This window comes from bacterium, assembly GCA_023382385.1.
Classification (GTDB): Bacteria; Electryoneota; RPQS01; order RPQS01; family RPQS01; genus JABWCQ01.
In genome coordinates this window covers 1-57,671 of sequence record JAHDVH010000004.1, presented here as the reverse complement: position 1 = coordinate 57,671, position 57,671 = coordinate 1, and the positions used below count along the sequence as shown (strand labels likewise).

The following is a 57,671-nucleotide window of genomic DNA, read 5'->3' as shown; positions in this document are numbered from 1 at the left end:
AGCAGGTGCGTTTGCAGCGTGTTGGTGTAGGCGGTGGACTGCTGTGCGACCAGGCAGGTGCTATTGTCTCGGCGTCAAACGTCGATCAGAACACGGCACGAATTATCTCGGACAATCAAGGCGGCTGCTATGTCGTTTGGGCGGGCTACGATGAAGGCTTCCAATTGGATGTGTTTGCCTTGCGCATGAACTCGAATTGCGAACCGCTGTGGCCCGAACCGGTTTCGCTCTCAAACAACGATGAAGACGACGATCAGTTGCAGGGTGTTTCGATTGACGAAAACGGCTGCATCGCCGTGGTCTGGCAAACCGGAACATTCGGAAACTACGATATCTGGGGCGCGAAGCTTTGCGCAGACGGCGAAGTCGCGTGGCGCCGGGTGATTTGTGGAGCCCCGCGCGAGCAAAGCGAATCGCAAGTTATCTACGACGGACAAGGCGGATTCTACTTCGCGTGGGCGGACGGCCGCGATGAAACGCAAGGCAAAGACATCTACGCCAATCGGTTCGATGCTAACGGTAATCTCGCTCCATCGTGGACGGCGGAAAATGGCCGTTTGGTGGGCAACGCGGCGAATGATCAGAAGAAGCCGAGACTGGCAACGGATAGTCAGCATAACTTGTACGTGGTGTGGGAAGACTTCCGCTCCGGCAATCAACTGGATATTTACGGACAGAAGCTCAGTCCGGCCGGAGCGAGGTTGTGGACGGACCAAGTTTCGGGACGACCACTTTCAGGGTCCACATCCAACCAAAGTGATCTCGAGATGCTGGTCGAGTGGAACGACGGAATTTACATGGTCTGGGTGGACGAGACCTCATCGTATAGTGATCTCTACGGAGTTCATATAGATGCGGGCGGCAACATTGCCGATCCGTGGTGGGGCAACGCTCAGAATCCAGTCGGCGGCGTGGTGAACAATGAGTACCAAAATCAGACCGCACCCTGTTTGGCACACGATTACCACGGCGGAACGGTGGTGGGTTGGGTGGACTGGCGCTCGTCGGGCAAGGAACCGTTGCAGAATATCTGGGGTAACTGGATCAACGATTACATGGTAAGCGTTCGCGAATTGCCGGCTCCGTTGCCGCGCGACTATATGTTGACTCAAAACTTCCCGAATCCGTTCAATCCTTCAACTCAATTCCGCTTCACTATTCCGGCAACGGAAGCCGTGAAGATCTCGGTTTTCAACACGCTCGGTCAGCAGGTGCGGACGCTTGTGGACGAGGTGATGCGAGCGGGCACCTATGAAGTGTACTTTGACGCATCGGAGCTTTCGTCCGGCGTTTACTTCTACCGCCTCGAAACCCCGACGTTTGAGACAGTCAAGAAGATGCAGTTGATCAAGTAACCCCTCCCTCGGCTTTTCCCGCTCTCTTACAGGGGGCGGGGAGACGCCGTCGGAAGTCTGCGAGCACAGCCCATTCAGAAATTGCCAGGAACTCTTTCATGCCAAGACTTGTTTGCATCTTAGGACTGCTTCTTCTCGCCGCACGAGCCGGTGCACAGCCGTTGCCGGACTGTTATCATACTCGCGCAGAGTTATATGACTACATCTTTGCATTGCAGGATTCCTTTCCGAATCTTCTGCGAGTAGACTCCATTGGGCATTCCCGCGGAGATCAATTGGGCGTGCAGTTTCCGATCTATGCCGTGAAGATCTCTGACAACGTGCAGGAATTCGAGGACGAGCCTACGTCACTGATCATCGCACATATTCACGCCGAAGAAGTGGCGGGTATGGAGGCGACGATCGAATTCATGCGCTTGCTCCTGACCAATCAGCAGCCCTATCGCACGATCAGGAACGAGACACAGGTCTATATTATCCCGACGATGAATCCGGACGGACTCGAAGTCATTTCATTAGGTTGGGATAACACTTGGCGCAAGAACGGCTACGTGCCACCGGAACTTCATTCGGACACGTGTATCATTGTCGTCGGTGAGGGAGAGGATTCCTGCGGCGTAGACTTGAATCGCAATTTCGACATTAACTGGATCTACGGCGATTCGCTGTGGGTGCGAGGTTCGGATCAGCCGTTCGACTATTTTCGTGGACCGTCCCCATTCTCTGAGCCGGAAGCTCGCGCAGTGCGGGACTTTTCGTATCAAATCAAGCCAACGGTATCAATCGTTTGGCACTCCTCGCGCACAGGCAATGTCTCCGAACGCTGTATCGTCGCGTGGCAATGGGGGCCGGATGGCGCGGCGAAATTCAGCCCCGACAGCGCGGCGATTCATCGCGTCATGCGAGCCTATACAGATAAGACGCGCAAGTATCCTCCGTCCGGAGCCGCGACATATCTCGAAGTCTGGGGCGGCACGCGAAACGGTGCCTTGCAGGATTGGTTTTATCGTGAATTAGGCACAATCCAAATCCTCACTGAAACAAGTCCACCGCGGCAGATACAGCCTCCGTGCAGTCCGAGCGATCCGGTAAACTTGCCGGGCTTGGTGCAGACGCTACTTCCTCCGATGGAATGGCTGTGTCGCCGCGTCATCAATTATCCTGTAAGTAATGATATGTCGAATCAGGGTGCTCCTTTGAACATCTACACTCGGGATGCATCAACAGGAAGCCCCATCTCGGCAGAGTATCGACTGGTCGACACTTGGTCGCCGCTGCTTAGCCCTTGGTATACGAACACGGAGCATGGCCGCGCAACCTGTTTGCCGCCACCGGGAGTTGTGAGGGTTATGGCCCGCAAAGAGGGCTATCGCAACGATACCACTTCTGTTACGCTGAATCCCGGCAGTGGGGCGGTGTCTGCGATACTGAACTTGCAGCCGCTCCCGTGGCATAATGTCACGATCAATGTACGGAATGAGAGTGGACAGTTGATTCCGGCACGCGTGTATTTTGACAACGGCTTCCCCCAAACATATGACATTCCGTCGGGAACGATTAGTTTCGATAAGCCGGAGGCAGTCTGCGTGCTCAGAGTCGAGCCCCTCCAGCAGCAATCAGTGATTGCACGCTGGTACGATTTCTGGCATGATCAGGATACGACGCTGAATCTTGTTCTGCCGGATGGCACGGTACTCTACAGTGAGAACTTCGAGAGCGGAATGAGTGGTTGGACGGCTGGTGGCACGGGCGGCGAGTGGAGACTGGAAGCGGACACGACCTCATTAAACTATGGGATGGTCGTACACACGAACGCAGCAGGGTATCGCACACAATACGGCAGCAATTGGGACGCGACGCTGACGTTCAACGGAACGATTCCCCTCACGGGCGGGAATGCGTTTCATTTGAAGTTTGACCGGCGCGGCAGACTGGATGTTCCTGCGGACAGCTTCTTCGTTGACGTTTCGCACAACGGTACAGATTGGCAGACTGCGGCAGGTTTTTCTGAGTTGCAGGTGCCGTGGACTCGAACATTTGTGGACCTCAGTTATTGGGCTGGCAACACAATCAGCCTGCGCTTCAGATTAAGAACCGATGCTTTACTGGGCGATCTTGGCGTCCACTTCGACAATATCGAAGTGGTCGGCGGATTGGACACATCGGCCCCGGAACAGCCGTTGCCCTTCCCGGCAGAGTTCAAGTTGACAAAGGTATACCCTAATCCGTTCAACCCAACCACCACCATCGCATACGAGGCTGCCTCATCTGGACCAATTCAGTTCACAATTCACAATTTGCTGGGTCAGTCTGTCTGGTCATCAACGGAGGTTCTGCCCGGTCCGGGCCACTACGAGCTTCGCTGGAATGGCACGAATAACTCCCATGAGCTTTTGCCATCGGGTATCTATTTCGTGCGGATGCAAACACATCGGGGTTTCCACGGAACTCAGAAGTTGATGTTTTTGAAGTAATTGTCAGGGGATTGTTATCTCCTGTTCCCTCTTAAGCTACATTCAAATTAGTTCTTTATGCGTCCACATCGTGACTTCATCGCCGTCACCGACTTCAACCGTGACGAAATCATTGAAACCATAGCGCTTGCGTGCGAGTTAAAAGAGCGGAGGAACCGCCATGAGCACGTGCTCCCGCTCTCGGGTCAAACGTGGGGATTGATCTTTCACAAGCCAAGTCTTCGTACGAGAATCTCCTTTGAAGTGGGAATTGCGGAACTGGGCGGGAATGCCATTTACATCACGGAGAAAGAGATAGAACTCGGCAAGCGTGAAACTATTTCGGATGCGGCCCAAGTCCTGTCGCGCTATTTGGGTGGCATCATGATCCGCACCTTCAGTCACGCCGACGTGTTGGAGCTTGCGAAATTCGCGGATATCCCCATCATCAACGGGCTAACGGATTATTCGCATCCCTGCCAGATTATGGCGGATATTCAGACCGTTTATGAGAAGCTTGGCCGTTATGACGATTTCAAGATTACGTACGTCGGCGACGGCAACAATATCACAAACAGTTTGATTGAGCTTGCTCAGCGTCTGAACTTCGAGTTAGTGGTTGGAACGGCGGACGACACCTTGCCCGATATGAAGCTTGTCGAAGCGACAAATAGACTTGGCAACTCAATCGTGAAGATTGAACATGATCCGGTACGCGCCGTCAGCGGCGCGCATGTGATCTATACCGACGTCTGGGCGTCGATGGGTCAGAAGGATCAAGCGGATGACAAGGCGCGTAAATTGCGTCCGTTTCAGGTCAATGAGCAGTTAGTGTCTCATGCCGACAAGAATTGCATCGTTTTGCACTGTTTGCCTGCCGAACGAGGCAAGGAAATCACCGACGGAGTGATGGACGGCCCGCACAGCGTGGTGTTTGATCAGGCAGAGAACCGCCTGCACGCCCAAAAAGCGGTAATGGCAATTCTGATGGAAAAGAAGTAAGGATTGGACCGCAGAAGCGGTTGTTCGTGCCCGAATCAGCTGTGGAGGAGCTTTAATGTTCGTCAGAATCATCATCGTCGTAACTCTTGCAGCGTTTATCACTGCCTGCGATCAAGCGAACGATGGCGATCCCATGGCCGAGCCGGTTGCTTATGAAGTGATGACCACATCAGTCCATCTGCAGGTGGAGGACCCGCACACGCAGGTCTTCCGCAACTGGCATGAGTGGTCGGCATTCTGGGCGCAGCATCCCGAGTGCAATAGCGGTTGCGTGTATGCCCCGCCATATGTCGATTTTGAGACCTACTCTGTGGTTGGCATTTTCTGGGGCTTGGAGTCGCACATTGGACAGAATCTGGAAGAGCGAGTGGAATCTGTCACTCGCCGCCACGAGGATGCATTCATTCACCTGCGATCGTCGCTTCCAACCGGCGAGAGTCTACCGGCGTTAGGCTATGCCGATTTGTTTTTGAAGTTCGAAAAAGCGGATGGCACGGTACAATTTACCGGTGCAGTGCCGCGATAGATTGATAGAGGATTGTTATGAAAGCCCGCATTTTACTATTCAGCATGACTCTTGGACTCATTATTCTGTCCACGGGCTGCTACACGAAACTCTACCGTCCAGGCATGGACAACATGGGGCCGTTCTCATCGAACACGCTGTATAACCGCTACGACTCGACGGCCATTGACACAACGCTGACCAAGCCCGAAGTCGTGGACGTGTATCCAAATCCCTACAACGACTATTACGGTTGGTCATATTGGGGCCGTCCGCGCGGCTATACACGTTGGGGATTCGACTTCGATCGTTTCTCGCCGAACTACCACTGGTCGTACTACGGCTATTATGACTACTACAGCCGTCCGTGGTGGCACGACTGGTATCATCGGGATCCGTGGTGGTACGGCGGCGGTGGTGGCGGTGGACCGAGCGAGCCGCCTTCTCAGCGGCCGGGTCGCCGGTCGAATGATGCAGGCGTACCGCCAGCAGTGATTGGGAGTGGCGGTGGATCTCCACCAGCGTATGTTCAGCCAAATCCGACTCCACCGTCTCAGCCTGCACCACCGGAGACAAAAAATCCGGCACCGCAGGACGATAACTCGCAGAAGCGCAACGGCAAGCGCAGACGCTAACCCGGCTAACAGGCAGCCACGACGGGTCTGGAGGCCCGAAACGGTGAACGAAACGATATCCTGCGCGAGTCTTCAGACTCGGCCGGATTCACAATAGACTTACATGAAAAAATTACTCATTCTCTCTTCTTTGCTGTTTGCAACGTTTGCATTTGCGCAAGACGAGATCCCTGAGCGTCTGTTGCTGACCGGCGGCCAGCAGCTCGGCTCCGGCGCACGAGCTCTCGGACTCGGCGGCACATACACCGGCATCGCGGATGACTACTCGGCAATTTGGTGGAATCCTGCCGGATTGGCACAGGTCAAGCGTATCGAGGTGCAGGGCACAATCTTACGCACAGGCTTCTCAAATGACGCCAACTATTATGGTTTGGGTCGGGAAGGCAGCACGGACGCGATGCGGTTGAACAACATCGGCGCGGTGTTTCCGGTTCCGGTTTATCAGGGCGCATTGAGTTTTGCGTTCGGCTATTCACAGATAACTGATTTTGACCGCCGCACACGTGTGGCGAGCGGGCAGTCAGGTCAATCGTGGGATAGTTTCGACGAATTGGAAAGCGGTAGGCTCGGACAATGGTCTTTCGCGTCAGCCGTGGACGTATCACCGAATCTGTCGGTGGGTGCGAGTATCAACTACTGGACTGGCGCAAATGATTATTCCCTGCTCGGCACCTACTCTGAGGCTGGCTCGACTGTTAATACAGAGCAGACAATATACACGAAACTTGGTGGTTGGAATTTCAATCTTGGCGGCATGTTCCGCCCGGGTCGAATGGTGCGTATTGGCCTTGCCGCATCCACGCCGTTCTCGATGTCTTTAGACGAGGACTGGGAGTTCGACGGCGACACGGGATACTTTGACTATCGCATGACCTATCCATGGGTTTGGCGCCTCGGCGCAAGCATCGCCCCGGGACGCTGGATGTTGGCAACGGACATTGAACACCGCGACTGGCAGTCGCTTGAGTTTCGCAGCGACACGCCATTCCAAAACGTGAGCCGCACGGAAGCGAATCGCCAGATCCGCGACACATACGAAAGCACAACCCGACTCTCATTCGGTGGCGAGTATCTCTTTCCGGCCTACGGGTTGCGAGGACGCGCGGGATACAGTCTTGATCCCTCAAATTTCAAGAGTGCAGGAGACGATGCGGACAAAGGAATCCTCTCGCTCGGGATTGGCGTCTTGATTGACCGCTCTGTCATGCTCGATGCCACTTGGCGGACGGTCGGTTATACGGAGCAAGTGACCGAAGGATTGAAGGAAGATATCCGCTCTTCGCAGCTGCTGATGACCATCAGCTACCGCATGTAACTTGCAGCACCTTCCCGCATGAAACACTGGGGATTGATACTATTGCTCACCACAATGGCATGGGCGCGGCCCGAAGGAATCCTGACCGGACATCCCTGGGCACAGAAAGCTCAAGCGGCAATTGACAGCGGGCGCTTCGATGAAGCGCTCGTTTTGTTGCGCGTGGATCGACTGACACCGTTGGATCATGCGTGGCATGATTACCTGTCCGGACTTGCTTTCATCGGACTTGAGCGCTTCGGCGACGCCGATGAAGCACTGCAGAAAGCCAGAACGCATTTAGCGCCGCTTTCCGAAGATAACACGGCAAAGCGATTGCTTTCACGAGTTGAGCGCAAACTTGGGCTGGTGCAACGCAAGTTGAAGAACTACGAGAAGTCGCTCGACGTGCACTATGAAGCACTTGAGTTGGCTCAGCTCTACGGATCTGCCGAGGAAGAACACGATTGTCTGATCAGCATTGATGTTGACTGCTGGCATCTGCAAAGATGGAGTGAGTCCGAGCGCGTGTTACGTCAGAGTCTCGCCGTGGCATCGCAGATTAAGGATCCCGTGGCTCGAACGCGCGCAATGGCCACCAGCAACAATAATCTCGCGAGTACGCTTGCCGAAGTAGGAAACTTTGAAGAAGCGGCCGAAAAGGCTCAGACGGCTCTTGCAGACTGGACAGAGTGGGAGAATATGACCGGAGACACCAGAGAGTTTCGTTCCGGCTGGGCTCATTATGCCCTGGCGGACATCTACCTTAGGTGGGCAGGGCAAATCGAAGAGCCGCTGGAAGCTTCCAATAAGCGCGGCATGGCAAAGTATGAGCTGATCTTGGTGCGAATGCTTGGGCAGGAAGCAGGTCGACCGCAAGAGGATTTTGATCTCTTTGACAAGCGACTCGCGGAATGTGATTAGCCTATGACAGTTTCGCTCGCAACCACCATGCCGCTGCGTGGCGTACGGGAATTGCCGCCTAATGATCAGGTTCAGGGATTCTACCTCCTGACGAAGATTGAGACGCGGCCCAAGAAGAGCGGGGAGCCTTTTCTGATCGTCGAATTGCAGGACCACTCCGGCAAACTTGACGGCAAGATGTGGGAGAACTTCGAGGCAGCGCTCGAAACGTTGAGGGCCGGAGATCCTGTGTTTGTGGATGGCAGGGTGGATCGTTATCAGAACATTCCCGGGCTGGTCCTGCATACTCTGAGAAAAGCCACGGCACAGGAAGTCCCCGACAGACGCAGTTTCCTTCCCCACTCTTCACTCACGTCTGCGCAGGCTGATGAGCAACTTTCGCACTTGATTAATACGATCGAGCATCCGCACTTGCGCGCTCTGCTTGATTCTATATTCGGCGATCAGACTCTTCGCAAACAGTTTCTTGAAGCTCCTGGCGGGAAAGCTTGGCATCATGCGGCGGTAGGAGGCCTCGCGGAGCACACGTTGTCGATGACCGCACTTGCAGATTTGGTTGCCGCTCACTATCCGCAACTCCATCGTGATCTGTTGTTGGCCGGTACTTTGCTGCACGATTTGGGCAAAGTTGCTGAATTCACACTTGAACCCGCGATTGACTACACCAGCGAGGGCCGCCTCCTCGGTCATATCACACAAGGTGCGCTGCTGATTGACAAGGCGATCAGGGAATACTGTCCCGATTTGTCCGCTGAGATGCGGAAGCAGCTTCTGCACATCGTTTTATCACATCAAGGAGATCCGTTAAAGGGATCGCCGATCAAACCGATGACGCTCGAAGCGCTCGCCCTGCACTACCTTGATGAACTGGACAGCAGGATGAGTGCGTTTGAACAGGTTCGCGCGCGCACGCCGGAGTCGCAGGACTTTTCAGACTATCAGCGACTGATGGAGCGATTCTTTTATTTCCGTGCGCCAGAAGGCGATGATCAACCGGAGTGAACGTATGAGCGAAGAAGTCAAATCCTATTCCGACTGGAAGTCACTTCCGCCGTTCGAGGGAGGAGTCTGGGTGGCGATGGTGACCGAAGTGCTTGACAACGAAGGGATACCGAACCTTGTAAAGACTGACTTGGCTGCCGGAGGCTTGGGGGTAATCACTGGAACCGAGACCCTTGGCAAAGCTTGGCGAGTTCAAGTTCCAGCTGAATTCTTTTCACGCGCACTGGCTATTTACGAGTCGGTTCTCGGGGAACAAAGCGGTGGCGAACCAGCAGAAGAGTTAGACGACCCGAACGCATAGGAATGCTCGCTGCTGCACCGGCTGGATGTCGCCCAAGCCTTGCACATTCCTAAATCCCTTCGTATATTCTGTAAACCTGAAACTCAAGACTTTAGACTATGTCAGAAATCACAAGTATCTACGCCCGCGAAGTTCTTGATTCCCGCGGCAATCCGACTATTGAAGTCGAAGTTATTCTGGAAGACGGAGCCTTCGGGAATGCGATAGTTCCGTCCGGCGCATCGACCGGGGAGCGCGAAGCACTTGAATTGCGTGACGGTGACGAGAACCGCTACCTTGGCAAAGGTGTGCTCGATGCAGTCTCGAACGTGAACGAAAAGATTGCCGAAGAGATGATCGGTCTCGACGCTGTATATCAGCAGGAAGTTGACAATGTCCTGCTCGACTTGGACGGGACGCAGAATAAGAGCAAGTTGGGCGCAAATGCAATCCTTGGGGTGAGCCTTGCGGTCGCCCGTGCTGCTGCGGACTCCGTGAACTTGCCGCTCTACAAGTATTTGGGTGGGGTGAGTGCAAGGATTTTACCGGTACCGTTCATGAACGTGATTAACGGCGGCGCACATGCGGACAACCCGCTTGATTTCCAAGAGTTCATGATCGTCCCGCGTGGTTTCGAGACATTCAGTGACGCACTGCGTGCAGGCGTTGAGACCTTTCATCATCTTAAGAAGGTACTCAAGAAGAAGGGACACTCAACCAACGTGGGAGACGAAGGCGGATTTGCGCCAAATCTGAAATCACACCGCGAAGCACTTGATGCCATTCTCGCAGCGATTGAATCGGCGGGATACAAGCCCGGAGACCACATTGCGATTGCCCTCGACAGCGCAGCGTCGGCGTTTCATGATCACAGTACAGGTAAGTACTCGTTGTCTTGCGAAGGAAAGGTGCTGAGTGCTTCTGAGATGACTGATTATTATGCACAGCTTGTGCGTGACTATCCCATCGTCTCGATCGAAGATGGATTAGGAGAGAGTGATTGGGATGGCTGGAAGCATATGACGAAGTCGCTGGGCAAGCAGGTGCAGATCGTCGGGGATGACATATTTGTGACACAAGTGGAACTTCTGCACAAGGGGATTGTACAGAACGTGGCAAACTCTATTCTGATTAAGTTGAATCAGGTCGGCACAGTCACTGAGACGCTGGACACGATCGACTTGGCGAGACGACATGCTTACACTCAGATTGTCTCTCACCGTTCGGGTGAAACAGAAGATACGTCAATCGCAGATCTTACCGTAGCGTGCGGTTGCGGCATGATTAAGACCGGCAGTGCCTCTCGCACCGATCGTATTGCAAAATATAACCAGTTGTTGCGCATCGAAGATGATCTCGGTGATGACGCCATCTACTTTGGCGCGATGTGGAAGTGAAATATGGCAGATTGGAGCCGCATTACCCGAATTACGTTACTCTCTCTGCTCGGCGCAGGAGTGATCGTGTATGCGGTGTGGTTCTACTATGGTGAAGGCGGCCTGCGCGATCACAACAGGCTACGAGCCACATTCGCAGAGCAGAAGCTGGAAATTGCTCGATTGGAGTTGCAAAAGCAGGAGTTGAGCAGCTACCTCGAGGCTGTTCGCAGGGGGGATCGCGCAGCGCTTGAGCTTGCCGCTCGACGTTACGGACTGGTAGCGCAAAATGAGTATCTCTGGAAGATAGTTCCGTTGCCGACAGACTCGACCAATGAATAAACTGTGAGCGCCCGGCGACACCGGGCGCTTCCTTTACATGCACGAAGCGAAACAATTCACGCTGCCAGAGTCGCGGTTCAAGAAGTTCCGCCGCGCGTTTGCGACGGGACTTTTGATGCTCGCGCCAATCTGGCTCACCGGTTACATTGTCTTGGTCATCGTTCGGCTGTTGGGAGGCGTTCTGTCACCCTACATTCGCTATACTGCCCTTGAAATCCTGGAGCTTGAAGCACTTCCCAAGTCTATTGAGCTGCTGACGGACGTTGTTGCCTTTGTCCTTACGGTCATACTGATCGCCCTAATTGGATCGATTGTGCAGCGCGTGCTGGGCCGGCGGCTCTTTAATATGATTGACCGGATATTGAGCCGCATTCCTGTGGTCAGTGACGTCTATAATGCGGTGCGAAAACTGCTTGAAGCGTTCTTCGGCGACAAGACGGGCTTTCGTGGAGTGGTTGCAACTAAGTTTCCAAATGATACGTCGTGGGCGATTGCCTTCGTGACAGGCGAAAGTACAATGCTTGAACAGAAGGGAAAGATGGTCCATGTCTTTCTGCCCACTACACCCAACCCAACTTCTGGTTACTTGCTGCTCGTCCCGGAAAGCGAAGTGATCAAGCTTGATATGACGACAGATGAAGCATTCAAGCTAATCGTTTCCGGAGGGTCGATTCCACCCGAGAGATTCACGAGATAACGATTCAGCTCGAAATACGCAAACGCCCGGTCAAGCCGGGCGTTTTTCATGTGTGCATTGGTCTCAAGGAATCAACTTGCTACCGTTTCCCAATAGAACTCTGCGACAGCTTTCAGCAATGCCGCAATCACAGGTCCGATTAGAAATCCCCAGAAACCGAAAACTGCAATTCCACCAATTGTCATGAGGAAGACAACCAGTTCGTGCAGCTGCGCCGCCTTGCCAACGAGGTAGGGCCGGAGGAGGTTATCGATGTTCGCGATGACTATCCAGCTCCAGAGAAGCAAAGCGATTCCCGGCACCGTCTTGCCAGTAAGGATGAGCAAAATGCCCGCGGGAAACAAGACAATCTGTGCCCCGACGACCGGAATAATCGTGGTGAATACTAAAATCACGCCCCAAAAGAACGGCGACGGAATACCGCAAGCCCAGAATGCCAGGCCTCCGAGGACTCCTTGAACCACTCCAATTACTCCAAATGCCTTAAGCGATGTGATTGCTGTCCTAAAGAAATTCTGTAGAAGCTGTTCGGATTCATCCGATGTCAGTGGTAACAATCTCTTGATCCAGTCCACGAACTTCGCACCATCGAGATAGCAGAAGAACAGCGTATAGAGCATCACAAGCACCTGCAGGACTGCACTAGCGATTCCGCCGGCGGTCTTCTGCATTGCGACAACCATGTAGGACGTTGCCGTGCCGGCCAATTCCTGAAGTTTGCTGACGACCAGCTCGATGTCAAGTTCATAGCCCCAGAAGACTGGCGCTTGTTGGCCGGTCAAGCGGGTAATCAGAGCATCAAGTTGCGGCTCAAGTTGCTGAAAAAAACTATAGCCTCGCTCAGCGAGTGAAACCGCGTCATTCACCATGAGTGAAAGAACTCCGGCCACCGGTGCAACGACCAGGAGAAACAACGACAAAACGGACAGCGATGCGGCGAGCGTTCGTCTACCGCGCAGCTTTCGTTCAAACCACTCGAATATCCAGCGCGACATGGCCCACAGGATAAAGCCGCCGATGACGCCCAGAAGCAACGAAGATATGACGAAGATAGAAACACCTATCAGCAGGAGCAAGGCAACTGAAATGAATCGCCTGCGCGTCACTCGATCTGTTGTCTTTGACTCTTCGGATTGCATTATGGATTTGAAAATAATCGCCCCGTCAGTTGATGCAGACGGGGCGATCTTCTACCTTAGTTTTGGAATCCTACCAGCCAGCTTCATTCATTCGCTGTTCGGCTACCTTTGCTTCCTCGCTCTTTGGGAAATCACGCATCAGCTGTTGCCACACCGTGCGGGCTTCGCGCGTGCGGCCAAGTTGCCTGTAGGAAAGCCCGAGTTTGAGCATGGCTGCCGGAGCCTTCCAGCCCATCGGATCCATATCAATAACTCTTGCGTATTCCGCAGCAGCCTCTTCGTACTTCTTGCGTGCATAGAAACTTTCCGCAAGTCCGTACCGTGCGTCATCGGCAAGCTCGGATTTCGAATTCTGCTGAAGGAACGTCAGGAAACCGACTTCAGCCAAGTCATAGTTTCCCAAACTTAAGTCCTGCATGGCAGCATCATAAACATCCACGCCCATCGCAGGCGCAGGTCCCGGGCCTTGAGCGCCGACCTGATTTCGCAGGAATTCTTCAAGCGGAGCAAGCGACCGATCGAGACGATTCAAAATCTCGTCAAGTCGAGCCGCCAATGTGCTGACGCGCTCCTGCATTTCGGATGAGCCGTACTCCGAATTCGACTGCAGTTTGCGCAGGTCTTCGGACAGTCTCTCTATTTGCGCCTGCATCGAACGCTGGGACACCGTGATGGAATCCGTGCGTTGCCGAAGATAGCGGCTATCCTCCTGAAAGCCGACGATCTCTTTGCGCGTGGCACATCCGGACAAGACCGCGAGCAAGAGTGCGCCGGGGAGGAAGTAGCGTAACATGAATTTCTGTTGTATTAGTTACCAGTGTCAACGCGGAATTCAGCGCGGCGATTGCGTGACCACGAAGTCTCGGTGTGACCCGGATCAAGTGGACGCTCTTCTCCATAGCTGATTGTACGAATCCGTGAACCGGAGATTCCTTCTGCTTCCAGCGCACGCTGCGCAGAACGGGCACGACGCTCGCCTAATGCGAGGTTGTATTCGTTTGTGCCGCGCTCATCGCAATGGCCTTCCACAGTAATCTGCCAGCTCTCCCACTTCCGGAAGATATCGGCATTGTTACGAATCACTTCACGACCGTCAGCGCGAATATCCGACTTGTCGTAGTCAAAGTAAAGGATCCGAATGAGCGCGAGATCACGTTCCATCTCGCTGCGCGAATCACCCGTTTCCTCCGGCATCTCCGTCTGAACAGGTTCGATGACTTCTTTAGCGGGCGGAGGAGTCTCCTTCGGCATCTTTTTCTTGCAGCCTGGCGCAATGACGAGAGCCAGTGTCAGCATTAACAGAAGGGCGGTAAAACCGAGTCTCTGTGTTTTCATTTTCTCTCCTAATGTGCGGGATAATGTAAAGAATCGTATTTATCGTGAAGTGAGGGGAACAATTGGTCCCCACTGAGGCTGCGACGCTTCAAGTCCAAACGTAAGCTGGCGCGGGTTGCTGCCGTCCCAGTTGCACGTCCAGATGGCCGTGCGCCCGTCTTTTGAATCAGTGTAGACGATCTTCATTCCGTCAGGTGACCAGGAAGGATCAAACTTATTGCCGCCTTCTGTCAAACGACGCTCCCGACCGCCGACCGGCTGCATCGTAAAGATCTGAAACTTTGGGTACGCATCGCTTTCGCGGCTGCAATACACAATCAAATCTCCGCGCGGAGACCAGCGGGCGGTCTCATTGTAAACGCCTCCGAATGTCAAACGGCGCACGTCAACTCCGTCAAAGTCCATGACGTAAATCTGTGGACTTCCGCCGCGGTCAGAAGTGAAGACGATTTGTCGTCCGGTCTGCGACCACGAGGGAGACGTGTCATCACGCCCGCTAAACGTCAACTGTACTCTGCCCGTGCCGTCCGGTCGGACGCGATAGATTTCAAAGTTACCCGACACACTGGAAGCGTATGCCACCCAGTTTCCATCCGCAGATACCGACGGTGCACTATCCGTCCGAGGGGTCTGCACGAAAGGCCGCGCACGTCCACTCGAAACATCGTAGCTGTAGATATCTGCATCGCCGTTACGGAACGACGTGAAGTAAATCGTTTTGCCGTCAGGCGCCCACGTTGGAGACATGTTCAGCGTCTGATCGCGCGTCAGGCTGCGTGCGTTTGCTCCGTCCCAATCCATGATCCACAGATCTTTATTGGGTCCCGTCTTGACTACAAACACGATACGCGAAGTGAATGCGCCAAGTTCCCCGGTCAGCATCTGAGTAATCCACGCCGCGATTTCGTGGGCAGCATCACGTGCCTTGTCAGTTTCGAATGTGAAATCCGAGATGTGAATCGGGTCTCGCAACGGCGGCTGGAAGATTGCGATGGAGGCCGTGGCTTTGTCCCACCCAAGCGATACCGTTCCCCGTACGCGGGGTGCGCTCGAACCGGTGAATGTCACCAGCGAATCCACAGCATTGCCGACGCGGCGGTACTGAACTGTTGTGTCGGGCGGCAGATCCTCGGGATTCAGAATATTGAAATATCCCGAGTAGGCTAAGTCACCTCGTACCAAATCAGAAAGCTGACGCGGCAGCTCACCAATGAAGGCAGCATCGCCGGTCGCGGTGAAGGGATAGACGACCAAGTCAAGTCTGCCGACTGAAGCAGTTTCAGTTCGTAGAGTAACCTGTGAAAGAGCTAAGCCGGCAGATGCCAGCAACAGCAGAAGCGAGCTAAGAATTCGAACCCGGATTGACGACAAACTCAAAGTGTATTCCCAGTTGCCCCTGCTCATATTGAGGTGGAAGCGGAGGAAACTTTCCCGCCGCACGTACGGCGCGTTCCGCCGCCTGATCGATTAAAAGGTTATTGGAAGATTGCACCATCGCGATGGATGAAACGGTGCCGTCACGCAAAATCACAAACCCAACCGTCGACATTGCCTGTCCGCGTACGCCCGGAGGAGGGCGGAAATTGCGTTCTATCTTGGACTGTATCAACGCCAGATAGAAATCGTACTCGAAGCCTGACTGCTGCAAGCGCATCGTTCCGGCTTCGCCTTTCAGCTCCTTGGGTACCGGTTCAGTTGAACGCGGTCTCTTTTCCTTGGGGAGGTCAGGCTTCTTTTCCTGAACAACCTCTTTGGGCTTGGGCGGTTTTTTCTGCGGCTGCACGAGCGGGGGCACGGTCTCGGGCACCTTGAACTCCCGCGGAGTCGTCGTAATCTGCTGCACAGGCGGCTGCATAGGCCGTATCAGTTTAACCTTAGTCACTTCCGGCAAAGGCCGCTTCTCCTCAGTCTTTGCATAGCCTGCTACAATCAAGACGACAATGAACAGCGCGTGCAGCAGCAGCGAACCAAGGAATGACTTGCGCATGAGGAGTTATCCTCTGCGGCCTGTGCGCGACTGCAGCGGATCGGCGATCAGACCGAGATCCGTTACACCTACTTGCCGCAGCACGTCAATCACATACAGGACCTTCTGATACGGCACTTCGGCATCTGCCTGCAGGAACACAGGTTCCTTAGAGGAGCCGTAAGTTTGTTCAAAGGCCAGATCGAAGCTCGATTCATCCACCTTGCTCTGGTCGATCATGATCGAGCCGTCTTTCTTGACCGTAATCGTAATCCCCTCTTCGCTCTTGGACTCGGCGGTCGAGGCCTGCGGCACGGCAACATCAACGGAGTTCTTGAGCATGGGTGCTGCCACCATGAAGATAATCAGCAGCACGAGCGTGACGTCTACAAGTGCGGTGATATTGATATCCGCAACAGGCCGATAGTTGATCTTGGTCAGCTTCTTTCGCCGACTCGATCCTGCACGCTCCTCAACGGGAAGTCCCCCTGCGCCAGCCATGGCTTATGCTACTCCTACGCGGCCGGTCACCGCACTGCGGCGAACCAGTTGGCGATCCACTGCGAAGGCCAAGTCATCGCCGAACGCTTCTGCCTTTTCCGCTTCCTTGCGCAGCCAATTCGAGAAGAAATTGTAAGCCACAAGAGCAGGAATCGCGACGAACAAGCCAAGTGCCGTGGCAACCAGCGCTTCCGCAATGCCCGGTGCAACGACAGCAATGCTCGCGTTTCCCCAAATTCCGATACGCTGAAAGGCTGAAATGATTCCCCACACCGTTCCCAACAGCCCCAAGAACGGACCTGCCGCAGAACAAGTAGCCAGAAACGGCAGATACTTCTCGGCACGGTTCAAGTGATGAGCCGCCGCGCGGGCATACTCGCGCGCAACGAGCTCGCCATCCAAATCATCGGGAACACCGCGCTCGAAGAGTTCACGATGCGCATACATATAAGCACGAGCAGGGAAGGCTGCCGAATAACGACGGGCTTCGCCGTACATATTGCGCGGGTCAAAGTTCTTCCAGCTTACGCCTTCCAGACCTTTCGAATCCTTGCGCACGCGCAGCCACAGAATAGCCTTGTCGAGAATGACCGTCCATGACAGCAGGGACATTACGCCCAAAATCAGCAGGACGAACTTCGCAAATGGCGACGCTACGATGAGTAGCTGCCAAATACTTTCGCTACCAGTTCCCATAGTGCAACTCTTTGTTCATCCTGAAACTAATTCCCCCACCAAGTTCGCATTATATTATAGCCTATTCCATAAATTACAAAGATATGAAAAACTGGCCCAATTGTCAAGAAAAATCGTATTCTGGTGGCTCGGCGCGCCTGTTTTGCGCGAGGACAATCGGGCTGCACGGTTCGCCAAAAGACAGGACTGCCGCGACTGCGGATAGCTTTGCAACGGCCATTAGATAGACCCAGATAGGTATCTCCTGCTTGTGGATCCACGGAACCATCACGGGCTTGTCGCGGTAGGGGGTTAAGTCCATGTTATTCAACTTCTGACGGTATTCGCTTTCGCGAATAATCCCGTCTCCGAGCAAGTCCTCAAGTGGAAATCTAATTAATTCCAATAGTTACACCTGATTTGAACGAATTAGTCTAAGTGAAAACTCGCGATGCGACAGCCGCTCAATCCGTAAAACATCTCCAATCTGCAGGCCGTGCTCCATCGTAAATCTTGTCCAGCCATGCAGTTTAGATCGGTTACGAAGCTGCATTTTAGAGTGGTCGATGTCGGATTCGATGGAAAACCCAAGGTCAGTATGGATAATGACCAGTTGCCCGTGCGAGCCGTCTGCCTTAGAGACCGCTTCCGGCGGAAAAAGTTCCAGAAAATCGAACACATTCAGGTACCTTTCGAGAAACCAGAGGGACTCTTTTGTAACGGGTATTTCGTGAAATGTCTTGTCTGGCATGGGTTCTCACCAATGGAAAACGGGCCGGATTTCGGCCCGTAGTTCTGAATTCCTCTCGCTTAGAGCGAGCGGCTAGTTAGGAACTAAACGACTGTCCGCACCCGCAGGAGCGCTTGGCATTGGGATTTTTGAACACGAAACCGGAGCCGTTCAAGCCGTCTTCATAATCAATCTCCGTGCCGTTCAAATAGAGATAGCTCTTCATGTCGCACACCAGCTTAATGCCGTCCTGCTCAAAGACCTGATCATCCTCGGACAGCTGGTTGTCGAAGCCGAGCACGTAGTTCATGCCGCTGCACCCGCCGCCGCGCACACCCATGCGCAGATTCCAATCGCTCTTCTGTTCCTGCTCCATAATGGCCTTGACTTTCGTATGGGCCGTTCCCGTCAGTGTAATCATGCTACGAGTCTCCGAAAACTGAAAATGAAAAATTGAGAAATCTTAGAAACCAATCATCCGGCTTTCGCCGACAGGGTTATGCTCTGGCGAGTGCTCCGTTCCGCATCAGATCTTCCTGTGTTTCCGCTTTGTAGGAGCTGCGAACCAGCGGACCTGACTCGACATGCTTCAGACCAAATGACTGCCCGAGTTCTTTGTATTCTCGGAACAGGTCGGGGTGGATGTACTCAATGACAGGCAAATGCCTGCGGGAGGGCTGCATATACTGCCCGATCGTCAAGAGATCACAACCTGCATCCACCAGATCGCGCATGACTTCCTTGACCTCTTTCGGGGTTTCGCCCAGACCCACCATGATGCCCGATTTCACGACCATGCCGTGCTGTTTGGCACGTGCGAGCGTATCGAGGCTCCGCCAGTATTTCGCCTGCGGACGAACTTGCGCGTGCAGCCGGAAAACCGTCTCCATGTTGTGCGCATAGACGGCCGGACCCGCGTCACATACAAGCTTCACGCACTCGGGTTTGCCCTTGAAATCTGGGACAAGCACTTCGAGACGTGTCTCAGGCGAAATCTCCTTGCAGATGCGAATTGTCTCAGCAAAGTGGCCCGCGCCGCAGTCAGGAAGCTCATCGCGATCCACGGAAGTTATCACGATGTATTTCAGACTGAACTCCTTAAGGGCATCGGCCACACGTCGCGGCTCTTCAGGGTCAAGCGGAAGCGGTTTGCCGGTCTTGACGTTGCAGAATCCGCACGAGCGGGTGCAGGTATCACCCATGATCATAATCGTTGCGGTGCCGCGCGACCAGCACTCGGCCATGTTCGGACATGCGGCCTCTTCGCATACCGTGAAGAGCTTGGATCCGTGAATCAGCTCTCGGACACCGTGAAACTTCTTCGTGTGCCCGAGACGGATCTTGAGCCAATCGGGCTTGCGCGGCGAATTAGGTTCGGTATCGGTTAAAATAGGTAATGCTTGCATGTGTATCTCTCGAGCAGCACCTAAGGTCGCTGCAAATCAAACACCTTCTCAGTCACACTCGCAGTCGTCTTTTTCCATTTCTTCAAGCTCCTGCTCCTGCTGCTGCGCCTGCCATTGGGTCGTATCCCGCAAAACGTCGGCACCAGTGCGCTCACCGATGAGATCACGGACTTTTTCCAAGAGCCAGTGAGGAGTGGAAGCCGAACCCGTCACGCCGATGGTATCGCCGTCACGGAACCACGAGAAGTCAATGTCATGCTCATCCACGATAAGATGAGCACGATCATTCATGCGTTTGCAGACGCCATAGAGCGCCTTGGTGTTGGAACTCTTCGTCCCGCCGACCATCAGGATAACGTCCACTTGAGTGGCAAATTGCTCGAGGTCGCGGTCGCGGCCAACGACAAAGCGGCAGAGCGTATTCTCAACCTGCACTTCAACGTCACGAGCATACTCCTTGATCCACGCGATGCGTTCTTCGAACCACTCCTTTGCGACTGTGGTCTGCGCAAGGATGAAGACCTTCTTCTCGGGATCGAGTTGCCTGACATCTTCGCGTTCATAGACAACAAACGCTTCGTTGTCACAGTGACCTTTGATGCCGATAGTTTCGGGATGGTACGGTTTGCCGATGATGACGACCTGAGACCCGGCTTCGTAATGTTTGCGCGCGATATTTTGAGAACGCGTCACAACCGGACAGGTTCCGTCAATCAGTTCAACGCCAAGCTCCTTAGCTTTTGCATAAGTTTCCGGCGGTTCGCCGTGCGCACGAATCAACACTTGTTTCGGGCCACTCTGTGCGGCCATGCCGCTGTGATCAATCGAAGATAATCCGCTCTTTTCAAGGCGCGAAATTTCAACTTCATTGTGAATGATGTCACCCAGCGATACGAGCGGCAATCCCGTGTCACTCATGACCTTTTCGGCCATCTTCACTACGCGGCGGACGCCGCCGCAGAAACCCGCGCGCGGGTCCACTAAGACTTTCATGCTCATTCCACGTCTCCACGGGAAGGGCCGCTTGTAATCAGGTCTTTTGGGGCGCTTCCCTGCTTGGTCGGCCGTTCGGCGCGCAGGAGACCGTTGATGGCCTCTGATATATGCCGCGGCGACAGTCCGGCTACTTCGAGAATCTGAGTGCGCGATCCATGTTCAATGTAGCTGTCCGGCAAGTGCAGTGCGTGGAAGAGATGCTCGTGTCCATTGGACTTGAGATACATCGCCACTTGTGACCCGAATCCGCCGAAGGCCGTGCCTTCTTCAATGGTCAACACGGCATCATGGGAGTCCAGCAGCTGTTCAAGCAGCATATCATCCATCGGTTTGACGAACCGGCAATTCACGAGAGTTACGTTGTATTCTTCTGCAAGAATCACTTTGCGTGCAGCCTCAACCATCGTGCCGACCGCCAGGACGGCGACCTTCTTGCCTTCACGCAGAACTTCCCAGCTTCCGACTTTCAGGAGCGCAGGCGGTTCATCCCAGCGCACATGGTCCGGCGCTTTGTCGCGCGGGTAGCGAACTGCGAACGGGCCGTCATGCCAATGCAGTCCGGTGTGAATAAGGTTGCGCAATTCCTGCCCGTCACGCGGTGCGCACACAACAATACCCGGAATCGTGGAGAGGTAACCAAGATCATAACAGCCGTGATGCGTGGGGCCGTCCTCACCGACTAATCCGCCGCGATCCATGCACAACAGCACGGGCAGATGTTGGATTCCGCAGTCGTGCAATACATGGTCGTAGGCGCGCTGCAGAAACGTCGAGTAGATTGCCGCGATCGGCCGCATCCCTTCGGCAGCTAAACCAGCCGCGAATGTCACTGCATGTCCTTCGGCGATTCCTACGTCAAAGAACTGCTGAGGGCACTCTTGCGCAAATTCAACGAGTCCGGTGCCTTCTTTCATCGCGGCCGTGATCACGCAGACGCGTGAGTCGCGCTTCGCTTCCTGAATCACCGCCTTGCCAAAGATGTTCATGTAGGCTTCCTTTTCCGGCTCGGCGTTCGCCTCAGGCTTTGGCTCGACTTTCGCGGGAGTTTTCACGGCGTGCCATGTCACAGAATCCGCCTCTGCAACGTCGTAACCTTTCCCCTTGCGCGTCAGAAAATGCACGATCACAGGATGTTTATGCGACGCCTTGATGTTTCTCAGGATCTCTACGGCCTCGCGCACGTTGTGTCCGTCAAACGGCCCGAAGTATTGAAAACCGAACTCTTCAAACAACATACCGGGCGACACAAGTCCTTTGAGCGATGCCTCGAAACGACCTGCAAAATCCCGCATCGTCTTTGCTCCAACCGGCGACTTGCCCATCAGGTCCCACATCTCATCTTTAATGCGGGCGAGCAGGGGATTCGTCTCCATCTTAGCCAGAAACTTCGGAACAGCGCCGACATTCGGAGAAATGGACATCCGGTTGTCGTTCAGGATAATCGTGAAATCCCTGCCCGAGTGACCTGCATTGTTCAAGGCCTCGAACGCAAGCCCTCCCGTCATGCCGCCATCGCCGATAACCGAAACGACGCTGTGGCCTTCACCTTTCATGTCACGGGCAACCGCCATTCCGTATGCGGCGGAAAGAGAGGTGGAGGCGTGACCCGCGCCGAACGTGTCGTACTCGCTTTCATTCCGTTTCAGGAAACCGGATATTCCTCCCAGACTGCGAATGGTGGGCAGCTTGTCGCGGCGGCCGGTCAGAATCTTATGAATATATCCCTGATGCCCGACGTCCCAAACAATACGATCTTCAGGCGTATTGTAGACATAGTGCAGTGCGGCCGTTAATTCTACGACACCGAGTGACGCGGCGAGGTGTCCGCCAACCGCGTTGATGGTGTCCCACAAATAGCGGCGCAATTCTGCGCAGGCAAGTTCCAATTCATCGAGGCTGAGCTTACGCAGATCCTCTGGAGAATCCACACGCGCAAGCAAAGGATAGTCTTCCATCGAAATTGTGCTCAAGGGTTAGCTCCAGCAGGTTCATGCATAGCTCGAGGAGCGGTCGCCGTGTCACTCGAAGGTCGCTTGGGAGTCATGTTGCCCCACTTTCCTTTGAGCTTCATGGCAACCCATCCGAGGAATCCAGCCTCTATGAACAAATAGGCGAAAGCTTCCCAAGGGATACCCGGGGACGATCCCGCGCCGTAGCTGTGCAGTCCGGAAAGATAGAAGTTCACGCCGTAATATGTCATGACGACTACAGGGAAAGCGGCAACGGAAACAAACGCTAAACCCTTCCAGTTTAACCATCCTGCGCTGCGGCCGTGCAGGAATGCAATATAAACGAACCACGTAATCAGCGCCCAAGTTTCCTTCGGATCCCAACCCCAGAAGCGGCCCCAGCTCGAATCCGCCCAAACTGCGCCCAGCAGAATCCCGAAAATGAGCAACACCGATCCGACTTGTATAACGTGCAGATTTGCCCCTGCCATGCGCGCGAGCGGCGGTGTGATATTCCCTTTGGTTTTCGTCGCGCCAATCAACAGGATGTGCCCGATCACCATCGCAATCGCAAAACAACCGTAGCTTGCGAGCACGATAATCACGTGGTAAATCAGCCAGTAGCTCTGGAGCGCGGGCACCAGCGGATTGATTCCGCGATCCAGATTGGCGTAGTGCGCGAGCCACAACACGATACCGCCCATCAACGAACCTGACAAACCGAAAATCCGGTCACGCTTCACTAATTCGTAGATCAAGGAGACAATAACAACTGCCCAACCGATTGCCAGCAGTGATTCGTACATATTCGACCACGGTGCACGCCCGCCGATCTGCCAGCGCAAGAACATCCCTGCAGAATACAGCAGCAGGCCCCCGAACATCGCATAGGCACCGCTGCCACGCCATTTCGCGAAACGTTCTCTATAGCTGAACGCAAACAGAGCAGCACCCAGCAGCAAGAGCAGACGCGCCCAGAAGAACGGCTGCAGACGGTTATAGAAAATCTCCCAGCGCAGCGTCGATGAAATTTCAGGCTGCCCTTCAAGCAACGAACTCTGCATAGTGACGAACATCTCCGCCGAGCTGTTAAACATATCCGGTCGATTATCCGACACGGAGTGATACATTCCGGCGAACGCCAATCCGAGCGTCGAATACACATCGTTGGTAGCACGTCCGTGCACGGAGTCGTGATCGACCAACGCCAGCATTTGAGGCATCGTCATCCAAGTCACCGTCTTCGCGTCGCCCGAGAGCGGCGGGACGAACAGCGGCAGGTCATGGCTGAACACGGACGCGAGCACGTTCAGTTTATGCAGGACTTCGTTGGCCTTCGACTGGGTGAAGGTCAGCTTCTCGCCTGCTTTTTGCGCCTGTTGAGCCTCCATGACAATCTGCATCAAACGCGGCTTGCCGTGCAACTCGGCGATCGAGAAGCGGCTGCCGGGCTGATCCTGTAATCCAAGCTCCTGCCTCAAATCTCCTTTGGGCAAATACAGCAACGGCATCTGTGACCAGCGGCTTCCTTCCGCCATCCACCGGAAGTAGGTTTCTACGGGATGCTGTCCTTCGTAACGGTCTTTGCCAATGACATCAGTGACAAGTTCGCGTGCAAAAGTGTCGAGCGGTTTCAGACGTCCGCCGTCCTGCACGACAATCTTGCCGGCGAGGTTCCAGTCGAATTTCTCTTCCGCCTGTGCCAAAGTCAAGACCGCCAGCAAGGCGACGAGCAGGATCAGGGCCTTCTTCATACGTTGGCTCCCTCTTTAAGGTTGGGAGATTCAGCCATCAATTCCTCAGTCATTTCAGTATTCTCGAGCAATTCCCGCTGCGTCAAGCGCTGCTTCGGGGGAAATCGTCGTTTCAGCCACGGCTTCAAAAAGATAATCCCGACCATGGACAGCACGAGCAAACTGCCACCGATGTACAGGTAGGGGATACCCGGGTCATAGGATACTCCGAGCACTGTGGCTTGCCGTCCATCGGGCAAGTCAATCCATGATGCCTGACTGATTTTGTAGCCCTTGTAGACCAGCGGGTGATTGAGAATAACATCCCATTCAATCCGCTCGGGATTACCGGGATCATCCACGATCACGTGCGACTTGAACAGCGACGTCATGCCTGTGCCCGGGTAGAAGACCTGTTCGAAATTGACACAATGAACGCCGAAGGGCAGCACACGCTCTTCACCGATCGTTGTCTCCCAGTTCTCAAGGTCGAGCTGTTCGAGTCCGAATCGGTTCTCGGTTTCGCCCTCCAGAATCACCATCTGCCCCTGCATTCCGAACCTGTGGGTGACCAATGAGCCGGCCATAATCAACAGGAGCGAAATGTGCGTGAGTAGCCACGGGTATTGATGCGGGGAATAAGGCGCGCGTCGCAACGTGCAGCCGATCAGGTTCAGCGCGAGCAGCACAATCATCAGATCGAACCACCATGTGCGGTAGATGAGTATCCGTGCTGCCCCGTTTGAATAGACGGTCTCAATCCATGTGCCGTAGCCCATCGCAATTGCGAACAGGAACAGCAGCACGATGGTCAGCTTGACCGATGAGAAGATCAGCCAAATCCGGTCGAGTATCTTTACCAAGTCACTTCCCTTATGATAACGAATTGTGCCCGGACGCCAAACTCATAAACTCGAACGCGTCACTGGACAATCAGCACATCCTTGAGGCCGTCCACTTTTTCCAGCAGCGTGCGCGTGACGCCGCCCTCCATAGCCGAAAGAGATCCTCCGCAGCCGTCACATCCTCCGCCCATGGAAATCGTCGCTACGCCGTCCTTCAGCGACAAAAGCTGCGCATCCCCGCCTTCTGACTGAAAGATCGGACGAAACATATCCAACAGTCTGGTCACTTTCTGTGCCAGTTCCTGATCGAGATCGGTCGTCGTTTCAATGGTGCTCATGGACCGCATCCCTTTTCTGCTTTGAATTCTCAGGATTCACTTAGACCTTAGTCGTAAAGCTCGATTTTCACATCTTTCCGATCATAGCCCATCTCGGTCAGATGTGCGCGAGCGTCATCAAGCATCGCCCGCCAACCGCAGAGATAGAAAGTAGCTGGACGGCGGTCGGAAAAATGTTTGGTATAATGCAGGTGAACATGCCCCTGCGGTCCGTGCCAATCGTGCTGCCGCGACAGGACGGGGAAGAAGTGCAGCCCATGTTCGCGCCGCATCTTCTCAAAATCTTCGCGATAGAGTATGTCAGATTCGTAACGGTTGCCGAAAAACAGGCTCACAGGCGCTTTGATGATTCCCCGCGCGTAACCGTCGAGCAGCATCGAACGAAACGGCGCGATCCCTACGCCTGTCGAGATGAAACATGTCTCCTTCTCGACGACTTCGGGAAGCACGAAGTGGCCGATGGCGTCTGTTCCCTTCAAGTGCGACCCGGGTTTCGTCTCTTCAAACAAGATGCGTGTCGCCAGCCCATCCGGCACGCGGCCCACGCAAAGCTGAATCTCGTTTGTTCCGTTTGGCGCCGACGCAATCGAGTAGCTGCGGCGCGTGACTTTGGCGGGAATCGACGGGAAGTCAAGCTGGATGAACTGCCCGGCTTTGAAGTTGTAGGAGTCGCGTTCCGGCACACGAAGGTCGAAAAGCTTGACGGACGGAGTGACATCGGTAATGCGGACAACCTCGACGTCGAAGAAATTGTATTTCGGCCCCTTCCGAGGCTCAACCTGGATGTTCTCTACTAAGCTGCTCAATGCTCTATGGACTCCCTCCGGTTTCCGGAGGATAAAGGGGTAAAGTGTTCAAGGTTTTCGGTAGTCACGCGCGTCTTTTCGTTGAAGACGTTTCCCGTATTCACTGTATTCGCGTGCTCGAACAAGATCAAATGCACTTCTTCAATGGCGACGGGACAATGCTCGACGCCGTGCGGAATCAAAATCATCTCACCGGCACTCACCTCAACATCGCCGTCACGCAGTTTCATCAGCAGTTTGCCTTGCACGACCATGAAGAGTTCATCCTCAACATCATGATGATGCCAGACGAAGTCCCCCTTCAGCTTGACGAACTTGACCGCACACTCATTGACCAGCGCGGCAATCCTCGGATGCTCGTAGTCATCGATGCGGGCAAATGCGTCTGCGATGGAGATCTTGGTGGGCACTTAAGCGCTTGCTATGAACCGAGCTTTCCCAGCCGGTCTTTGCGAAACATCGTAAGCATCGGCTTCGCGGAGCAGGGCGGGGATGAGTTCTTCTTCAGGCAGCGTTGCCACGACCTTGCCGTCTTTCATCAGAAGGCCTTTGCCCTTGCCGCCGACAACCGCGAGGTCTGCCTCGCGCGCTTCACCGGGACCATTCACAACACAGCCCATTACCGCAATATGCAGTGGCTTCTCTATCTTGGAAACGGCCTGTTCCACGCGGGCTGTCAGGTCCAGCAAGTCCACTTCACAGCGTCCGCAGGACGGGCACGCCACCAGATTCACACCTTTTGTCCTCAGACCAAGTGACTTAAGAATCTCCCACGCTACCTTGACTTCCTGCACCGGGTCCGCCGTGAGTGACACTCGCAGCGTCTCGCCGATGCCGTTTTGCAGAAGATAGCCAATACCGAGCGCGGACTTAATTGAACCCGTAAAGAGTGGTCCCGCCTCGGTCACTCCCAGATGCAGCGGGTAGTCGCTACGTTCACGAAACAGCGTATACGCTTCAATCATGCGCGGCACATTGGAAGCCTTCAGAGACACTGTGGTGTTTGTGAATCCCTCGTCCTCCAGAAACTCCAGATGCCGAATCGCCGACTCGACCATGCCCATGGGTGTCGGGCCCTGATACTTGTCAATGATATCCTTTTCCAGCGAACCCGAATTCACACCCACGCGCATCGCCACTCCAGCCTCGCGGGCCGCTTTCGTCACGACTTTCGCGCGGCCTTCGCCTCCCAGATTTCCGGGATTGATGCGGATTTTATCGACTCCTGCGTCAATCGCTTTGAGCGCCAACTTATAGTGAAAGTGAATGTCGGCCACCAGCGGAACGCGCATGTTCTTCTTGATTTCGGGCAGCGCGCCTGCTGCCTCGTCATCTGGAACCGCAACACGAATGATCTCACAACCTGCTTCTTCGAGGCGATGAATCTGCTCGAGGGTCGCTTTGGCATCGCGCGTGTCCGTCAGCGTCATGGATTGAATCGCTACCGGATGGTCTCCTCCGATGGTCACCGCGCCGATTCGGCACTCCCGCACGCGCTTGTGACGAAACGATTTCGGGGAGAACTCCACTGGCTCCGGCAGAGCCAACCCTATGGCTGGCTTGTCTGTACAACTGCCCATTAACGGCAATTCAAACACGGCACACTCTTTCAAATATGACTTAAGTTGTCAGCTTAGCGAAGCTATTAACCCGTTAATATACACTCTCGGCGGGGAAATGTCAATTTTGCTTGTCACTCGACCCATTGTTTTTTCAACGTTTTGGCACGCAAGAAGTTTCACTGCAGCGATCATCTCCGGCAGTGAAATTTGATTGAATTTCGCTGCTTGGGGTATTTGCGTTGCATCTTGGCTCCTGATTTTGTAATCTCATATCAACTGAAAACTTAGGAGGGACCGTGCAGGTCATCTGGTTGTTTCTTGTTGCCACCGGAGTCATTACTGCCATGTTGACAGGCAGAATGGCGGACGTTACAAAAGCTGTCATAGAGGCCGCAAAGACCTCCGTTGAGCTGTCAATCGGCCTCATCGGAATCATGGCTTTATGGTTGGGTTTTATGAAGTTAGCGGAAGGGGCTGGCTTAGTCCAGGCTTTGGCTCGTCTACTCCGGCCTGCCATGAAGAGGCTTTTCCCGGACGTGCCTCCCGAGCATCCGGCGATGGGGTCAATGCTCTCGAATATCGCTGCGAACATGTTGGGTTTAGGTAACTCGGCGACAGCGCTTGGCCTGAAGGCGATGCAAGACCTGAAGAGTCTTAGTAAACATGCCGAAACCGCAACAAATGCGATGGCGACCTTTCTCACCATAAACACCACGTCTGTGACAGTTATCCCGGCAACCGTGATCGCCATGCGTGCCTCGGCAGGGTCGGAGAATCCTGCCGGAATAATTGGCGCAGCAATCATCGCGACTATCTGTTCGACGGCGGTCGGCGTGACCATGGCGAAGCTGCTCGAGAAGCGCAAAGCGTATCGTCTGCCGGAGGAGGAAGCAACGCAATGAAAGAGTGGATTCTACAGGCCGCTCAAACGGCATCAGATTGGGCGATTCCGCTGCTTTTCTTGATCATTGTGATTGCTGCGACTGTCAAGAAAGTCAAGCTCTATGAAGAATTTGTGGAAGGAGCCAAGGACGGCTTTAACGTAGGTGTGCGCATCATTCCCTATTTGGTCGCAGTTCTGTGTGCCATAGCAATTTTCAGGTCATCAGGGGCGCTGGATTTCGCCGTCAACGGCCTGAGCTTCATTCTTGAACCACTGGGCATTCCTCCTGAAGTGCTGCCAATGGCACTGGTGCGCCCGCTCTCGGGTTCTGGTGCTCTTGGCGTGCTTTCCGAAGGATTGGATACATATGGGCCGGATTCACTGCTCGGCAACACGCTGTCCGTCATGATGGGTTCGACAGAAACCACTTTTTACGTGTTGGCAGTCTATTTCGGCTCAGTGTCAGTGCGCAAGACACGCCATACCCTGCCCGCCTGTCTTATCGGTGACGCGGCGGGTCTGTTAGCTGCGATTTATGTCAGCAAGTTCTTCTTCAATTAGAATTTCGCGCCATGCATTATCTCGTCATCACCCTCTTCTTTGCATTCGCAGTCCGTGCTGCGGAAACTCCGATCTCCGGATGGAAAGTCTCTCCGGTCACTCCGCTTCCCCCGGCGGCTTTTGAAGACTCTTCGCTCAAGACGGTCGAGCTACTGAACTACGTTCGGCTGGATTGGCCGTCCAGTCAGCTTGATGTATCTGAGTGGTCGAATCAGTGGGAGACCGAACTGACTTTTCGCACCGAGGCACCGCGCGCCTACGGAGTTGCGGCAACCTATTTAACTGCCGACCGCTTTGCAAAGGCGAAACTCGTGGCGACCGGTACGCGGCCGTTTACAGTACATTCGAGCGGCAAAGAGCTCGGGAAGGCCGCATCTACGGATAGCGGCCGATATGAGGTCATATCAGAAATTACCCTCGACCGCTCGCGGATGCAGATCGTGATAGTAACTGTTTCTCAGACGACCGACAGCGGAGCTTGGCGTGTTTCTGCGGTGGTCAAGACGGATTCCGCTTCTTTGGCCAAAGTTCAGTCGGGTACGGCTTTGCCGTTTCGCCCAGCACACTTTGAACGTGAATCCGACCTTGAAGACTTCGGCGGACTCGCACTGTCCCCCGACGGAAAGTATCTTGCACTTCAACGTTCGATTCGTGTCGGCGATGACAACAAGAAGGTATCATGGTACGAAATCTGGGACGTAGAATTGTCTATGCCTTACCACGTTTTCAGCAGCAAAGACGGCATGTCGAAGTTGAAATTCTCTCACGACGGCAAGTCACTCTACTATCTGTCGCAGCAGGAAGAAGGCGCGGAAGTTTGGCGCATGAACATCGCCTCGCGAACGTCCGAAAGACTGCTCGCTTCTGTCAAAGGCCTTGAGAGTTTTCAGGTTTCCCCCGATGGCAAACAAGTCGTATACGCCCTAAGCAAAGAGAAACCCGAAAACAAGTCAAGCTACGAGCTGTTTCGAGAAATTGAAGATCGCCTGCCGACATTCAACAATCGTCGCGAACTGTATTTAGCAGACCTTACGACTGGCGTGTCGCGCAAGCTTACGATGACTGGAGACTTTGAAGTTGAGAAATGGTCGCTATCGCCCAGCGGCAAGCAGCTCGTGCTGCTGCGCAGTTTCCCCTTGTCCGTGCGGCCGTATTCGAAGCAGGAATTCTGGACGTTGGATCTGGTTTCAGGAGAGAGTAAGTATGTTTTCACTCACAACAACGTGGAACTACCACAAAACATCTGCTGGATAGATGACAGCAGAATTGCCTATTCCGCTGGAGCCCACGACGCTTCGCCTGATGATACGACCTTTCACAACTCTGCGCAGCTCGTTGCCTATACATTGAATTTGCGCACCGGCGAGCATCGCAATCTGACAGGCGGGGAGGAATTCTCGCTGTTGGACGAGGGAAGTGATCCCAAAATATTCTATAACCCGAGAGATCGTCATCTCTATTTTCATGTTGCACGTGGCGGACATGTTCAGTTTGCAAAGTGCTCGCCGGACGGCAAGAGCATTGTCTATCGCCCGTTCAAGAGCCGCTACGATTTCACAGACACCCCGGCCTTCGCGGCAAACGGAACACGGATCGCATATGCCGCATCCGGTTTTGGCTCGCCCAAAGCTCTCGCCGTCCTTGACGTTGCTGCAAGTCGAGAGCGTGTCCTGTTTGATCCCAATGCAAAGATAGCAGCCGACTGGGAATTGGGGACAATGGAAGAGGCCAATTTTGTGAATCGCCTTGGGATTCAAATAGACGGTTGGCTCTACAAACCGGCCGACTTCACCCCTGATCAGACGTGGCCGCTGATTGTCTATTTCTATGCGGGCGTCTCACCTCGAGATGTACGATTCAGCTACACCTATCAATTCTGGCTTGCCAATGGCTACGTGGTCTACGTGCTGAATTCTGTTGGAGCGTTTGGTCGGGGACAGGAGTTCGCGGACTACCATGCCAACGACTGGGGAACGGAAGCGACGCAGGACGTCATCGAGGGAACACAGAAACTACTTGCCGCACACCCATACCTGGATTCCACGCGGATGGGATGTTACGGCGGGAGTTATGGCGGTTTCATTGTGCTTGACCTGCTGACAAAGACCTCGATGTTCAAGACCGCGATAGACATGTACGGGATTTCGAATATCACAAACTACTTTGGCGGCGGAACGTGGGGGTATTGGTATGGAGAAATTGCTGCGCCGGGGAGTTTCCCCTGGTCGCACCGCGATGTATTCGTTGACAAATCGCCGATCTACAATGCGGATAAAATAAAGACTCCCTTGCTGATTCTGCACGGCGGGGCAGATAATAACGTGCCATGGATCGAGTCCGACCAGATGTTTGTGAGTTTGAAACTGCTCGGACAGGAAGTGGTGTATGCCCGTTTCAAGGATGAAACTCACAACATCAATACAAAGTACAGCAACCTCGTCGAACATCGCCAGATGATGCTTGAATGGTTCGACAGATACCTGAAAGACCAACCCGAGGCTTGGGAATCGCGGATGAACTCCTACCCAAGATAGTCAAGCGATTGCTTGTATTGAGAGGAGGCATGAGATAGACCCACGAGGTTTTGCTCCACGCCGATCGCTTTAATCGCTTGATTAATTAAATACTTAAGTAAAGAATGAGATATGCGTGGCGAGAAAGCCCCGTAAATTTTGCCTGAGAATAAGTCCGCAAGCGCTTGCACAGCCCATCACGAATAGTTAATTTAACCCAAATTAGACCGGCCCGGTCCAGAACCGGGCTTTCCCGTATCCATTTTGGACGACATGGAGGAGACTTGATGGCGAGTATTACAGGACTGTTCACGCGCACTCTCATCGTACTTGCTTTCGCCAGTGCGGCGTTGGCAGAGCAGGCGAACACCGCACCCATTTATTCGACCTATCAAGGCAAAGGGGCGAATCTAACGGTCAGCAAGACCGGCCCAGAATTCACGACCATTGCTTTTGATGGTTCAGACCTTCAGCGCCAGACGCTGGTCAAGGACTTTGAGTCCTACGACTTCTTTGGTATTGACGGCGAAGGCTTGATCGTTGATGAAGGGGCTCCGGCGCTGCCGCACGTGACGCGGTATTACCGGATCCCTGAGACGGGTGGAGTGGATCTGGTAATTCGCGCAGCCGAGTTTGATCTTGTTGAGAACATCAATGCGATCCCCTATGTCGAAGAGGGAAATGAGTTTCGCCGCGATGTCAAGGATCCGATGATCTACGGCGATAATGCCTGGTATCCGCCGAATATCGTGGAGATGTCGGAGCCGATGATCATGCGCGATTTCCGTGTTGTGACCGTGCGTATCTACCCTGTTCAAATCAATCCGGTGACGCGGCAGGCGCGCATATATGGCAATGTTCAGGTGGATCTGGTTCCCAACGACCTTCCATCGGTGAATGAGTTGGGTCGCGTTCGCCGTCCCACGAAGTCGTACGTGCCGATGTATCAACACTTGATCGAAAATCTGGATGATCACGCGCTGGACGACGCCACGACGAAGCCCGGAACCTACATGATTTTCGCCCGCACAGACGGTGCGGTCAATCAGTGGGTGGATAGCCTTGTGCTGTGGAAGAAGCGCTCCGGCCACCTGGTTGAGGTAAATCAGCAGGCGAGTTGGACCGCGACACAGATTATGAATATCATCCGCGCGAACTTCCAGAATCAGGATATTGAGGATGAGGATCGCGTGGAATTCGTCTGTTTGATGGGTGACCCTCAGGCAAGTTTCGGGATTCCGGTTTCTGGATCGAGCGACTATGACCACGGCTACGCGCTGGGCAACACGGGGGATGACATTGAAGACATCGGCGTGGGTCGCTTCTGCGCCTCCTCTTCTTCAGACTTTGCGACCTTGTTTGCCAAGACGGTTGCGTATGAACGCAATCCGCACATGGACGACCCCACATGGTTCCGCAAGGCGTTCCTCTATGCCGGTATCGCACGCGAGTTGACGTCCAACTATACGACGTTTCAGTGGTTTCAGGATATGCTGATTCGCAATACCGGAATCGACAGCGTGTATCTCCTGACGCATTCCAGTGACGCCGTGAATGACGCGACAATCGTTCAGCAGATAAACGCTGGGCGCAGCATCTTCTTGTGGAGAGGAAGTTGGATCGGGGGCATGAGCACGAGTGTGGCAGGACAGTGCAATAACGGTGCGAAGCTTCCGATTTCGCTCACTGTAACCTGTGCAACGGGATCGTTTGAGAGCGGAGTAGCAGTTTCAGAGTCCTGGGCCTTGGCAGGTTCTGCAGCATCACCCAAGGGAGCGGTGTGCGGCCTTGGCACCGCAACTGCAGGAACGCACCCGCCGGAAAACCTTTGTGTGACGGGTGGGTTGTGCTACGCAATTGCCAATCAGCGCATCGAACACCTTTCGCATTGCGTGAACGCCGCAAAGGCCTGGCTGGTTCCGACATTCGGCGCAGGTTCGTCGCAGTCCAATAACTTCCAGCGCTGGTTCAACTTGATGGGAGATCCCGGTCTGGCAATTTGGACGGAGACCCCGCAGGTTGTTGCCGCCACACATGCCGGCACGCTGAATGTTGGTGCACGTTCGTTGACGGTGCATCTTGGCGATAATCAGTCTGGTGCTCCGGTGGCTGATGCGTTGGTGACGGCGTGGAAGGGTACAGAATGCTACGTTCGTGGGCTGACAAACTCGAATGGTGACATTGTTTTACCGATTACGGTTGATTCGCCCGGCACGCTGCTGTTGACCGCAACGAAACACAACATGAAGCCCTATTTGGCGAACGTGAGCGTTGCCGCGGCCAGTGAGAACATCGGCTACCTGACGATGACCGTGGATGATGACAATGCGGGCGGAACCTCGGGCAATGGCGACGGCAATCCGAATCCCGGCGAAACTGTGGATTTGGCCGTCGTAATGCAGAATTCCGGAACGTCAGTTACCGTAACTGGCATCACCGCCACACTTACAACGACCAATGGCAAAGCTACGGTGGTCTCGGGCACCTCTACCTATCCGGCACTGGCCCCGGGTCAATCAGCGATGGGGGCGACGCCTTTCCGACTTCAATTGAGTCAGGACCTGCAGCATAACGAAATCGTTCCATTGCGATTTGCGATTGCCTCGTCTGGAACGCCGACGGTTAGCCTTGTGGATATGAGCGTTCGTGCGGCGCGTATCCAGTATTCGACGCACGCTTTCGTGGGTGCATTCGGTCCGGGTCAGACCCGCGATTTGAGTGTGACACTCCGGAATCGTGGCGTATTGCCGATGACAGGTGTCACGGCGCGATTGATTTCGGGAAGTCCGTTTGTCTCTGTCGAAACCGGAATCGTCAGCTATCCTGACATCGCTGTTGGCGGCACGGCAGTAAATACTGCAAATCGCTTCACTTTAAGTGCAAACACTCTGACATTTCCCGGGCATCAGGCGCCGATGACGTTGATTGTGACGGGGAACGGGGGATTCGCTGATACGGTCTTCTTCAACGCGGCGGTGGGATCCGCGGCAGGAACGGACCCCTGTGGACCGGATGCCTACGGATATTATGCGTATGACAATGTCGATGTAGCCTACGAACTTCATCCTGACTACAACTGGGTTGATATCAGCACAGGTCTGGGGACGAATTTGAATCTCAATGATCCGGGTGAAAAGACTCAGATCACTTCGATTTATGCTACGGCACGTCAATTGCCGTTCCCGTTCCAGTTCTACGGCGTGCAGTATGATACCTTGACGATAACCGCAAGCGGTTGGGTGGCATTTGGCAATCAAGCTTGGGTCGACCATTTCCGTAACTATCCCATCCCTGCACAGTCGGCGCCGCGCGCAATGATTGCTCCTTACTGGGATGACTTGAAGACGAATGGTGCAGGCCAGGGAGTTTGGTACTATCACGATCAGGCCAACGACCGCGTGATTGTGCAATGGAAAGCATCCTCCGGCAGCGGATGGAGCACAAATCAAAACTTCCAGGTCATTCTCTATGGTCAATCCTTGACGCCGACACTCGACGGAAACGGCAGGATTCTGATTCAGTATAATACCGTGACAATGAACACCAGTGGAGCGTTCGGTACTGAGATTTCAGGTTCTTCGGTCGGTATTCATGACGAATCACAACTGATTGGCTTGCAGCTGGCCTATCGCAGTACCTACTCGCCCGGCTGTGCAACAATTCAGGCGGGACGTGCCATCCTCATCACGACCGATGCCCGCGCGTTGTTTGGCACAGTTGTGGGAACGGTCACGGATGCGGAAACCAGTCAACCGATGCAGGACGTCCGCGTCACGATTGACGGGTTTAACTACAGTGATATGACCGACGCGAACGGCCAATACGTGATTGAAAACGTGCTGATTGGCGAATACACGGTGCGAGCGAACAAGTCTGGCTTCAACGAGTCCACGGTGAGTGGAGTGCTGGTCGATTTGGACAGCACGGTAACCGTCAACTTCAGCATGCTTCATCCCGAAATGGAGTTATCTGCGCAGGCGCTGACGATTGCCTACCCACAGCAGAGTTCTGCCTCGTTCAACGTCATCAATGACGGCAACGGCCCGCTCGATTATCAGATTCGGATGTCTCATACGATAAATGGCGAAGTCGTCAATGACTGGAGTCCGGTTCAGTACATCAATATTTCGGAATTGACAGGTGACTTCCAGATGCTTGGCTGTGAGTTCGTCAATGACCTCTGGTTTGTCTCAGGAGGTTCGGGTCCGACCGGAACAAACTGGATTTATCGTTTTGACCGTGAAGGGAATCGTGTTGAGCCAGCGATCCCGCAGCCTTCTACGTCACCATTCGGGTGGTATGACCTCGCCTTCGACGGCTCCTACCTCTATGGCTCGCAGGACGGCTCAGGCACAATAACCGGCATTGATTTGAATGGCAACGTGGTCGTTCAAATCCCCAGCCCTCTGAATCCGACCCGTGCAATTGCTTACGACCCCGCGTTGGACAGATTCTGGATTGGCGACTTTACGCAGAACATCTACTCCATTGACCGCGACGGCAATATATTTGCACAAGTCGTGAATGACGGACCGGGTGAACTGGCCATAACAGGACTTGCCTGGTGGCCGCAGGATCCGGATGGCTATAAGCTCTACATATTCAGCCGCGACGGCGGGACCAATCAAACGCGTGTCACCCGCATGCATCCAACCACCTACGATCGTCAGACGGTGGCCGTGCTCGAAAGCTCTGATTACACAGCGGGTGGCTGTACAGTCACGGCGGACTATGATGACCTGATGGTTTCATTCGGCGGCGTTCTGCAGCATTCGACGGGCGACAAGCTCGGGATCTACCAGATGAAATTTGTCCAAGACTGGGCAACCATAACGCCGGCGCAGGCGACGGTCTCTGGCGGACAGGCGCGGGAAGTGACGCTCACGGCGAATCTGACAAACTTCCGCACCGCAGTGCATACGGTTTCGCTCTTCGTGTCCAATGCCGTCCTCGAGATGGATATCGAATTGCCTGTGACTTTGGACGTGGCGACCGCGATCGGTGACGATCCTCGTAATGATCTATTGCCGCTTGAATACTCACTTGGTCAGAATTACCCGAATCCCTTTAACCCGACAACCACGATTGAATACAGCTTGAAGCAGACGAACCAGACTCGCTTGTCCGTCTATAACGTGGCTGGCCAGGAGGTCGCGCGATTAGTGGATGGGATGCAGCAGGCTGGGGCGCACTCTGTCCAGTTTGATGCGTCCGGTCTCCCCTCTGGTATGTATTTCTACCGACTGGAAAGCGGGAATTTCACTCGCTCTGCGAAGATGATTTTGTTGAAGTAGCAGTGGTCCATGATTGCTGACGGAGCGGGACGCAGAGCGTCCCGCTCTGCATTTGGATAGTTGCGTATCGCGGACGAAATGTGTACCTTCTGCCATTCGAACAAACACGAAAGTTACCTTGCGAATCGGTTACGTCCATAGCCGCGCTTTCCCATCGGTGGAAGCCAACGTTGTTCAAGTCGTGCAGATGTGCCGAGCTTTTGCTGCACTTGGTCACGAAGTTACACTCTTCATTCCACGTCGAAACGAGTTTGATACGGACGAAACCGCTCTCGTGCAGGCGCGGAATCTCTTCGGAGAGCAACTCGGTTTCAAGATTGTCTTTGTTCCACGGAGGAAGATTTTCGGTCGTCTCGAGGTCCTGGGCAGTGTTTCTGGAACCCTCGAAGCAATTCGCAAGCACCCACAGGACTTGATTTACAGCCGCAATCCTTGGTCGGTTGCGTTTCTGCCGCGGGCAAACGTGCCGTTCATCTGGGAAGCGCACGAAGAACATGTGCACAAACGCTCCAAGTTCCTCGGAAAATTGCTTCAAAGTTTGATCGTGCGCACATCGAAGCGGCCCGAATTGGTCAAGGTTGTCGCAATTTCCGGAGCTCTGGCGCGGGTGTGGGAAGGCTATGGCGTGCCACGCGGCAAATTGATAGCCGCTCATGACGGAGTTGACTTGGAACTGTTTGGAGCCCCGCAAAGCAGGCTATCCGCCAGAATGGCGCTGGGCATAAGTCCAAACAAGCGGGTCGTTGTCTATACAGGTGCACTTAAGCGGGATCGGGGAATCAACATGATCCTCGCCGCGGCGCAACGGGTGTCCGATGCTGAGTATTACATCGTCGGGGGTGACGAGCAAGAGATTCGTTTTTGGCAAAGCGAGATTAATCGGTTACAGCTGTCGAATACACACTTGGTCGGGCGAATCGCGCATCAGGAGGTACCGCGTTGGCTGGCCGCTTCAGACATCCTTTTGATGATGTGGACATGGAAGGTGCCAACGATATCGGTCTGCTCACCGATGAAGTTGTTTGAATATATGGCCGCGCGGCGGATGATTGTCGGGCCCGCCTTTCCCACAGTGCTTGAAGTTCTTGAAAATCGAAAGGACGCAATTCTTTTTGAACCGGATAGCATCGAAGAGATGGAACAGGCGTTGCGAGAAGGGCTTGCGCGATGTGATGAGACCGACATGCCGGACAGCGCTTTTCAGAAAGTTGCGCGAGACTATACATGGGAAGCTCGCTGCCGGAGAATTCTTGAGAGTTTATAGAGGCAAGGAGAGATAGATGCGAGAAGATTCCCTGCTTGAACAGTTTAGGTACATTACTTTAGAAGAATGGATCTTGGCTGGCGCGGCGCTGGCGGGTGGCTGGATTCTGATGAAACTCGCCATGCTCGTAATCCGTCGATTAGCGAAGCTCGCGGAACGAACGCAGGGGGACGCCGATGATATCATTCTCGCAGCCGTGCGGCGTCCTGTTGCCTGGATGTGCTTCTTTCTTGGACTCTGGGTCGCGCTGACAGTTCTTCCCCTTCCGTCCGAACCTGTTGACATCGACAGGTTCTTCTACTCTTTCATGAAGTCCGCGACGATCTTTATCGGATTCTGGCTGATTGTGCGTCTGATCAGCGGATTCATGAAGTCGGCTGAAGAGCGCGCCAAACTGGTCAATCCGCAGATTGCAGGAATTATCCCGTTGGGACGCAAGTCGATCGTCGTTGTCATGTGGATAGTCGCGACGCTCATTGCTCTTCAAAACATCGGCTACTCGGTGACGTCGCTGCTTGCGGGTATTGGACTGGGCGGCGCCGCGCTGGCCCTCGCGGCTAAAGACACATTGTCGAATGTGTTCGGAAGCATTGTCATTTTTGTGGACAAGCCGTTCGCTGTGGGGGATTACGTAAAAGTCGGATCAATCGAAGGAATCGTTGAAGAAGTGACTCTCCGTGTCACGCGCATCCGCACGTTTGAACGTAGCCTGATCACAGTGCCCAATTCGGATCTGACGACGAAACCGATCGAGAACTTTAGTCGTCGCGAGAAGCGCCGCATCCGCATGGAAATCGCGGTTACCTATGACACTCCGGCTGCAAAACTCGAAGAGGCAATCGCAAGTATTCGACAGCTGATTGTCGAGGACGAAGGTCTGCATACGGATGCCCATCACGTCTATTTCTTCAAGTTTGACACGTCAAGTCTAAACATACTTGTCCAGTGCTTCACGGTTGACACAGACTTTCAGTTGTTTCTTGAAACACAGCACAGGCTCTTGATGAACATCAAGCGTGAGCTTGAAAGGATAGGTGTCGAGTTTGCCTTCCCGACACAGACGCTTCATATTGCGGGATTTCCAGAAAGCCTGGGCACAAAATCAGTCACTCACGCCTCTTAGAGGCTTGAGCCTCCTCGAGAATAAGCGGGCCGTCCTTTGGACGGCCCGCACTTCGTTATCTGCAACGGAATGTGTACAAGATTACTTCAGCAGAACTATCTTCTGCACGGCGGTGTTTGTTCCGGAAATCAACCGTGCGAAGTAAACGCCGGAGCCCAAGCTTGACGCGTCAAAATGGGCGACATGTGTCCCGGCTGCAAGGCGGTCATCGATCAACGTTGCCACTTCACGCCCCAAAGTATCATAAATCTTCAACACCGTCACACCGCCTTGCGGGAGATCGAATCGCAATTCAGTGGAGGGGTTAAAGGGATTCGGATACGCCGAATGGAAGGCAAAAGCTGAAGGCACTCCGACTGTTGGATTCTCCGCATCAAGGTATGAATCCGGCGGTGTCGTCGTAAATCGAATCGCTCGTCCAGCGGCCAACGGCGAAACAGAAGGCAGGTAGCTGTTCGCAAACGTTAGACCAATACCGCGCAGATGCATTTCATCCTGAATGCCGACCGTTCCATAGTTATTGCGGCTGTCGGTATTTGCGATCTGATTGTAGAGAAACAGGATTGAGCCATCGCCGCTTCCGGCGGGATACTCGAGCACTACTTGGAAGATGCACGAATCGGCGTTCGGTATGCTCTGATTCAGTCCCGCGCGATTCAAAGTTCTCCACTGAACGATGAACCGATTGCCGTCTTGACGTGTGTAGATTCTGTGCTCGAGATTGTCGTTCGGCTCGAGCGTATCAAGATATGAAATCAAATCATCCCAGAACGGGCACACCATGGCTGGCGGTCCAATCGGAGAAGGGATTTCCCAGTTGCGAAACTCAGGAAGAGTGGCAGTGCCGAACGACAACCAGCCGTTCGAACACACAAAGATGGAGTCGTATGTCTCACCGTAGAACGTGAACGGTGCAGGCAGGGGCAGGCCTTCATGGGTGTCATCTCGCACGACGAAAGCGGTACCTCCAATTCCTCCGAAGTCCGGATCAAGCTCAGTCCAGGAATAGGTCGGTGTTGCAGAATATCCGACATCGGTGTCTTCATAAGCATAATACCCGTAGGCGTCCGGTCCCGTCGGTACGTTCGGCGTAATAGCACCGGCAGTCAGAATGGCCTGCTTAAACGTATAGGGTACTCCATTCCACGAGAATACAAATCTCAGTGCAATCTGTCTTCCTTGTGTCACGTTGCCGGGAATAGAGGCGGTTATCGTTGTCGTGCTTACCGTCTCTTCACCGAAATTGACATTCGTCCAATCCAGGCTGTTATCAGTGAAGCTGATCGCATTGTCAAAACTATGAACCGTGGCAGATAGCGCCGTGGCGTTGGTCTGGCTCATATTCTTGATACGGACGGCTATGTTTGCTGACTCACCGGGCGACAGCACTCCGTCTCCATCTTGCACAATCAGCGCGAGAATGTGTGGATCTGGGGCATGAACCGCAAAACGGAACTGCCTGGTGACACTCATCTGTCCATCGTCAAAGGAGACATTGAGTGCAGGTTGTGCGCCGTTCCACATGTTGTCCGCGACGTGGACGGTAATTGGCGAGCTAAGAGCGGAAGAACCTGGAGCAATCTGTGGTGTAGTCGCGGATCCGCTAATAACGGTGCACCAGTCATTCTCTGCCGTTGTCGAGAGCGACCACGTTGCTGCCTCAGTCCCGTGATTCAGGACGTTAAATCGAATCTGGAACGTCTCTCCCGGATTCGGCACGCCGTCTTCTCCCGCATCAAACTCAGATTCACCAATGAACGGGTCACGCGGAAGCTGAGCAACTGAGAGTTCATTGCGATACATAACATACTCTGGACGCCAAACCGTAAGCTGCATGTTCGAAGCACCGGTCAGGCTAACAGGCACATTGGCCTGTCCTTGCGCGTCCGTGAGGCTCGTCCATGATGACAAGGACGCTCCGGAAGGGCGCGCCGCAACCACCGCATTGGGGACGGGCTGTCCGCTGGACGAATTCGTGACGGTTACCCTGAAGAATGTTTCTCCCTGCGAAAGTGTCGGGGGATAATTAACATTGAAGTCGCCTGGCTCACAGAAATAGAGCGGCGTCTCCGGATCCCCAAGAATGTTGAACACGTGGAATCCGTAGAAGTGCACTTGGTCGCCCGGCGCCCGCTCCAATGGATACTGCCGGTAAACTTCCAACTTCCCGGCCAACGCCAACGGACCCGATGCCCGAAGTCCATCCACGATTAGCCCCTGTGCCATCGCCGCGAGCATGGCATTGTTATGCTTCGTGTTCGTGTGCAAATCGCTTGCGCCGTAGAACACGATTGCTCCATTCGGCGCGTTTGGTGTGCCGAGTCCGGTTGTAAACTTCTCGCCAAGGCAAGGTCCGCCCGGGAAGGCGAAATTGCCGCTTCCGCAGACAATCGCCCAGACTGCCGGAAAGCGTCCGCCTACGTTCAGATTCTGAATATCCTGAATTCTCAGAACAGGATACTGCCATGCCTGAGAACCCGCCCACCCACGATACCAAACCGCGCAAACGCCTTGATTGATGTCCTGAACTATTTCCTCCGTCCACTCGCCGGCGCTCTCGGTGTTGTCATGGTAATAGAACGTGTCCGCATCGGTGATGCAACCGTTATTCATGACATACTCGCGCGCCCAATTCATGTTCCACACCGGAGTCACCGGAAACGTACCTGATCCGTCAGCGTAGTTGCCGGCAACAGCGGTCAGACTGCGAAACCACTGAGGATTGTCCGTGACAGGGGTTGTTTCATAGACGACGACCTTGCGGAAATAGGCCAAGTACTCTGCAACAGACTGTCCGGAAATGCGTCCGTGAAACACGTCGCTGATGTAATCCGTTCCGTCAACGGCAAAAAAGTAGTTGTCTCCCACCGACGTCTCGTTAGCGTGCTCGGGGTTGACGATCAAGTCTGTAGGAAACGAGGTATTGCTCGTATTGTAATCCCCGATGATCGTCGCATAGACCAGCGGCGGCAAAGAAGGATCGTTGTAGGTTGAAGCAACGAAGTTGCGAATCCCGATCTTGGTCGAGTCGCCGAACGCCTGCTGAATCTGCGCCAGCGTGACGATTTGCACGCTGTAACCCTTGCGGCGCTTCAGATCAAGCCACTCTTCGTATCTCGCTTGTCCTGCGAGGTCTTGGGTAAGCAACTTGGTTGATCCCAGCACGAGCAAGCGCGCAGGTGCGTCGAGCGAAACAAGCGGATTGAGATCATCGAGATTGTCAACCATCTGCCTGAGCATCGGCATAAACGCCCAGTGCAATGGCCGTGGAGCCCATATCTCATTGACGCTTGCTCCTCCTGACGTTGTGATCTCAAATTCAACCCGCCGAACTGTTCGAAGTCCCGATTCCGTCATGACCAGCGGCGATGCATGAACGCCCACAATCCGAACTCCGTGCACGATTGCCGGTTCTCCGACATGAATCAGCTCCTGTTCACTTTGGGGAACTTGAGCAAGACTCATGGCAGAGAATACCTGTTCACCCAGTTCCACGTTCAAGACGTGGGCAACAGGTGCTCCCGTCCCCGCAATGGCCAGCAGAGAGCCGCAGCCGCTCAGGTCGCCCAACTCTCGAGCAAGACTTGCCTGCAATACCACTTCCTGCTGATCAAATTCATAGCTCATGACGGTGCGTGAAAGTGATGCATTCAGCACCGTCTTTCTTGCAACCTCTGCATCCGAACCCGCGTAGGCAGACGCAACGAAGCACAAACAGAGCACCCACAATCCATGGCGTGCCATGCGCGTTGTCTTCATCTTGGGACCTCACTCAATGTATGATAATTTCCTAACTTGCAATTCTTGCGAAGAGCGCAAAGCTTGCGCATGGGCCACAACTCGTAAGTTGTTCCCAAACAAGCTTTTTTGCAAACTCACACTTCTCTATTGGCGAGAATCATGCCTCTTGTCGAAAACATTCGGCTTTAGAGAATGAATCTCGACAGGTCTTCATCTTCAACAATGTCCTTCAGTCGCGACTGCACAAACCCTTTCGTGATTCGTACGTCTTTTTTCTCCATGTCTGCAGCGTCAAACAGGATATCCTCGAGCAACGTCGTCAAGATCGTATGCAGCCGTCTGGCCCCGATATCCTCCGTCCGCTCGTTCACGTCGCTTGCGGTGCGCGCAAGCTCCCGTAGGGCGTCTCGCGTAAACTCCAGCTTGACGCCTTCGGTGGCTAACAGCGCCTGATACTGTTTGATAAGAGCATTGCGCGGCTCGGTCAAGATTCGATAATATTCTTCCTCACCAAGCCTGTCCATCTCTACTCGAATCGGAAATCGCCCCTGCAATTCAGGGATCAAATCGGAAGGCTTTGCATTCGAAAACGCGCCCGCAGCGATGAACAGAATGTGATCCGTCTTCACCGGACCATACTTGGTCGTGACTGTCGTCCCTTCCACGACAGGCAGAATATCGCGCTGCACTCCCGAGCGCGAAACGTCGGGACCGCTATTCTCGCCATCGGATGAAGCGACGATCTTGTCAATTTCGTCGAAGAACACGATCCCCAAGGCCTCCGTGCGGCGAATTGCCTCGCGCACGATACGGTCCATGTCGATCTCTCTGTCAAACTCTTCTTCGAATAACAGTTCACGCGCTTCAGGAATCGATGCCTCAACCAGCTTGCGGCGTGTCGCGCCTTCGCCCATCGCTTCGGGCAGGTTGAAACCCATTTCCTCAATCCCCTGAGCCGAAAAGATTTGCATCAACGGCATGGAAGATTCGCTAATCTCAATCTCAACCGACTCTTCGTCGAGCTTTCCGGTGCGCAGCTCATCACGCAACTCGGTTCGTCTCTTCTGCCAAGCATCCCGTTTCTGTTGTTGTTCTGCTTTTGCTGCCGAATCGCCCTCTTCGGAATCAGGAATCGATGGCGGTTGCAGCAGATCCAGCAGCCGCTCCTCGATCAACGCATCGAGCTTGCCGTGCGCTGAGTCCATGTACTCCGCGCGAACTTTCGCGACTGCCAAATCCGTCAAGTCGCGGACCATAGACTCCACATCACGGCCGACATAACCGACTTCCGTATACTTTGAGGCTTCAACTTTAATGAACGGTGCGCCCGCCAGATTTGCCAGCCTGCGCGCGAGTTCCGTCTTACCGACACCCGTCGGGCCGATTAGAATGATGTTGTTCGGATAGATTTCGTCGCGAAGCTCACCTTCCACCTGCTGACGCCGCCAGCGATTGCGCAACGCGATCGCCACGGCCTTTTTGGCGGCGTCCTGTCCGATGATGTAATGATCCAACTCTTTGACGATTTCTCGCGGAGAAAGTTGGGGAATTTGCAGTGGGGGGGTATGTGGTGTCATGATGGGTGTGTCGCCTTTTCTCGTATTAAGAGAGCAGGGACGAAAGTAGTGTCTGACTCAACGGCCTACTTAAGTTCTTCGACCGTGATGTTCGAGTTCGTGAAGATACAGATTTCTGCGGCTATCAAAAGCGCGGCTCTGACAATCTCTGTCGCGCCCATCTCTGTATGCTGAAACAGCGCACGTGCAGCGGACAATGCGAACGATCCGCCGGATCCCAGGGCAATGATATCATCGTCCGGCTCTATGACTTCCCCAAGGCCGCTCACAAGATACATCTTGTTCTTGTCCATCACGACCATGTCGGCTTCGAGCCGACGGAGATTCCGGTCCATTCGCCACTCTTTGGCCATGTCGAGCGCGCTCATCGTCAGATTTCCGTTATGCTGCTTGAGCTTGCCCTCAAAAATGTCGAGCAACGCCAGCGCGTCGGCGGCGCCGCCGGCATAACCGACCAGCACCTGATCCTCGAAAATCTTCCGGACTTTGCGACCTTTGCTCTTGATGATGGTATCGTCAAGGGTGAGCTGTCCGTCGCCACCGATGGCGAATTGCCCGTTGCGCCGCACGGCAAGTATTGTCGTTCCGTGATAGTTGCTCATGGAGAAGTTAGGTGATGTTGCTCGCGCCGCGCAACTCTTTCTCGCGGGCGATGAGTTCCATTAAAAGTCTCGTCAGCTCGGGGTTCTCCGGCTCTGTCCGGATCCGCTGCTTGACGTCGTTGATTTGTTTCCGCACAGACTCCACTTGCAGCGCCTTCAAACAATCCAGTGCAGTCTTGAGATCGATCTCGATTCGCTTGTCGTCTTCGAGCTCGTCTTCCACTTCGCACGTGGCAATAAAGTCGCGCTCCGGAGACTCCGGAAACACACTCAGCAGATGAGTGATGTCCGGATAGCGATGCCCCATGTGCGCGTCAAAGAGATGTATCAGAATCTTCTTCAGCCGTTCGTCTCGCGTATGTTCCGGCGACCACTCCTGAAACACTCTGTCGCGGATTTCCGGGGAGCGAATCAGCGAACTCGAAATCAGAGTCTCGGTCCCCTTGGGCGGCCAAGTTTGCGCCTGTCGGACTGCGCTCTGGCGTTGTATTGGTTTTCTCTGCTGAGCAAGTTCGGACAGCAGCGTGTCTGCGGATAGCCCTGTGTGCATCGCAATCTGCTGCACAAAAGCCTCGCGTTCGAGGACAGAGGGAATTTGCAGCGCTGTCGCCAATAACTCGCGCGCCAACTGCGCTTGCGTCGCACCGCTTGCTTTGCCGCGTTCGACATGAAACTCGACGACGGGCTTGGAGTCATTTACCAACGACCAGACGGCTTCTGTCCCGTGCGCTCGAACAAAGGAATCCGGATCTTCCCCCCCCGGAATGACAACAATTCGCGGCTCGGCTCCGCAGGACAACAGCACATCCGATGCGCGCCGCGCCGCGCTCAATCCCGCGTCGTCTCCATCATAGAGAATAAACACATTTCGTGCGAATCGCAGCAGCAGACGTGCCTGTTGTTCGGTCAGGGCCGTCCCCAAACTTGCGCAGACGCAGCGGATTCCTGCGGCGGCCAGTGAGATTGCGTCTGTATATCCTTCCACAAGGATTACGCGTTCCTGACGGCGAATCTCATTGCGTGCTTCCCACAAACCGAACAGCTCGCGTCCCTTGCTGTAGGCGGCGGTCTCCGGGGAGTTAATATACTTCGCAGAAGGCTCTCCGGGTTCCGGCTCGCTCAGCCTGCGGCCCCCGAAGGCAATCACTCTACCCGCCAGATTGCGGATCGGAAACATCACGCGATCCCGAAACGCATCGTATGGCCTGCCTGCCTGCTGCCCTACCTTCAGCAGACCCGCCTTGATGAAAATGTCCTGCGCGATTGCGCTGCCTTGCGCTCGTTTCGCCAGCCCGTCCCAGCCTTCGGGCGCATATCCAATCATATAAGCACGAATAATCTCGTCCGTAAAGCCGCGCTCAAGCAGATACTGCATCGCACGCTTTGCGCCGTCATTCGTCTGATTAAGAAGTTGTGTGTGAAAGAAGTCGCGCGCAAGCTGATTGGCTTCAACAATCTGTTCACTTTCCGTCGGGCCGTCGCCCTCTCTCCGTGAAAATGCCGGAAGTTCGATGTGGGCACGTTCGGCCAGCATTTTCACGGCCTCGATGAACGACATCCTCTCAAGTTCCATTACGAACCCGAAGACGTTGCCTCCCCGACCGCAGCCGAAACAACGGAACATCTGCCGACCCGGGTGAACCGAAAAGCTGGGTGTGTTTTCCTCATGAAACGGGCAAAGGCCGAAAAAGTTCTGACCCCGTCGCTTGAGTGCCACGTATTCTTGCACGACTCCAACAATATCGTTGGCAAGCCGCACCTCTTCCAGCTTATCTTCAGGTATCACTTTGTTTTAATTGATTTTATAAACGTGGCACTTTACTTGCCAATCGGGAGTATAAGAGGGGAGCAAATCTGATGAGGAATACAATGAGATACGATGAACGCCGCCCGCATTGGCTTGTTTTTGTGGAAACTGCCCCGGACGAAGAAGACTGGTATCGCCTGATGGTCGAAAACCCCTGCAATGGGCAGATTTCTACTATCTCAACTAAAATTATTGATTTAGAGGCTCCCGTGCGCAGCGAGGAAGCTCCCCCGGCTCCTCCTCCTCCTGCGCCCTGATGGTGCACCCGCGCAAATAGTGCGCGACCGCTACAGGAACCCTTAAGTAACAAAAAAACCGCGCCTCTCACAAGGTGCGGTTCAATTTTCTTTCTCCACAAACATACCTCACAGCTCCAGTGGGAACAGGAACGTGAGATGCTTCGACCCGTCAGTCTCCCGCGGGAATTTCCGGCTTGGGAGGCACAGTATAGATCAAGGAAATTAGTTTTCCGGAAAACGTATTGAGCACTGCATTGTAGTCCCGCGCCGCCGTATTATACGCAAGCCTCGCAGCCTCCTCGAGAATCTGATCCTTTTCCCGCTCACTGATCCATTCCCTGTAAACATCTGACCGCGTCAACTGCGGAAACCTCGCCGCCGTGGAACGAAGGTCGCGCATCGCCTTGCCATACAACAAGTGCATGCGAATGCGTGCTTCCACGTTTGAGCCAGAGGAACTCTCCGCTAATGCATCGTTCGCGCGTGCTGCAATCTCACCGGCGGCAGGTTCATAGACGCGCGCCATTTCGGCGAGTTCGGCGAGCATCGCGCGGCGCGGAGCCAATGTCGCCTCCCAATCGGCAAATCGTGATTTGGATACGCGATTCAATTCTGCGAGGTCAGAGTAGCACTGATAAACAGAGAAGGCCAGCGCGAAGCCGGCCAGTAATGCCAAGACAAAAATGGATGCGGCAACCCGCAACAATCGCATTTGCAGCCCTCTTAAACTCTAACTAATCCTGTCCCCCCTTGAGCTTCAGCCGCCGCCTGCCGGGGTTCCATAGGTTAACGGCGCCAAAGACCTGTGTTGCCCGCGCCATCTTACTCTCCAGCCTCGCCATGGCGACCATGAAGATCAGCAATGGCACAAAATATAAAATTTCCGGAAAACTCTCAGCTTCCTCGCCATTAGGATGATAGGCCGCAGGCTGCAGCTTCAGGTAGCCCGGAACGGAGTATAAGGCCACCCGTTCGGACATCCCGATGGCAACCGACAGCTCCGTAACCGCAAGTGTATAAGCTTCACCTCGATGACCCCGCAGGAGTAAAGGCAGCATAACCTGCCGTTGCACTGTTGCGGAGAGGTCGGGGGTTATCACGTCACCCAAACCCTCCCCTAATGTCACCCGCATCTTCTTGTCTGCAACGGCATCCACAATCAGGATGGTGCGTGCGGCATGTGCGGAGTCCATCCACGACTGCAGCAGATATTTCGAAAACGCTTCTATATCGGCACCACCAAGGCCCGGCAGGGTGACAACCCGAATCCGTACTCCCGTCTTGCGCTCAAGCTCGCTCCCGATTTCTGCTAAACGCCGTTCATAGGAAGGTGCAATCACTCGCCCGTAGTCGCTGACAAATCCGATGGGTTCCGGTGCGACTGGCAGCGTTTCGTTGGCCCCCGCAAACGGCACCGCAACCAACAGACAGACAATTTGCATTATCCGTTGCAATATACGAAGTCGGATCCGCATTGTCAACGCGCCTTTCCTATAAATACAATAACTTAGCCATCATGCGCACGCCCTGCCGAGCGCATTACTGCAATAAGGGTGACATGTCTGAATTTGCATGGGTTGCTTGCATATTCGCAAGAATGTCAATAGATTGAAACTTGCGCTTACCTTAATTTCTCATGCCCACATGATTCGCGGGATTCTGTTCGACCTCGATAACACCCTGCTCGACTTCATGCGGATGAAGCGTGCCTCGATTGACGCCGGTGTCACGGCCATGATTGACTGTGGCCTGCCCATGCCGCACGACGAGGCGGTGAGCAAGATCTATGAAATCTACGACCGCGTGGGGATTGAGCACCAGGAGATTTTCAATATCTTTCTGGAAGAGCAGTACCACATGGTGGACTACAAGTGGCTGGCTGCCGGAATTGTGTCGTATCGACGGGCGCGCAATAACTACCTCGTCACGTATCCCCACGTCCGCTCGACTCTTGCTGCGCTTTTGCAGCGCGGGTTGCAGCTGGCGGTAATCTCCGACGCCCCGCGTCTCGGCGCTTGGCTCCGGCTCGCACAGCTCGACTTGCACCACATGTTTGATCCGGTCGTCACGTTTGACGATACGGGCCATCGCAAACCTTCACCCGTTCCGTTCGAACGTGCTTTGGCCCTGATGGGTCTCCTGCCGAGGGAAGTGATAATGGTCGGCGATTGGCCGGAGCGCGACATGGTCGGCGCCAAACAGCTTGGCATCGTAACAGTGTTTGCCCGCTACGGAGATACCAAGAATACCGTCGAAAGCGGTGCCGACTACGATATTGACGACATCAGTCAGCTCCTGCAGGTCTTGAACCTGATGGAGATCGACGAAGACCAGACCTCCTTGTTCGACTATTGATGTCCGACAAAACTCCGCCCGCCCCAATCCTGCCTTCGTTAGGCATTGACCTTGTGGAAGTGGAGCGAATTGCCGCTCATCTGAATGACGAGGTGTTTCTCGAACGGATCTTCACCGAACAAGAGCGCGCCGAGTGTTTGAAGCGTGCGAAACCCGAAGAATGCCTTGCCGCTCGATGGGCGACCAAAGAAGCTGTCGCCAAAGCGCTGGGCACGGGCATCGGCGAGTTCATAGCGTTCAAGGATATCGAGGTGTTGACCGTTCCCGGCAAAGGACCACGAGTGCGTATCTCCGGACCTTACGCCAGCTACCCGATGCGCGTCTCTGTCTCGCTGACACACACTCGAACGACGGCCGCCGCGGTCGTCATGATTTTCCCTGAATCGTCACAACAGATTATAGAGTAACTTTTTTCTAAACTTTTCGTAGTCGACTCCGGTGGTCCCGGCAGTCCCGCAGCCTTGAAAGGAGCATTATGATGAAAAATTGGTTTTTGTTTGCCTTGTTGGTCGCCAGCCTGTCCATCGCGCTGGCCAAGAGCAGCTCAGAACCTTGGGTGTCAAACAGCGATCGTGAAATAAGATCACTTGATGAGCAATGGGGGCCTGATGCGTATGGCTACATTGCCAAGGATTCCAACGAGCCGGGCGGTCCCGTCTATAATTGGATCAACATTACGCAAATCGGAAACCCTGTCTCGGGGTTGGCCGATGACAACTTTGTCGGACCATTCCAAATCGGCTGGACGTTCCATTACTACTGGTATGACGTGTCGTCCTTCACGATCGGCTCAAACGGCTGGATTAAGTTCTCAACGGCCGGTCAGCTTGCGCAACCGATTCCGCAGATCCCCAATGCCACGGCTCCCAATGACATCATTGCGCCATACGCCGCAGACTGGTTCTTCGGCCCGGCAGATCCGAGCGCATGCTATTGGTGGAGCAATAACACGGACACCTTGATCGTCTCATGGGTGAACGTTACGGCATGGGCGCAGGGTGGAAACCTCGGCAATCACAACTTCCAGTTGATTCTCTCCGGCGTGGATTCCTCGATTACCTTCCAGTATGGAACCAGCACGCTGAACGATGTGTCCAATAACAACATCTCAATTGGTATTGAGAATCTGACCGGACAAATCGGTATCTCCAACTTCTACTCCAACACGGGTTTGCCTGCGGACTATCCGCCGAACAACACGGCCATCAAGTTCTACTATCCCCAGACTGTTACCTTCCAGGTTCACGACATGGGCATGGCCGGTGTGCAGAACCCCAATTCGCAGGGTATCTTCATCTTGACGGGCGACACCTTGGATGCCTGGATGCGCATGCGCAACGCCGGAAACCAAGTTGAAGCGTCATACACAGCCAATTACGCGGTTCGTCAAGTCAACAACACGTTGATAACGCAGGGCGACTATACAGGCGGCACCATTCAACCCGCGCAGACTCAGGAAGCGACTTTCCCGAATCTGTGGATTCCGGCTTCTGACGGTGTCTACCGCCTGGTCGGTACTGTCACGCTAACCGGCGATATGTTCGCGGGCAACAACACACTACGCACGGAAATCCATTCGGTCACACTGCCCGGCGAGTTGATATACGACGACGGGACCGCCGAGCGGACATGGAGTTGGGCAGGCGGAGAAGGCGGTATGGGTATGGGCTTTGTTCCGCCGGTCTATCCTTGCGAAGTCATCAGCGTCCGCGGGTTTGTCGGTGAAACGGCCGGCACCTTCCAATTCCAGATTCTGGACGACAGCGGCGCGAACGGCGGCCCCGGCGCGATTCTCTGGTCAACGACTGTCACCGGAGCCAGCCCGAACGCTTGGGCAAGTGCCGCTGTTCCGGCCGGCGAAGTGGTGATTACTGAAGGTCAGTTCTTCGTGGCGTGGTATACCACAGCCGGTTCGACAGTGTCGTTTGGTATCGACACTTCCTCCGCGCAAGGTATCTCCCGCCGCTCTTGGGAAAATGCCGGCGGCTGGGCCGAAAACCGCCTCTTGAACGAAGCAGACGTCATGCTACGCGCCACGATACGTCAGCCCGGTCAGGTCAACAATCCACCGGAAATCACGGGCGCAACGCCTGATCCCTCTGAGTTGGATACCATCTGCTTCAACACGACGATTCCGTTTGCGGTTCTCGCCGAAGATCCCGATGGCCAGACCCTGAACTACCAGTGGGTGCACAACGGCAACAACGTGGGCACGAATAGCGCGTCCTATAGCCATCGCTTCATTACTCTGAATCAGAACACGCTGATGTGCCGCGTTTGCGACTTCGAGTATTGCGATTCGGTTATCTGGAGACCGTGGGTCAGAGTCTGCTCGGCCATCGAAGATGAGCCGGGTCTGCTTCCGACCGAATACACAATCGAAGCCTTCCCCAATCCGTTCAATCCAAGCACGACGATCGACTTCGCCCTGCCTCAGCGCACCGAAGCGCGCGTAGTCGTGCATAACCTCGCGGGTCAGGAAGTGGCCGTCTTGCATGACGGCATGTTGAGCGCAGGCGTGCATCGCGTAGCCTTTGACGGTGCGAATCTTGCCTCTGGCACGTACTTCGCCGTCTTGAAGACTCCTTCTGCGGAGCGCATCACGAAACTGCTTCTGCTGAAGTAAGCCGTTTTGCAGTCCCCGTCGCAGAAGCGGGAACACACTTCGGGCATGAGCCTCCCTCTCCGTCTCTGGGCGGCGAGTTGGAGGCTCGTGCTCTTTGTGGGTGTGTTTCTCGCACTCTACTTGCCGTTCGTGCTCCCGTTCATCCTCTATCCGGATACGGAGTATACTACTCTGCGGCAGGATACGACTCGCACAGGCATCGAGTTTCTCGCGATGCTCTGTGTTGCGTTAGCTGCGGTCGCCATGACACGTTACGCAGACCGCCGGCCACTCGCTCATTTGGGTCTTGGACATGTTGGTGCGATTAGATCATTCGGATTGGGATCTCTGAGCGGAGCAGGCATGGTGGCCCTGGTTATTGGTGGCATGGCCGCCTGGGGCTTCGTCACTTGCGCGCCTGAGACCAGTCCGCCTCGCAACTTGTTGTGGACAACTGTTTCGCTGTTGTGCAACACCGTCTATCAGGAGACTCTGATCCGCGGTTACGTGCAGCAAATGGTGCGGTCCTATTTCGGTCCAGCGGCAGCGGTAGTCGCGTCATCGATGCTCTTTGTGTTACTGCACTGGACGATTCTCGATACCGAGTCCATTTTGGTTTTAACCAATCTCTTTGCGGCCAGTGTTCTTTTCGGGATAGCGTTTCTTCTGGGTCGCAATCTTTGGTGGCCGATCGGGATTCACTTCGGCTGGAACTATCTTCAGGGTCCTCTGCTGGGTCTGCCCGTGACCGGCGTGGATCTCTGGGACCACGACACCATTCTGATTCAAGGAACCGAACTCCTTACAGGTGGTTCAAAAGGCATCGAGGGTGGCGTCTTGACCAGTATCGTCTTTGTGCTGGTTGCCGCTCTGCTTTGGCAAATCTGGCGGCGTCGTATCGCTGCCGCACCACAGCTTGAACAGGCCATGCCTTGACCGATCCGCCGCGAGAAGTTAATGCCTTCTATGACGGCCAGTGCGGCGTATGCCATCTGGCCGTTTCCTTCCTGTTGAAACGCGACCGCGATGGAGCTTTACGGTTTGCGCCGATTCAGACGCAGGTGTATCGCCGCTTTGCCCAGCAGCATCATATCGCCTTCGCGCCTCGCAGCATCATCGTGCAGGATCCGCAGTCCGGTCGCCTGCTCGCTGAATCGGCGGCAGTCCTCTACCTGCTTCGACACTGCCGTGCGCCGTGGCCTCTCGTCGCCTCGCTCGCTTCCTTAGTCCCGCGCACCCTGCGCGACCGCCTCTATCGCTGGGTGGCTGGAACTCGGCATCGCTGGTTCAAGCCTCCCTCCAGCCTCTACCCGAAAATTCCACATAATCTAACAGATCGCCTCTTGCGCGACTGAGTCTATCCGAAATCTCACTTGAGAATTCGATCCGAGAATCGTAGATTAGGGAACATCTGTTTACTGGCCAACTCCCATGCTCCCCCTATTCACATCTGAAGAAATGCGTGCCCTCGACCGCAGGGCGATTTCCGAGTTTGGCATTCCCGGAATGGTCCTGATGGAGAACGCGGCGACGCGCCTCGCCGAGTTTCTGTTTCAGGAAGTTGCTCCGCCCGAGGATCTATCTGTGTGCGTGTTCTGCGGACCCGGCAACAATGGTGGGGATGGTTTCGCTTTGGCTCGCCTTCTGTTTCTGCGCGGTGCGGAGGTCGAAGTCTGGCTGTTGACCTCTCCCGAAAACTTAACCGGAGATGCCCGAACAAATTATGAGATTTGCCGGACACTGGAAGTGCCCATCCTTCAGCCTGATAGTGCCTTCGATATCGATTTTCAATGGTACGATGTGGTCGTGGATGCTATCTTCGGAACCGGAGTCCTGCGCACACCAGAGGGAATCTTCGCCGAGGTCATTGAGGCCATCAATGACTCTGAATTGCCTGTCTTGGCCGTGGACATTCCCAGTGGAGTGGATGCCGGCACTGGACAACAGAGCGATCCGTCCATTCATGCAACATGGACACTGACTTTCCAGTGCGGCAAGCCTGGCCTGTATCTTCCTCCGGGAAAGACGCTGGCTGGCGAAGTGAAAATTGTCCCGATTTCGCTCCCCGTCTCTGCGGAGGATATGCTGGCTACGAAATGGTTCACACCTGAACCGCAGGACGTCGCGGCTCTCTTTGCCCAACGCCCGCCAGAGAGCCACAAAGGAGACTTTGGAAAGCTTTTGATTCTGGCCGGTTCTCAGGGGATGAGCGGTGCCCCGCGCTTGGCGTCGCTCGCCGCCCTGCGCAGTGGAGTAGGTCTGCTGAAAGTCGGAGTTCCAGAAAGCATTCGCGCCGAGGTTGCGTCTGTGGCCGAAGCCATGGTTATCGGGTTGCCGCAAACAGCAAAGGGAGCTTTGTCTGCCAGCGCGTGGGAGCAGCTTGAACCTCTGCTGAACTGGGCCGATGCGGTTGCGATCGGCCCGGGCTGGGGAACCGCAGCTGAAACGGCAGAGTTGCTCTCAATGCTGCTCACGACGGACAAAACACTTGTGATTGACGCGGACGGACTTAACTTGATTGCTGAGCACAAGCTCTTGAATCGAATTCCTAAAGGTGCCGTGCTCACACCGCACCCGGGAGAGCTTACCCGACTTTCGGGACAGGGTTCAAGTTGTACGCACGAGCGCGTGGAAATCGCCCGCACCTTGGCGCAGAAATACAATGCAGTTATTCATGTTAAGTCGTCTGCGTCAACAACCGTTACACCGGACGGCTCGGCATTCGTAAACTCGACCGGCAATCCCGGCCTTGCTACCGGCGGCTCAGGAGACATTTTGACAGGCATGATAGGTGCGTTGCTGGCACAAGGGATTCCTCCGGCTCAAGCGGCCTGGGGTGCCGCGTTCGTACATGGTCGCGCTGCGGACATTGCCGCTGAACTTCTTGGAGAGATTTCCCTCTTACCGACGGATGTCATTGCGGCAATTCCGCAGGTCTTGCAGGACCTCCATCGCGAGCTGCAATGAGCAGCACTTCGCCTGCCAAACATCGCTTCTGGGAAGCCGCAGCCACGATTTGGTCTGCGGCCGTCATCGGACTGGCCGTCTCGCCCCTGCGCAATGTAAACCTATTGACCGCGCCAATCTCTGACAAACTCCTTCACGGCATCGCCTTCATGCTGGGCACGATTGTTTGGGCGGGCACACTGGAGACGGGTGCGGGAAAAGCTCGCTCAGTTGGACTCGCTGCTCTGGTATGCTTGGCTTTAGGCGGGATCATCGAAGTCCTCCAGACTCAGACTCCCACCCGTTCAGCGGAGTCGGGTGACCTGCTTGCGGATGCTGCCGGAATTCTCGTCGGTGCGGCCATTTGGGGGCTGGTGCGCGGACGGCGGTCTTCTTCACCCGCCGTCGCTTCCGTTCACTGAGTGCACTGCCTTCGTCCGGTTCCATAACTTCTCTGCATAGAATTTCACAATACTATTCAAACAGATTCGGAGTACATTTGTGGTCAATCGCGTGACCTTGATTGGGCGTCTGGGCAGAGACCCGGAAATGCGCTATACCCCCAGCGGAGCGGCGGTCGCCCGCTTCTCTTTGGCAACGGACGAAAACCGCAAGGGTCAGGACGGGCAATGGCATCAGGAAACGACATGGCACAACATCGTGGTTTGGGGCCAGTCTGCCGAGCGCGCTGCGGAAAGCCTGAAGAAGGGAAACCTCATCTACCTCGAGGGAAAGATCTCCATGAGAGACTGGGAGGACAAGGAGGGTCAGAAGCGCACGGCGTTTGAGATCATCTGTTTCACCTTCAGGAACCTCACTCCTCGTCCCGGCTCGAGTGAAAACTTCGGAGAATCAGGTGCTTCACCATCTGAGCCGACCCATGGCGGCCCCCCGATGGATGAGGATCTGCCGTTCTAACCAACAGTCTTGAGAATTCTTGCAGGATGTCGAAAATCTCTTGACATCCGGCCCTCTTTTGACTAATATCCAATGTCTGCGGCAATTCACGCAGGCGCAGTTTAGTGTTTCGCGCTAAGTTGCATGTTATTTTAAGGGTTAAGATGGTGGAGTAGGCTGGTTTAAATACCCCGCCCGCCCTGTAAAGCCGAATTCGCATGCCTCCGTTCCCTCGGAGAACGCAATTTGCTTTGGTTTCGCTACTATACTTAGTAGGTTAAGCCTCTGAGGTAGCGGGGACCAAAGCAACCAAGTACAAGGTTTCGTTTAAGTTCGAGCCAAAAACTCGGACTTGATGAGTGTGATATGTGAAAGATGGGGATTGCACAAAGCAGTCCTCGAAGTTAAGGAGGAAAAGATGAAGAAAGTCTTGCTTGTGATCGTATGCCTGGTCTTTGCGGCTACCGCTTTTGCCCAGCAGTCTGATCCGTCCAACGATGTTGGGTACGTCAAGATCAACGTGCCGGGTTCTGGGACTCCAGGTGTCGTCACGACTTGGGGCTTTGGTCTTCCGTTTAAGTTCTGGACGGTGACCGGTGGTATCCCCCAGTACGGCAACGAGTCCACCAAGCCCTCGTCGATCATCGGCGCGCAGACCAACCCTGGCGGCGTGACGACGGCGGACCGCATCACCCGCGTGGATAACGGTGTCTTCGGATATCGCAACGCCAGTGGGACGTGGACTGGTGGTCTCGAGACTACTGGTAGCGGTTTGATGATCCCGGGCCGTGGTTATCAGTACATCAACAGGACCGGTGCTGCGCGTACCTTGGTTCTCGCTGGTGACGTGGATAACTCCGGTGACTACGGTGTCGTCCTGATTCCGGCTCCGACCCCGCCCGCGACGCAGGCGGCCGCACCGGTTTCCTGGCGTGATTCGCGTAACCTGGATCGCAGTGCGTTGAACCTGCTTCAGGACGGTTTCATTGGTGGAACGATCACGACGTCTGACCGCGTAGCGCAGGTCGTCGGCGGTGGATTCTTCTACTATAATACCGGAACGAATGCTTGGGCAGGCGGTCTGACGGGTGTTGTCCCCGGACAATACTACAACGTCGTCAATAGGCACGCCAATCCGTGGAACTATTCCTACGATGGTGATGATGGCCCGGCTCCGTTTACTGCAGGCGTAGAACTTCCTGCTTCGGTCCCCGTGACCAAGATGCCCGTGAATACGGAGAACCCGATCAATAAGACCAGCTCTGGAAAGACGGTCAAGACGGTTACCTCCTCCAAGTAATCTGGATGATTTCGAACTGACATTTAATTGGAAATTTCTTTGATAAGGAGAATGCAGATGAAGTTCAAAGCACTGTTTTTGGCCGTAGGGCTGATGGCATTTGCGGGACTGAGCCATG

The 57,671-nt window shown here is 54.5% G+C and carries 53 protein-coding genes (1 of these 53 running past the window's edge); 28 read left to right on the top strand and 25 right to left on the bottom strand.

The genetic code is table 11. The annotated features are described in order from the left end of the window. The 12 genes from KJZ99_10315 to KJZ99_10260 form a co-directional block, all read left to right on the top strand. Positions 1-1,355, top strand: partial view of a T9SS type A sorting domain-containing protein gene (locus KJZ99_10315; GenBank protein MCL4306299.1) — the 3' end only. 1,786 nt of this gene lie to the left of the window's left edge; 1,355 of the gene's 3,141 nt are visible here — the last part of the coding sequence; its start codon lies beyond the left edge, outside the window; it ends in the stop codon at positions 1,353-1,355. Between the two features lie 98 nt (positions 1,356-1,453). Further along, the gene (locus KJZ99_10310; protein ID MCL4306298.1) at positions 1,454-3,829 is read left to right on the top strand and encodes a T9SS type A sorting domain-containing protein; all 2,376 of its coding nucleotides are present in this window, start codon (positions 1,454-1,456) and stop codon (positions 3,827-3,829) included. A 57-nt stretch (positions 3,830-3,886) separates the two neighbouring features. Then, entirely contained in the window at positions 3,887-4,810 is a 924-nt protein-coding gene (gene argF, locus KJZ99_10305; protein ID MCL4306297.1) for an ornithine carbamoyltransferase, read from the top strand. Positions 4,811-4,865: 55 nt separating this feature from the next. Further along, a complete protein-coding gene (locus KJZ99_10300; GenBank protein ID MCL4306296.1) occupies positions 4,866-5,336 on the top strand; it encodes a hypothetical protein in 471 nt (156 codons plus the stop codon). A 17-nt stretch (positions 5,337-5,353) separates the two neighbouring features. Beyond that, entirely contained in the window at positions 5,354-5,950 is a 597-nt protein-coding gene (locus KJZ99_10295) for a hypothetical protein (GenBank protein ID MCL4306295.1), read from the top strand. Positions 5,951-6,053: 103 nt separating this feature from the next. Beyond that, positions 6,054-7,265, top strand: a complete 1,212-nt coding sequence (locus tag KJZ99_10290; protein ID MCL4306294.1) for an outer membrane protein transport protein — start codon at positions 6,054-6,056, stop codon at positions 7,263-7,265. 18 nt (positions 7,266-7,283) lie between these two features. Beyond that, complete coding sequence (locus KJZ99_10285) at positions 7,284-8,168, top strand: hypothetical protein (GenBank protein ID MCL4306293.1); 885 nt, start codon at positions 7,284-7,286, stop codon at positions 8,166-8,168. Between the two features lie 3 nt (positions 8,169-8,171). After that, positions 8,172-9,170, top strand: coding sequence for an HD domain-containing protein (locus tag KJZ99_10280; protein ID MCL4306292.1), 999 nt, complete (start codon positions 8,172-8,174; stop codon positions 9,168-9,170). Positions 9,171-9,174: 4 nt separating this feature from the next. Beyond that, entirely contained in the window at positions 9,175-9,471 is a 297-nt protein-coding gene (locus tag KJZ99_10275) for a DUF2007 domain-containing protein (protein MCL4306291.1), read from the top strand. A gap of 98 nt (positions 9,472-9,569) precedes the next feature. After that, on the top strand, positions 9,570-10,847 hold the full coding sequence (gene eno / locus KJZ99_10270; protein MCL4306290.1) for a phosphopyruvate hydratase: 1,278 nt from the start codon (positions 9,570-9,572) through the stop codon (positions 10,845-10,847). Between the two features lie 3 nt (positions 10,848-10,850). Further along, positions 10,851-11,168, top strand: coding sequence for a septum formation initiator family protein (locus KJZ99_10265; GenBank protein ID MCL4306289.1), 318 nt, complete (start codon positions 10,851-10,853; stop codon positions 11,166-11,168). A 37-nt stretch (positions 11,169-11,205) separates the two neighbouring features. After that, complete coding sequence (locus KJZ99_10260) at positions 11,206-11,865, top strand: DUF502 domain-containing protein (protein ID MCL4306288.1); 660 nt, start codon at positions 11,206-11,208, stop codon at positions 11,863-11,865. Between the two features lie 71 nt (positions 11,866-11,936). Here KJZ99_10260 and KJZ99_10255 read toward each other — a convergent pair whose 3' ends face one another. From KJZ99_10255 to ispG, 19 genes are all read right to left on the bottom strand, one after another. Further along, on the bottom strand, positions 11,937-13,004 hold the full coding sequence (locus KJZ99_10255) for an AI-2E family transporter (protein MCL4306287.1): 1,068 nt from the start codon (positions 13,002-13,004) through the stop codon (positions 11,937-11,939). Positions 13,005-13,074: 70 nt separating this feature from the next. Then, entirely contained in the window at positions 13,075-13,797 is a 723-nt protein-coding gene (gene ybgF, locus KJZ99_10250; protein MCL4306286.1) for a tol-pal system protein YbgF, read from the bottom strand. 14 nt (positions 13,798-13,811) lie between these two features. Beyond that, entirely contained in the window at positions 13,812-14,339 is a 528-nt protein-coding gene (pal, locus tag KJZ99_10245; protein ID MCL4306285.1) for a peptidoglycan-associated lipoprotein Pal, read from the bottom strand. Positions 14,340-14,378: 39 nt separating this feature from the next. Beyond that, entirely contained in the window at positions 14,379-15,716 is a 1,338-nt protein-coding gene (locus KJZ99_10240) for a PD40 domain-containing protein (protein ID MCL4306284.1), read from the bottom strand. Further along, positions 15,682-16,326 (bottom strand): TonB family protein, encoded by a 645-nt coding sequence (locus tag KJZ99_10235; protein MCL4306283.1) that lies wholly within the window; start codon positions 16,324-16,326, stop codon positions 15,682-15,684. Before KJZ99_10235 ends, KJZ99_10240 begins: the two co-directional genes overlap by 35 nt. Positions 16,327-16,332: 6 nt before the next feature. Then, entirely contained in the window at positions 16,333-16,806 is a 474-nt protein-coding gene (locus tag KJZ99_10230) for an ExbD/TolR family protein (GenBank protein MCL4306282.1), read from the bottom strand. A 3-nt stretch (positions 16,807-16,809) separates the two neighbouring features. After that, positions 16,810-17,502, bottom strand: coding sequence for a MotA/TolQ/ExbB proton channel family protein (locus tag KJZ99_10225; protein ID MCL4306281.1), 693 nt, complete (start codon positions 17,500-17,502; stop codon positions 16,810-16,812). Between the two features lie 103 nt (positions 17,503-17,605). Continuing rightward, positions 17,606-17,887: a DUF2480 family protein gene (locus tag KJZ99_10220; GenBank protein MCL4306280.1), complete on the bottom strand. Its 282-nt coding sequence runs from the start codon at positions 17,885-17,887 to the stop codon at positions 17,606-17,608. A gap of 3 nt (positions 17,888-17,890) precedes the next feature. Next, on the bottom strand, positions 17,891-18,232 hold the full coding sequence (locus KJZ99_10215; protein MCL4306279.1) for a hypothetical protein: 342 nt from the start codon (positions 18,230-18,232) through the stop codon (positions 17,891-17,893). Between the two features lie 76 nt (positions 18,233-18,308). Then, positions 18,309-18,632 carry an iron-sulfur cluster insertion protein ErpA gene (erpA, locus tag KJZ99_10210; GenBank protein MCL4306278.1) on the bottom strand — a complete coding sequence of 108 codons (324 nt, stop codon included), beginning with the start codon at positions 18,630-18,632 and terminating at the stop codon, positions 18,309-18,311. A 76-nt stretch (positions 18,633-18,708) separates the two neighbouring features. Next, entirely contained in the window at positions 18,709-19,617 is a 909-nt protein-coding gene (gene lipA, locus KJZ99_10205; GenBank protein ID MCL4306277.1) for a lipoyl synthase, read from the bottom strand. A 48-nt stretch (positions 19,618-19,665) separates the two neighbouring features. Beyond that, the gene (locus KJZ99_10200; GenBank protein ID MCL4306276.1) at positions 19,666-20,616 is read right to left on the bottom strand and encodes a 4-hydroxy-3-methylbut-2-enyl diphosphate reductase; all 951 of its coding nucleotides are present in this window, start codon (positions 20,614-20,616) and stop codon (positions 19,666-19,668) included. After that, entirely contained in the window at positions 20,613-22,568 is a 1,956-nt protein-coding gene (gene dxs, locus KJZ99_10195; GenBank protein MCL4306275.1) for a 1-deoxy-D-xylulose-5-phosphate synthase, read from the bottom strand. The genes KJZ99_10200 and dxs overlap by 4 nt, the downstream gene beginning before the upstream one ends. Positions 22,569-22,579: 11 nt before the next feature. Continuing rightward, positions 22,580-24,316: a cytochrome c biogenesis protein CcsA gene (gene ccsA, locus KJZ99_10190; protein ID MCL4306274.1), complete on the bottom strand. Its 1,737-nt coding sequence runs from the start codon at positions 24,314-24,316 to the stop codon at positions 22,580-22,582. Further along, positions 24,313-25,158: a cytochrome c biogenesis protein ResB gene (locus KJZ99_10185; GenBank protein ID MCL4306273.1), complete on the bottom strand. Its 846-nt coding sequence runs from the start codon at positions 25,156-25,158 to the stop codon at positions 24,313-24,315. Before KJZ99_10185 ends, ccsA begins: the two co-directional genes overlap by 4 nt. Before the next feature lie 59 nt (positions 25,159-25,217). Next, the gene (locus KJZ99_10180; protein MCL4306272.1) at positions 25,218-25,478 is read right to left on the bottom strand and encodes a NifU family protein; all 261 of its coding nucleotides are present in this window, start codon (positions 25,476-25,478) and stop codon (positions 25,218-25,220) included. A 47-nt stretch (positions 25,479-25,525) separates the two neighbouring features. Next, positions 25,526-26,284: an oxidoreductase gene (locus KJZ99_10175; protein ID MCL4306271.1), complete on the bottom strand. Its 759-nt coding sequence runs from the start codon at positions 26,282-26,284 to the stop codon at positions 25,526-25,528. Continuing rightward, positions 26,281-26,694 carry a cupin domain-containing protein gene (locus KJZ99_10170; GenBank protein MCL4306270.1) on the bottom strand — a complete coding sequence of 138 codons (414 nt, stop codon included), beginning with the start codon at positions 26,692-26,694 and terminating at the stop codon, positions 26,281-26,283. The genes KJZ99_10175 and KJZ99_10170 overlap by 4 nt, the downstream gene beginning before the upstream one ends. Further along, entirely contained in the window at positions 26,695-27,864 is a 1,170-nt protein-coding gene (gene ispG / locus KJZ99_10165; GenBank protein MCL4306269.1) for a flavodoxin-dependent (E)-4-hydroxy-3-methylbut-2-enyl-diphosphate synthase, read from the bottom strand. Positions 27,865-28,190: 326 nt separating this feature from the next. Between ispG and KJZ99_10160 the strand changes: the two genes are divergently transcribed. The 6 genes from KJZ99_10160 to KJZ99_10135 all read left to right on the top strand — a co-directional run bounded on the left by KJZ99_10160 (position 28,191) and on the right by KJZ99_10135 (position 39,484). After that, on the top strand, positions 28,191-28,748 hold the full coding sequence (locus KJZ99_10160) for a nucleoside recognition protein (protein MCL4306268.1): 558 nt from the start codon (positions 28,191-28,193) through the stop codon (positions 28,746-28,748). Continuing rightward, positions 28,745-29,290, top strand: coding sequence for a spore maturation protein (locus KJZ99_10155; protein MCL4306267.1), 546 nt, complete (start codon positions 28,745-28,747; stop codon positions 29,288-29,290). Before KJZ99_10160 ends, KJZ99_10155 begins: the two co-directional genes overlap by 4 nt. A gap of 11 nt (positions 29,291-29,301) precedes the next feature. Beyond that, complete coding sequence (locus tag KJZ99_10150) at positions 29,302-31,824, top strand: prolyl oligopeptidase family serine peptidase (protein MCL4306266.1); 2,523 nt, start codon at positions 29,302-29,304, stop codon at positions 31,822-31,824. A 266-nt stretch (positions 31,825-32,090) separates the two neighbouring features. Next, positions 32,091-37,097 carry a carboxypeptidase regulatory-like domain-containing protein gene (locus KJZ99_10145; protein ID MCL4306265.1) on the top strand — a complete coding sequence of 1,669 codons (5,007 nt, stop codon included), beginning with the start codon at positions 32,091-32,093 and terminating at the stop codon, positions 37,095-37,097. Between the two features lie 118 nt (positions 37,098-37,215). After that, a complete protein-coding gene (locus tag KJZ99_10140; protein MCL4306264.1) occupies positions 37,216-38,361 on the top strand; it encodes a glycosyltransferase family 4 protein in 1,146 nt (381 codons plus the stop codon). 16 nt (positions 38,362-38,377) lie between these two features. After that, on the top strand, positions 38,378-39,484 hold the full coding sequence (locus tag KJZ99_10135) for a mechanosensitive ion channel family protein (protein MCL4306263.1): 1,107 nt from the start codon (positions 38,378-38,380) through the stop codon (positions 39,482-39,484). 81 nt (positions 39,485-39,565) lie between these two features. Here KJZ99_10135 and KJZ99_10130 read toward each other — a convergent pair whose 3' ends face one another. The 4 genes from KJZ99_10130 to dnaG form a co-directional block, all read right to left on the bottom strand. Continuing rightward, entirely contained in the window at positions 39,566-43,243 is a 3,678-nt protein-coding gene (locus KJZ99_10130) for a T9SS type A sorting domain-containing protein (GenBank protein MCL4306262.1), read from the bottom strand. Between the two features lie 167 nt (positions 43,244-43,410). Then, positions 43,411-44,802 carry an ATP-dependent protease ATPase subunit HslU gene (gene hslU / locus KJZ99_10125; protein MCL4306261.1) on the bottom strand — a complete coding sequence of 464 codons (1,392 nt, stop codon included), beginning with the start codon at positions 44,800-44,802 and terminating at the stop codon, positions 43,411-43,413. Between the two features lie 65 nt (positions 44,803-44,867). Beyond that, on the bottom strand, positions 44,868-45,404 hold the full coding sequence (gene hslV / locus KJZ99_10120; protein MCL4306260.1) for an ATP-dependent protease subunit HslV: 537 nt from the start codon (positions 45,402-45,404) through the stop codon (positions 44,868-44,870). A gap of 7 nt (positions 45,405-45,411) precedes the next feature. After that, on the bottom strand, positions 45,412-47,190 hold the full coding sequence (dnaG, locus tag KJZ99_10115) for a DNA primase (GenBank protein ID MCL4306259.1): 1,779 nt from the start codon (positions 47,188-47,190) through the stop codon (positions 45,412-45,414). A gap of 83 nt (positions 47,191-47,273) precedes the next feature. Here dnaG and KJZ99_10110 point away from each other — a divergent pair, with 83 nt between their 5' ends. Then, positions 47,274-47,468 (top strand): hypothetical protein, encoded by a 195-nt coding sequence (locus KJZ99_10110; GenBank protein ID MCL4306258.1) that lies wholly within the window; start codon positions 47,274-47,276, stop codon positions 47,466-47,468. Positions 47,469-47,619: 151 nt separating this feature from the next. Here KJZ99_10110 and KJZ99_10105 read toward each other — a convergent pair whose 3' ends face one another. Together KJZ99_10105 and KJZ99_10100 are read right to left on the bottom strand one after the other, a co-directional pair. Then, positions 47,620-48,162 (bottom strand): LemA family protein, encoded by a 543-nt coding sequence (locus KJZ99_10105; GenBank protein ID MCL4306257.1) that lies wholly within the window; start codon positions 48,160-48,162, stop codon positions 47,620-47,622. A 22-nt stretch (positions 48,163-48,184) separates the two neighbouring features. Further along, positions 48,185-48,892, bottom strand: coding sequence for a TPM domain-containing protein (locus tag KJZ99_10100; protein MCL4306256.1), 708 nt, complete (start codon positions 48,890-48,892; stop codon positions 48,185-48,187). A 202-nt stretch (positions 48,893-49,094) separates the two neighbouring features. Here KJZ99_10100 and KJZ99_10095 point away from each other — a divergent pair, with 202 nt between their 5' ends. The 9 genes from KJZ99_10095 to KJZ99_10055 all read left to right on the top strand — a co-directional run bounded on the left by KJZ99_10095 (position 49,095) and on the right by KJZ99_10055 (position 57,553). Next, the gene (locus tag KJZ99_10095; protein MCL4306255.1) at positions 49,095-49,805 is read left to right on the top strand and encodes an HAD-IA family hydrolase; all 711 of its coding nucleotides are present in this window, start codon (positions 49,095-49,097) and stop codon (positions 49,803-49,805) included. After that, positions 49,805-50,212, top strand: a complete 408-nt coding sequence (gene acpS, locus KJZ99_10090; protein MCL4306254.1) for a holo-ACP synthase — start codon at positions 49,805-49,807, stop codon at positions 50,210-50,212. Before KJZ99_10095 ends, acpS begins: the two co-directional genes overlap by 1 nt. Before the next feature lie 71 nt (positions 50,213-50,283). After that, positions 50,284-52,431: a T9SS type A sorting domain-containing protein gene (locus KJZ99_10085; GenBank protein MCL4306253.1), complete on the top strand. Its 2,148-nt coding sequence runs from the start codon at positions 50,284-50,286 to the stop codon at positions 52,429-52,431. 45 nt (positions 52,432-52,476) lie between these two features. After that, positions 52,477-53,346 carry a CPBP family intramembrane metalloprotease gene (locus KJZ99_10080; protein MCL4306252.1) on the top strand — a complete coding sequence of 290 codons (870 nt, stop codon included), beginning with the start codon at positions 52,477-52,479 and terminating at the stop codon, positions 53,344-53,346. Continuing rightward, positions 53,343-53,765 carry a DUF393 domain-containing protein gene (locus KJZ99_10075; GenBank protein ID MCL4306251.1) on the top strand — a complete coding sequence of 141 codons (423 nt, stop codon included), beginning with the start codon at positions 53,343-53,345 and terminating at the stop codon, positions 53,763-53,765. Before KJZ99_10080 ends, KJZ99_10075 begins: the two co-directional genes overlap by 4 nt. A gap of 76 nt (positions 53,766-53,841) precedes the next feature. After that, positions 53,842-55,377 carry an NAD(P)H-hydrate dehydratase gene (locus KJZ99_10070; GenBank protein ID MCL4306250.1) on the top strand — a complete coding sequence of 512 codons (1,536 nt, stop codon included), beginning with the start codon at positions 53,842-53,844 and terminating at the stop codon, positions 55,375-55,377. Next, positions 55,374-55,778 (top strand): VanZ family protein, encoded by a 405-nt coding sequence (locus KJZ99_10065; GenBank protein ID MCL4306249.1) that lies wholly within the window; start codon positions 55,374-55,376, stop codon positions 55,776-55,778. The genes KJZ99_10070 and KJZ99_10065 overlap by 4 nt, the downstream gene beginning before the upstream one ends. Positions 55,779-55,857: 79 nt before the next feature. After that, positions 55,858-56,274: a single-stranded DNA-binding protein gene (locus KJZ99_10060; GenBank protein MCL4306248.1), complete on the top strand. Its 417-nt coding sequence runs from the start codon at positions 55,858-55,860 to the stop codon at positions 56,272-56,274. 397 nt (positions 56,275-56,671) lie between these two features. Continuing rightward, positions 56,672-57,553 carry a hypothetical protein gene (locus KJZ99_10055; protein MCL4306247.1) on the top strand — a complete coding sequence of 294 codons (882 nt, stop codon included), beginning with the start codon at positions 56,672-56,674 and terminating at the stop codon, positions 57,551-57,553. The last annotated feature ends 118 nt before the right edge of the window (positions 57,554-57,671 follow it).

Excerpts from the sequence above, each read along its gene's own strand:
- pal (MCL4306285.1), bottom strand. The coding sequence starts at position 14,339 with ATGAAAACACAGAGACTCGGTTTTACCGCCCTTCTGTTAATGCTGACA.
- KJZ99_10135 (MCL4306263.1), top strand. The coding sequence starts at position 38,378 with ATGCGAGAAGATTCCCTGCTTGAACAGTTTAGGTACATTACTTTAGAA.
- KJZ99_10145 (MCL4306265.1), top strand. The coding sequence starts at position 32,091 with ATGGCGAGTATTACAGGACTGTTCACGCGCACTCTCATCGTACTTGCT.
- eno (MCL4306290.1), top strand. The coding sequence starts at position 9,570 with ATGTCAGAAATCACAAGTATCTACGCCCGCGAAGTTCTTGATTCCCGC.
- KJZ99_10100 (MCL4306256.1), bottom strand. The coding sequence starts at position 48,892 with ATGCAAATTGTCTGTCTGTTGGTTGCGGTGCCGTTTGCGGGGGCCAAC.
- KJZ99_10285 (MCL4306293.1), top strand. The coding sequence starts at position 7,284 with ATGAAACACTGGGGATTGATACTATTGCTCACCACAATGGCATGGGCG.
- KJZ99_10300 (MCL4306296.1), top strand. The coding sequence starts at position 4,866 with ATGTTCGTCAGAATCATCATCGTCGTAACTCTTGCAGCGTTTATCACT.
- KJZ99_10160 (MCL4306268.1), top strand. The coding sequence starts at position 28,191 with ATGTTGACAGGCAGAATGGCGGACGTTACAAAAGCTGTCATAGAGGCC.
- KJZ99_10310 (MCL4306298.1), top strand. The coding sequence starts at position 1,454 with ATGCCAAGACTTGTTTGCATCTTAGGACTGCTTCTTCTCGCCGCACGA.
- KJZ99_10065 (MCL4306249.1), top strand. The coding sequence starts at position 55,374 with ATGAGCAGCACTTCGCCTGCCAAACATCGCTTCTGGGAAGCCGCAGCC.
- KJZ99_10225 (MCL4306281.1), bottom strand. The coding sequence starts at position 17,502 with ATGGGAACTGGTAGCGAAAGTATTTGGCAGCTACTCATCGTAGCGTCG.
- KJZ99_10290 (MCL4306294.1), top strand. The coding sequence starts at position 6,054 with ATGAAAAAATTACTCATTCTCTCTTCTTTGCTGTTTGCAACGTTTGCA.
- hslV (MCL4306260.1), bottom strand. The coding sequence starts at position 45,404 with ATGAGCAACTATCACGGAACGACAATACTTGCCGTGCGGCGCAACGGG.
- KJZ99_10095 (MCL4306255.1), top strand. The coding sequence starts at position 49,095 with ATGATTCGCGGGATTCTGTTCGACCTCGATAACACCCTGCTCGACTTC.
- KJZ99_10280 (MCL4306292.1), top strand. The coding sequence starts at position 8,172 with ATGACAGTTTCGCTCGCAACCACCATGCCGCTGCGTGGCGTACGGGAA.
- KJZ99_10230 (MCL4306282.1), bottom strand. The coding sequence starts at position 16,806 with ATGGCTGGCGCAGGGGGACTTCCCGTTGAGGAGCGTGCAGGATCGAGT.
- argF (MCL4306297.1), top strand. The coding sequence starts at position 3,887 with ATGCGTCCACATCGTGACTTCATCGCCGTCACCGACTTCAACCGTGAC.
- KJZ99_10130 (MCL4306262.1), bottom strand. The coding sequence starts at position 43,243 with ATGAAGACAACGCGCATGGCACGCCATGGATTGTGGGTGCTCTGTTTG.
- ybgF (MCL4306286.1), bottom strand. The coding sequence starts at position 13,797 with ATGTTACGCTACTTCCTCCCCGGCGCACTCTTGCTCGCGGTCTTGTCC.
- KJZ99_10085 (MCL4306253.1), top strand. The coding sequence starts at position 50,284 with ATGAAAAATTGGTTTTTGTTTGCCTTGTTGGTCGCCAGCCTGTCCATC.
- ispG (MCL4306269.1), bottom strand. The coding sequence starts at position 27,864 with ATGGGCAGTTGTACAGACAAGCCAGCCATAGGGTTGGCTCTGCCGGAG.
- KJZ99_10275 (MCL4306291.1), top strand. The coding sequence starts at position 9,175 with ATGAGCGAAGAAGTCAAATCCTATTCCGACTGGAAGTCACTTCCGCCG.
- KJZ99_10215 (MCL4306279.1), bottom strand. The coding sequence starts at position 18,232 with ATGCCAGACAAGACATTTCACGAAATACCCGTTACAAAAGAGTCCCTC.
- hslU (MCL4306261.1), bottom strand. The coding sequence starts at position 44,802 with ATGACACCACATACCCCCCCACTGCAAATTCCCCAACTTTCTCCGCGA.
- KJZ99_10080 (MCL4306252.1), top strand. The coding sequence starts at position 52,477 with ATGAGCCTCCCTCTCCGTCTCTGGGCGGCGAGTTGGAGGCTCGTGCTC.
- KJZ99_10155 (MCL4306267.1), top strand. The coding sequence starts at position 28,745 with ATGAAAGAGTGGATTCTACAGGCCGCTCAAACGGCATCAGATTGGGCG.
- KJZ99_10200 (MCL4306276.1), bottom strand. The coding sequence starts at position 20,616 with ATGAGCATGAAAGTCTTAGTGGACCCGCGCGCGGGTTTCTGCGGCGGC.
- KJZ99_10180 (MCL4306272.1), bottom strand. The coding sequence starts at position 25,478 with ATGAGCACCATTGAAACGACGACCGATCTCGATCAGGAACTGGCACAG.
- KJZ99_10150 (MCL4306266.1), top strand. The coding sequence starts at position 29,302 with ATGCATTATCTCGTCATCACCCTCTTCTTTGCATTCGCAGTCCGTGCT.
- KJZ99_10260 (MCL4306288.1), top strand. The coding sequence starts at position 11,206 with ATGCACGAAGCGAAACAATTCACGCTGCCAGAGTCGCGGTTCAAGAAG.
- KJZ99_10265 (MCL4306289.1), top strand. The coding sequence starts at position 10,851 with ATGGCAGATTGGAGCCGCATTACCCGAATTACGTTACTCTCTCTGCTC.
- dxs (MCL4306275.1), bottom strand. The coding sequence starts at position 22,568 with ATGGAAGACTATCCTTTGCTTGCGCGTGTGGATTCTCCAGAGGATCTG.
- KJZ99_10235 (MCL4306283.1), bottom strand. The coding sequence starts at position 16,326 with ATGCGCAAGTCATTCCTTGGTTCGCTGCTGCTGCACGCGCTGTTCATT.
- KJZ99_10070 (MCL4306250.1), top strand. The coding sequence starts at position 53,842 with ATGCTCCCCCTATTCACATCTGAAGAAATGCGTGCCCTCGACCGCAGG.
- KJZ99_10105 (MCL4306257.1), bottom strand. The coding sequence starts at position 48,162 with ATGCGATTGTTGCGGGTTGCCGCATCCATTTTTGTCTTGGCATTACTG.
- ccsA (MCL4306274.1), bottom strand. The coding sequence starts at position 24,316 with ATGAAGAAGGCCCTGATCCTGCTCGTCGCCTTGCTGGCGGTCTTGACT.
- KJZ99_10295 (MCL4306295.1), top strand. The coding sequence starts at position 5,354 with ATGAAAGCCCGCATTTTACTATTCAGCATGACTCTTGGACTCATTATT.
- KJZ99_10110 (MCL4306258.1), top strand. The coding sequence starts at position 47,274 with ATGAGATACGATGAACGCCGCCCGCATTGGCTTGTTTTTGTGGAAACT.
- KJZ99_10255 (MCL4306287.1), bottom strand. The coding sequence starts at position 13,004 with ATGCAATCCGAAGAGTCAAAGACAACAGATCGAGTGACGCGCAGGCGA.
- erpA (MCL4306278.1), bottom strand. The coding sequence starts at position 18,632 with ATGATTACACTGACGGGAACGGCCCATACGAAAGTCAAGGCCATTATG.
- KJZ99_10055 (MCL4306247.1), top strand. The coding sequence starts at position 56,672 with ATGAAGAAAGTCTTGCTTGTGATCGTATGCCTGGTCTTTGCGGCTACC.
- acpS (MCL4306254.1), top strand. The coding sequence starts at position 49,805 with ATGTCCGACAAAACTCCGCCCGCCCCAATCCTGCCTTCGTTAGGCATT.
- lipA (MCL4306277.1), bottom strand. The coding sequence starts at position 19,617 with ATGCAAGCATTACCTATTTTAACCGATACCGAACCTAATTCGCCGCGC.